A 44,747-nucleotide genomic window follows, 5' to 3' on the forward strand; every position below is an offset into this window, starting at 1 on the left:
GCCCTGGATGGTGAGCGTCGATTCACCGCAGACCGCCGCCGCGATCAGCTCCGACAGCAACGACTTGGCCGTACCGGGTTCACCGACGAGCATCAGGCCGCGGCTGGTCGCCAGCGTCACCAACGCTCTGTCCACAAGCGACGGATCACCGACGAACTTCTTGGTGATACCGCGCTTGTCGTCACCGACCACGAACTTGCGCGCGGCGTCGAGGCTCAACGCCCAGCCCGGCGGCTTGGGCGCGCTGTCGGCCTCGCGCAGCCGGGCGAGCTCGTCGGCGTAGCGCACCTCGGCGGGCGGGCGCTGCATCGTCTGGGTGCTGGTCATGACCGCAGGGACTCCAGTTCGGAGAGGAGCTCGGAGATGGTGATCGGGTCGACGTCGAAGGTGCTCGGCGCGTCCTTCGGCGCGGACCACGCGCCGTAGCCGTTGGGGGAGAACCACACGTCGTGGAAGCTGACCTCGGGGAAGACGTCGACGGCACCGACGGCGATCCCGGGGTCGAGCCGCGCGACGAGAGCTCCGCCGCCGGGGAACGGCCGCGTGATCCAGCACTCGACGCCTGCGTCCTGGGGTTCGCCGCGGACCCAGCCCTTCTTGGTGAGGCCGAGAATCTTGCCGATCGGGTGAGCGACGTCGCAGTACTTCCTGATGTGGGGCAGGAGGTCTTCCGCGGACACCACGTGCACCGGGCGGCCCAGCTGCGGGAACGGCTGGAGGATCTCGTAGTCGGCGAACACCTCACCCCACGCGTGCGCCGCGTCCTGAAGCTCCACCGCGTGTGCCACCCGGACGACGGCGTTCTCGGAGAGCGTGAATTCGTCGTCGCCCGAGTCGGCGAGGGTGCGATCTTCGGCCAGGCGGAACGACTTCCCCTCGTCGGTGATCCAGACCAGGCGGCGGACCACGTGCCAGAGCAACGGGTGCGCGGCCAGCACGGTGTGGAACTCCTCCGCCGTCCAGGTGCGCTGGTCGACCATGGCGCGCTCGAGGCGCTGGATCTGGTCGGACGCGATCGTGCGGACGTCCTTCTTCAGCGTCATGTACCGCTTGTGCTCCAGCGGGGCGAGCTCCTGGTCGTCCTTGGCGCCCGGCTTCGGGAGGTCCTTGCGGCGCTTGCCGTCCGGGTCGAGCACGAACGGCTTGAGCTGCTCGTCGAAGCCCACGGTGAACTGCCGGCTGCCGTAGTCGATCACCAGGGTCGCGGCGTCGTCGAGGCCGAGGCGCGGCACGAGGCGGTCGGACAGCTGGTCGCGGCTCAGGCCCAGTTCGGCGGCGATCTGCGAGACCTTCTCCTGCGCGCGGGTCTTGAGGCCCTTGAACGACACCTTCTCCGCGATGCTGTTCAGGTGCGACAGCGCTACCTCGGTGCCGATGTCCGCGAGCACGTCCAGGCCGGCGACCGCCCTGGCGTGCTGGCTCTCGCCCGGCCAGTTGCGGATCATCGGGGACAGCGCGCGGACCGTGTCGTCGTTGCCGAACCAGCCGAGTGCGGTGAGCGCCCAGCCTTCCTTCGACGGGCCGCCCGCTTTCTGCCACTGTTCGAAAACGGCCCACGCGAACGCCGCCAGCGAGCCCGGATCGAGCGCCTCGCGGGCGATCGGCAGGCCCGCGTAGACGTCGCCGGGCTTGGACAGCGCGGCGGTCATCAGCAGGTGGCTCGCGGCCTCGGGGGACAGCGCGTGCTTGCGGTCCGCGAGCAGGACCTGGGGCAGGAGCCGGGTGTCGGCCCACTCGCCGATCACCGGGAGCTTCACGGGCAGCACGTCGACCGGATCGACGGACAGCACGACGTCGATCGCGGCTTCCGCGCCGCAGTCCCCAGCGATCGCGGCCACGTCCACGCCGAGACTCCGCAGGTGCCGCAGTGCCGTCTCCGCGTTGCGGCGGGGGATGCCCGGCTTGCCCGCGGCGGCGGGGATGAGCAGACGGGCGGCCTGGTCGCGGTGGCGGGCCAGCCACTCGGCGCCCCAGCGCCTCGGCTGCTTGGTCCGCGCGAACCAGTCCGCCATCACCGCGGCCACCTCGGGGGTGGCGAACGGCAGCAGCACCAGACCTGTGCCGCCAGGGGAGGACTGGACGTGCCGCAGGAGCGCGGGTGCCGCGTCGACGCCGAACCGGGCGGCGATGTTCTTGCCCCATTCCTCGACGCCGTAGCTGTAGTTCGGCTGCCAGTCCGCGAGCAGGTGCCGCACCTCGTCCACGGGTGCGAGGAGGAACAGGTCGTTGTCGTAGTAGCCGACGACGCCCGCGTTGTACTCCGCGAGCAGCTTCTTCCAGTCGTGGTGGTCCTGCCGCCATTCGGTACCCGACGCCAGCCACTGCTCGTGCTCGCCCGGCTCCCATCGCACGGCCACCTCCGGCACCGGCAGGTCCGTCAGCACCACGGGCTTCACCGGCGGGCGGCGGTTCAGCCACGGCGGCGAGGCCAGCAACGACGGCAGCTGGTCCGCGGTGGCTTCCGGCGCGGTCGCGGCTCCGCTCTCGGCGAGCACGGCGGCGGCCTCCGCCGGAATGTCGAGAGCCGGGTTCGACATCAGGTGGGCGCTCAACAGCCGGCGAACGTCCTCGCTCGACGACACCCGCTCCGCCAGCAACCGGGCGGCCCGCGCCGGGAACGCGGCCATCGCGGACAGCACCGCCGGCCGCACGTACTTGGTCTCCAGCCGGTCGAGCAGGATGGTGAACGCCTCGTCGGTGGGCAGCGCCGCCAGCACCTTCAGCACCTGCTTGCGGCCGTCCGCACGCTGGTAGGCCATGTCGGTGTCGAGATTCTCGGCGAGCAACGGCGCGATGGCGGGCCCCAGCACGTACAGCGCCGTGTACAGCAGGAACGCCTGCTGGGTCAGCGATTGGCCGGCGTGGTCGTAGTCCTCGTAGCTGCTGGCGCTGCACGGCAGCAGCCACCACCGGCTGCCCGTGTACGACTGCTTGCACACCTCGGCGAACCAGTCGGCCCGCGAGGGCACCAGGTACGACCGCAGCTCCTTCACCGTGGCCGTCGCCTTCATCTCCTCCAGCGCGGCTTCCGCGGCCTCGTGCGCGGTGCTGTCCGCGACCGCGAGGGCGTACCGGACGGCGGTGAGCATCTGGCCTTCTGGTTCGTTCACCGACGTCTGGTAGCCGTGGCGCCGGGTCTGCAGGCGGATGTCGGTGTACTCGCCCCGCCGCTCGTCCCACTGCTTGGAGAAGGTCAGGCCCATGAACTCGACGACTGCGCTCGCGGCGAACGCCACATCGTGATCGGCGATCCAGGAGTGCACCGACTGCGGCCCGGTCGCCGTGATGGCCGCGATCGCCGCGGCACCAACGGGATTCGGCTGTCCGGTGAGGTGTTCCCTGGCCGCTGCCACCAGCTCGGCCTTGGAGCCCTTGGTGGCCAGCGCGCGCTCGATCGCCTCGGCCTGCTCGACCACCTGCTGACGGGCTTCCTCCGCCTTCGCGGTGTCCACCGTGAACTCCGGAGCCGGGTCGAACCCGCGCTGCCGCACCACGTCTCTCAACCACGCTCTGGGCATGACCCAGGTGTCCTCGTCGACGACCACGGGCTCCGCGGTGGCGGTTGCGGTTACTTCGGTGACGGAAGCAGTTTTCGGCAGTTCGGCGGCAGAGCTGACTGAGCCGGCCGCGACGTAACCCTTCTTCTCCTTCTCCGCCACCAGCTTCGCGGCGTGCGCCTCGGCCGCCTCCGGGGATGCGAGCTCCTTGACCTGGGTCTGGCCGGCCGTCTCCAGCCGTCCGAACCGGACGGTCACCACGGCGCCGTCCCGCCCGATCTCCCAGAACTTCGCCGAGCCACCCGAGACGAGTTCCCACCTGCGCACTGCCGTACCCCCTGGGGTCAGAAAACGGAGCCGATGTCCACGGACGTTACCCAGAGGGTCCGACAATTCTTTACGGTCAGCTTAAAGAACTGCTCAGACCCCCTGCGGCACACCGTCACGTGTGGAGGGACTCCAGTTCGGACAGCAGTTCGGACGCCGTGATCGGGTCGACCCCGACGGCCGACGGCGCGTTCTTCTGCGAGGACCAGTAGCCCTGGCCGTCGGCCGAGTACCACAGCTCGACGAACTTGATCTCCGGGAAGATGTCGATCGCGCCCACGGCGATGCCGGGGTCCATGGCGGCCACAATCGCGCCGCCGCGCGGGAGCGGCCGGGTGATCCAGCACTCCACGCCACCGTCCTGGGGTTCGCCGCGAACCCAGCCCTTCTTGGTGAGGCCGAGGATCTTGCCGATCGGATGGTTGACGTCGCAGTACTTCTTCAGGTGCACGAGCAGATCCTCGCCCTGCGGCAGGACGTGCAGCGACCGGCCCAGCTGCGGGAACGGCTGGAGGATCTCGTAGTCGGCGAACACCTCGCCCCACGCCTCCAGGACGTCGTGGAGGTCCACCGGGTGCGCCACGCGAACCGTCGCGCTGCCGGGCAGCGTGAACTCGTCGTCGGCCGAGTCGGCCAGGGTGCGGTCTTCGGCCAGACGGAACGACTTGCCCTCGTCGGTGATCCAGACGAGGCGCCGGACGATGTGCCACAGCAACGGATGCGCGGCCAGCACGGTGTGGAACTCCTCGGCCGTCCACGTCCGCTGGTCGACCATGGCGCGTTCGAGGCGGTGGATCTGGTCGGCGGCGACCGTGCGGACGTCCTTCTTCAACCCGGCGTAGCGCTTGTGCTCCAGCGGTGCGCGGTCCTGGTCGTCCTTCGCGCCGGGCTTGGGCAGCTCCTTGCGGCGCTTGCCGTCCGCGTCGAGCACGTACGGCTTGAGCTGCTCGTCGAAGCCGACGCGGAACTGGCGCGGGCCGTAGTCGACGACCAGCGACGCCTCGTCGTCGAGACCCAGCCGCGGGACCAGCCGGTCCGCCAGCTGGTCGCGCGACAGGCCCAGTTCGGCGGCGATCTGCGAGACCTTCTCCTGGGCACGCGTCTTGAGGCCCTTGAACTTCACCTTCTCGGCGATGCCGTTCAGGTGGGACAGCGCCACCTCGGTGCCGATGTCGGCGAGGACGTCCAGCCCCGTCACGGCCCTGGTGTGCTGGCTCTCGCCCGGCCAGACGCGGATCAGCGGGGAGAGCGCCCGGACCGTCGAGTCGTCGCCGAACCAGCCGAGGCAGTTCAGCGCCCAGCCCTCCTTCGACGGCGCCCCGGCGTCCTGCCAGCGTTGGAAAACAGCCCACGCGAACTCCGCGAGTGAGTCCCGGTCGAGCGCCTCCCGAACGATCGGCAGACCGGCGTAGACGTCGCCGGGCTTGGACAGCGCGGCCGTCATCAGCAGGTGCCGGGCGGCTTCCGGGGACAGCGCGTGCTTGCGGCCGGCGAGCAGAACCTGGGGAAGCAGCCGGGTGTCCGCCCACTCGCCGATCGACGGCAGCTTGACGGGCAGCACGTCGACCGGGTCGATGGACAGCAGCGCCTCGAGGCCCGCCGCCACGTCGGCGGTGGGTGCCAGGGCCACCACGTCGACACCCTGGCCGTGCAGGTAGCGGATCGCGATCTCGGCGTTGCGCCGCGCGGCACCCGGTGCACCGAGCGCGGCGGGCATGAGGAACCGCGCGGCCATCTCGCGGTGCCGGACCATCCAGCTCAGCGCGAGCTTGCGCACCTGCTTGAGCCGTACCAGCCAGTCCGCCATCAGCGTCGCCACCTCGGGCGTGGCGAACGGAAGCACGATGACAGCGGCGTTGGAGTTGGACTCGGCTATTCGCACCAGCGGTGCCAACGCGTCCAAGCCGAACCGCGCGGCCAGGACCTTGCCGGTGGGCTCGGAGCTCCAGCCCAGCTTCGGCTGCCAGTCCACCAGCAGGTGCCGCACCTCCTCCTCTGGCGCGAGGGCCAGCAGCAGACGCATGCGGTGCCCGATCCGGCCGGCTTCGTATTCCGCCATCAGCTGCTGCCACGTCTCGCGGGTGTTCCAGTAGCCGGACGTCAGCCACTCCTCGCGCTCGCCCGGCTCCCACACCAGCGACGGCGCGGGCACCGGCACGTCCTCGACCACCACGGGCTGCACCGTCGGGCGGCGGTTGATCCACGGCGGCTGGACGAGCAACGACGGCAACGCCTCCGTCGGCGCCTCCGGGACCGCGGCTGACTCGGCCGCCGTGAACCCGTCGGGCCCTTCGAGGTGCGGGTTCGACTTGAGGTGGACGCTGAGCAGCTGCCGCACCTCGGCGTTGCGGGAAGCACGTTCGCCGAGCAGCCGAGCCGCCCGCGCCGGGAACGCGGCCATGGCGGACAGCACCGCGGGCCGCACGTACTTCGCGTCGAGCCGGTCGAGCAGGATGGTGAACGCCTCGTCGGTCGGCAGCGTCGCGAGGGCCTTCAGCACCTGCTTGCGGCTGTCCGCCCGCTGGTGCGGGTTGTCGAGCTCCTTGGCCAGCAACGGCGCGACGCTCGGCCCCAGCACGTACACCGCGGTGTGCAGCACGAACGCGCCGTTGGTCACCCCGACCTGAGCCTGCTCGAACTCGTCGTAAGTGCTGGCGCTGCAGGGAAGCATCCACCACCGGACCGAGTAGTCCGGATGGTTGCACGCCTCGTCGAACCAGTCGGTCCGCGACGGCACCAGGTACGTCCGCGTCATCCGGACGTCGGTCCGCGCGTCCAGCACGGCCTCCGCGGCCTCGCGTTCGGCGTCGTCCGCCACGGCCAGGGCGTACCGGAGCGCCGTGAGCATCTTGCCCTGCACGCTCTCCGAGATGATGTGCGTGACGGTGCCGTGCCGGTGCAGGTGCGGATCGCGCCACCCGTTGATCGCCGCGTTCCACACGGCGGAGGCGCTGATGCCGAAGGACTCGATGAGTGCCTCCACCGCGAAGGCCAGCCCGTGGTCGGCGATCCAGTGGTGCACCGACGCCACGTCGCACTTGGTCATGACCGCGATCGTGGCCGCGCCGACGGGATTCGCTTGGCCGGCCAGGTGATCGTGGACGGCCTGCACCAGTTCGGGTTCGGAGTCTGGTGCGGTCAGCAGCCGGTCGAGGGTGGCGGCCTGGGCCACCTGCCGTTGGCGTGCTTGGTTGGCCAGGTCGGGGTCCAGTGAGAAGATCGGCGCCGGATCGAACCCGCGCTGCCGGATCACGTCTCGCAGCCACGTCCTGGGCATGACCCAGGTGTCCTCGTCGGCGGCCTCAGGCGTGTCGACTGAGCGGTGGCCCTTCTTCTCCTTTTCTGCCAACAGCTTCGCGACGTGTGCCTCGGCCTCCTGCGCCGAGGCCAGCTCCGAGCTGTGCACTGCCGTACCTCCTGAACACGATCCGAAAGTTTGCCGTGGGTCACGCACGCAGCGATTCCAGTTCCGCGAGGAGTTCTGATGCGGTGACCGCGTCGATGTCGAGTCTCGCCGGGCTGCCGCCGCGCGGGGCGCTCCAGGAGCCCGCGCCGCTCTGGGAGAACCAGATGTCGTCGAACGACATCTCGGGGAACATGTCGACCATGCCCACCGTGATGCCGGGGTCCAGGGAGGCGACCAGGGCGCCGCCGCGGGGGAGTGGGCGGGTGATCCACGCTTCGCAGCCGTTGTCCTGGGGTTCGCCGCGCACCCAGCCTCGGTTGGTGAGGCCGAGGACCTTGCCGGTCGGCACGGTGTGGCCCACGTACTTCCGCAGTTGCGGGATGTGGTCCTCGTCCGGAGTGAAGGCGAAGGTCGGGCGGCTCAGTTGCGGGAAGGGTTGCAGGATCTCGTAGTCCGCGAAGATCTCGCCCCACGCGTCGAGGGTGTCGGTCAGGTGCACCGGGTGGGCCACGCGGACGGTGGTGCCCTCCGGCAGGGTCACCTCGTCGTCCTCGGCGCCGGCGAGGGTGCGGTCCTCGGCCAGGCGGAAGGTCAGGCCTTCGGCGGTGATCCACACCAGGCGGCGGACCACGTGCCAGAGCAGGGGGTGCCCGGTCAGGACTGTGTGGAACTCCTCGGTGGTCCAGGTGCGCTGGTCGACCATGGCGCGTTCCAGGCGGTGGATCTGGTCGGTGGCGATCGTGCGGACGTCCTTCTTCAGCACGGAGAAGCGCTTGTGCTCGGCGGGCGCCAGGTCCTGGTCGTCTTTGGCGCCTGGCTTGGGCAGGTCCTTGCGGCGGTTGCCGTCCGCGTCCAGTACGTAGGGCTTGAGCTGTTCGTCGAAGCCCACGGTGAACTGGCGTGGGCCGTAGTCGATGACCAGAGTCGCGGCGTCGTCCAGGCCTAGACGCGGGACCAGGCGGTCGGACAGCTGGTCGCGGGAGAGGCCCAGGGCCGCGGCGATGTCCGTCACCTTCTCCTGGGCGCGTGCCTTGAGGCCCTTGAACTTCACGCGTTCCGCGATGCTGTTCAGGTGGGTCAGTGCGACCTCGCTGCCGATCTGGGCGAGCACGTCCAGTCCGGCGACGGCCCTGGCGTGCTGGCTTTCGCCCGGCCAGGCGCGGATCAGCGGCGCCAGGCAGCGGACGGTCTCGTCGTCGCCCCACCAGCCGAGCGCGGTGAGGGCCCACGCGTCCTTCGCCGGAGCGCCAACGTCCTGCCAGCGGCCGAAGACGGCCCAGGCGAACTCCGCCAGCGACGTGCGGTCGCAGGCTTCCGCGGCGAGCGGCAGGCCGGGGTAGACGGCGTCCGGTTTGGACAGTGCGGCGGTCATCAGGAGGTTTCTGGCGGCGTCCGCGGACAGTGCGTGCTTTTGGTCGCTCAGCAAAACCTGGGGGAGCAGGCGGTGGTTCGCCCAGTCGCCGATCGCCGGCAGTTTCGCGGGGAGGACGTCGAGCGGGTCGACGTCGATCAGCGTGCGGATCGCGGCGGCGGCCTCGGCGCTGAGCGAGGCGGCGATGGCGATGACGTCGACGCCCGTTTCCAGGTGGAGGTGGCGGACGGCGAACTCGGCGTTGCGGCGGCGAGGCCCGGCCGCACCCAGCGCGGCGGGCAGCAGGAGACGGGCGGCGGCCTCGCGGTGGCGGGCGAGCCAGGACACGGCGAACGCGCGTGCGGTCTTGAGGCGTACCAACCAGTCCGCCATCAGCTCGGCGACCTCTGGCGTGGCGAACGGGAGCAGGACCACGCCGGAGACGTGCGGGTTGCTCGCGGCCAGGAGCAGCATCGGGGGCAGCGCGTCCATCCCGAACCGGGCTGTGATGCGCTTGCCCCAGGTCTCGCTTCCCCAGGTGTCGCTGGGAGTCCAGTCGGCGAGCAGCGGACGGGCGAGCTCCTCCGGGCCCGCCTCGAACAGCCTCTGTTCGTAGTGTCGACTGCTGCGCGCCCTGACCGCTGCCGCCAGCACCTCCCAGTTGTGGGTCTGCCCGGACCACCAGCCGGTGAGCTCCTTCCACTCCTCACGCTCGCCAGGCAGCCACGTGACGTGCGCTGCCGGCGTCGAAAGATCCTTCAGCACCACAGGTTTCGGCTGCGGCTTGCGGTGCGCCCACGGCGGCTCGGCGAGCACTCGCGGCAGCGCTTCGGCCGGCGCGTCCGGCAGCGTCTCGGGCACCGGCGTGCCCGGCGGCAGTTCGATTTCGGGGTGCGTGAGGACGTGCATGCGCAGCAGTTGGCGAACGTCCGGGTCGTTGGCCGCGCGAGGGGCCAGCAGCCTTGCCGCTCTGGCCGGGAACGAGTCCATCGCGGACAGCAGCGCGGGCCGGACATAGCGCTCCTGCAAGCGGTTCAGCAGCATCAGGAACGCCTCGTCGGTCGGCAGCGCCGCCAGCACCTCGAGCGCGAGCTTGCGGTTGTCCGCGGTCCACTCGACCTTGGCTCGCAGTTCCGCGTCGAGCACCGGCGCGAGCGCGGGACCGAGGACGTACAGGGCCGTGTAGACACCACGCGGCGACCAGATCAGGTGCCCGTGGTTCAAGCGGCGAAGGTGCTCCACCGTGCTGGCCGAGCCGTGCACCATCCAGTGCGCGCCCGACCGGACGGCGTTCGCCTCCTCGAACCAGTCGTGCCGCGTCGGGGCCAGGAAGGCCCGCGCGACCTGCCCGAACGACGTGGTGCCGACCTTCTCGAGCTGCGCGATGGCCGCGTCGTAGGTCTCGGCGTCGGTGACCGCCAGCGCCGTCCGGACGTCGATCAGCGCGATGGCCTCGAAGGAGTTGTCCCCCAGGTGGTGCGGCAGCGACACCCTGAGGTGGTGGCCGTACCAGTCCCCGGTCTCCCGGTCCTTCCAGTTGTGGATCACCGTCATCCCGTGGTGCACCACTGCCGCGGCGGCGAACGGCAGCCCGTACTCCTCGATCAGCCAATGCGCGGGCGACGTGGAACTCAACGGCACACTCGCGAGCACCCCGGCACCCAGCGGGTCGAGCCGGCCGTCGAGGTGATCACGCAGCGCCCGCACGAGGTCCTGGTCCGAGTCCGGATGGGACAGCACCTCGGCGACCCGGTCGGCGTGCGTCGCGATCTCGTCGCGGAGGACCTGCGCCTTCGCGGAGTCGACCGCGAACTTGGGCCAGGGCCTGACGTCTCTTCGGCGCAGCGCCTGCCGCAGCCACTCCGCGGGCATGATCCAGGTTTCCTCGTCGAGGGGAGGCTCGACGGGAACGGTCGCGGTGGAAGGCGCGTCAGGGGAGGCCGGTGGGGAGGCGAGGGTGGTGGCCGCGGCGGGAGCCGGTGGCGCGGCGGAAGCCGGCGTGGCGAGGGAAGCGGGCGACGCGGCGGGAGCCGGTGAGGCGGCGGATGCAGGTGGCACGGGGGATGCGGGTGGCGCGGCTGGAGCGGCGGACGCGGCGGAAGCCAGTGGGGTTGCGGAAGGCGGCGGCGTGGCAGGGGAGGCGTGCGACGCGATGGAAGCCGGTGTGGCGGTGGAAGTTGGTGAGGCAGCGGAAGCGGGCGGCGCACCGGGACCCGTTGGTGCGGCGGGGGAAGATGCTGTGGAGGTTGCGGGCGGGGTGGTGGGAGCGGGAGGCACCGCGGCAGTGTCAGCGACGCTGCGGTAGCCCTTCTTTTCCTTTTCTGCCACCAGTTTGGTGACGTGCGCCTCGGCCGCCTCCGGGGACGCGAGCTCCTTGATCTGGGTTTGGCCGGCCGTCTCCAGCCGTCCGAACCGGACGGTGACCGAGGCGCCGTCGCGGCCGATCTCCCAGAACTTCGCCGAGCTGCCCGAGACGAGTTCCCACCTGCGCACTGCCGTCCCCCTGAATGCGGTCCGAAGCTGATGTCAACGGACCGTACTCAGGGGGTCTGACAATTACTGATGATCAGGCGAAGTGGCTGGTCAGAGCTCCCACCAGAGGGCGGTGTCGGGTGGCAGGAGCAGTTCGCCGTCGCGCACGCCGTAGTACGAGGACGCCAGCAGCACGGCGCCCGGATCCGGGAGCGTCACGACGGAGCCGGAGAGGTTCACCGCGCACGCGATGCCCCGGCCGTCGGCCCGGCGCTCGAACCACAGCACGTCGACTGGGCCGTCGACCCATGTCACGCCGTCGCCGGCGCCCAGGGCCGGGTGTTCGCGGCGGGCGCGCAAGGCGTTGCGGTAGAAGGACAACATCGAGTCCTGGTCGCCCGCCTGTGCCTCCACGCTGAGCTTTGCCCAGTCTGCGGGCTGCGGCAGCCATGAGCCGCCCGGGCCGAAGCCGAGTGAAGGGCCCGAGGAGGACCACGGCAGCGGTACGCGGCAGCCGTCGCGGCCGCGTTCGGTGTGGCCCGACCGTTCCCACATCGGGTCCTGCAGCACGTCGTCCGGCAGGTCCAGCACCTCGGGCAGACCCAGTTCCTCGCCCTGGTACAGGTAGACCGAACCCGGCAGCGCCAGCATCAACGCCAGGGCGGCGCGCGCTCGCCGCACGCCGGTCTCGCCGCCGCCGTAGCGCGTCACGTGCCGTTGCACGTCGTGGTTGGACAGCACCCAAGTCGTAGGCGCGCCAACGGGTGCAACGGCGGCCAGCGACGAGTCGATGACTGAGCGCAACGCGTCGAATGTCCACTCCGCCGTGAGGTAGTGGAAGTTGAACGCCTGGTGCATCTCGTCGGCACGCAGGTACATAGCGGTCCGCTCGGCGGAAGGCGTCCACGCCTCGGCCACCAGAACGCGCTCGCCGTCGTAGGAGTCCACGACGGCGCGCCACTCGCGGTGGATCTCGTGCACGCCGTCCTGGTCGAAGAACGGCAACGCCTCCGTGCCCAGCAGCTTGAGCTGGTCCGCGTGCCCGATGTCCGGCAGGCCGGGCGCCTTGATCATCCCGTGCGCCACGTCCACCCGGAATCCGTCGACGCCCAGGTCCAGCCAGAACCGCAGCACGTCGCGGAACTCCGCCCGCACCTCCGGCAGGTCCCAGTTCAGGTCGGGCTGTTCCGGCGCGAACAGGTGCAGGTACCAGGACCCGTCGGCGACGCGGGTCCAGGCCGGGCCGCCGAACACCGACTCCCAGTCGTTCGGTGGCTGGTCGCCCACGCCCTCGCGGAAGATGTAGCGCTCACGGCCGCGCCCGGCCAGCGCCTCCTGGAACCACGCGTGCTGGTCGGAGCTGTGGTTCGGCACGATGTCGACGATCACGCGGATCCCGAGCCCGTGCGCGTCCGCGACCAGCGCGCGCACGTCGTCGAGGTCGCCGAACTGCGGGTCCACCGCGCGGTAGTCCGCCACGTCGTAGCCGCCGTCGGCCATCGGCGAGGCGTAGAACGGCGTGATCCAGACAGCGTCGACGCCCAGGTCGCGAAGATGTGGCAGGCGTGAGCGGATGCCGGGCAGGTCGCCGACGCCGTCGCCGTCCGAGTCCGCGAAGCTGCGCACGTAGACCTGATAGATGACGGCGTGCCGCCACCAGTCCTGGGACATGTCCTTTGCCTTCCGACGGGGTGTGTCAGCGGTCCAGGAAAGACGTTGCAAAAGTTTTCCGCAAGTCGGCTTGAGGAATGGTGGAGTGAACCTTCAAGATCTGCAAACTTTTGCAACGCCCTAAATTGCGTTGCAACACCGACGCGCCGTCCGTCAGAGTGGTTCTCGACGAACCGGGGAAGGGAGCCAGCCGTGATGCAACACATGCGCCATCAGCAGGTCTGGTGCTCCTCGGCATGAGCTGACTCATGTCTCCGGGGAGCCGTCCCGTCGCCGTCGCGACGAGGCGGCTTTTTTGATGCCCGTTGGTCCAATTGGCACGGACGCCGCGCTCTGGACGCGGAGATCGAGGTTCGAGTCCTCGACGGGCAGCTGTGACCGAAGCCGAAGCAGTCGAGGCGCCAGGTTGTGATCCTGGTCGAAGCCGGTGCGAGTCCGGTCGGTCACCCCAAACGCGCGGGATCCGGCGATCACCCAGGCCTCATAAGCCTGGGGTGCCTGGTTCGACACCAGGACGCGCGACCAGCAGGGCGAGGAAGGCGTCGTGCACGACACCGTTGGTGGCCAGCACGACGTCCTCCTCGATCACCGTCACGCGCCCGCCGGCCTCCTCCACGAGCACCGGCAGGCACGCCAGGTCGAACTCGTCCAGACCGGCACCGGCCGCGATCACCGCGTCGACCTCGCCGGTGATCAGGCTCAGCACCGACATGCTCCCGTCCACCACGACGCACTGATCGAGCACCGGTTTCCTCTTGCCGTGCAAGCACACTCGCGCGCCGTCGACGGCGTCCGTGGTGGACACACGGGCCGCCTCTTCGCGTCTGCCCCGGAAGACCCGGCAGCCGATGCCCCGTGCCGCCGCCATGGTGATGTCCAGTGACGGCATCGCGGAGACCGCCAGCGAACCCTCCAGTGCCAGGTCTACCGAATACGTCGGCCGACCGGCCACGAAGTCGGCCGTGCCGCTGATCGGGTCCACCAGCCAGCGCCTGCCCGATGTTCCCGACCGCTCGGGGCGTTCCTCACCGGCGACCGCGTCCTCGGGCACGGCCTCCGCCAGCCTCCTGCGCACGAGATCCTCGATCGCGAGGTCGATGGCGGTCACCTCGCTGCCGTCGTCCTTGTACTGCACGTGCAGGGTGTCCGAGGTGAACGCGCACGAGGCCAGTTCCGCGGCCTCCCGCACGATGCGCAACGCCAGTTCCAGATCGGTCGACATGGTCGAGAGCCTGTCGACACCCATCGCTGATGCGTAACTGATGTAGCGTTGTGCTACATGATCGAGTTCGTGCTGGGCGAGTCCGACCTGGTGGACGTGCGGTTCGCGGTCTCGCCGCTCAGCGAGCTCACGCTCAGCCTGCGGGTGCTGAAGGACCCGGCCAAGTACCCGCTGCACGTGCCGTGGGCACGCCGGATCCGCGACGTCGACGCCGAGGTCCTGCTGGCCCTGTCCAACGACCGCGGCTGGACACCCGACTTCCTCAGCCCCCGCCCGGTGACACCGTTCGCCCGGATCGAGGACGAGTTCGCCGCGCTCCGCGAGATCTCCACGCGCACCATGCGACGCGACTTCCGCGCGGTGCTCGGGGAGGTGCCCGCGGTCCTGCGAGACCGCGATCGAGTGTTCGACGCGCTGGAGACCTACTGGCACGCCGCCCTCGCGGGTCACTGGGGACGGATGCGCACGGTGCTCGAAGCGGACATCGCCCACCGCGGCCGCGACATGGCCCAGCGCGGGCTGGCGGCGATGTTCTCCGGGATTTCCGACCGGATCACCTTCACCGGCCAGGTCGTCCAGGTGCGGATCAAGGGCGCTCCGGCGTGGCGGGTGGAGGCCGCGGGACAGGGGCTCACCCTGATGCCCAGCGTGTTCGCCCGGCACACGGCGGTGCCGGTCGATCCCGGTGCACCGCCGTTGCTGATCTACGCCGCCCGCGGCGCCGGCACGGTGTGGGAGACCGGGCGCGGCCGTGGCCCCGCCGCTCTGGCCGGTGTGCTCGGCCAGGTGCGGGCCGATCTGCTGGCGGGGCTCGCGGAACCGTGTTCCTCCACCGATCTCGCCCGGCGCACCGGCGTCACGACCTCGGCGGTCAACCAGCACCTGAGAGCGTTGCGCGACGCCGGACTGCTGGCCTCCCAACGCCACGGCCGCAGCGTCGTGTACGCCCGGACCGAACTGGGCGACGCCCTCGTGTCCCGCTCGGTCGAATAAGGCGGCTACTTCATCGGTTTGCGGAGCTCGGCGGCACGGGCGCCGTACCGTTCGGCGAGCTTCTCGTCGACGAACTGGTCTGCGGTACGCCCGTTCAGTTCGACCGCGTCACTGAGTGCCTTGAACAACGCTTCCAGATCGATGACCCACGACGTGCCGTTGACGCCGTGTCCGAACGGAATGCGGACCTGGGCGTAGCCGGGCAACGAAGCCAACGCGCTGGCACGCGGCTCTTCGACCTTCACCTCGCTGAGCTCGGCCGGCTTCAGGAGGTCACGTGAAGCCACCAGCAGCAGCCTCAACGCGCCTGCCTCGTCGAACACGCCCTGCGGTGAGTTCGAGGTCCGCATCTCGTACACCTGAAGGCGGTGCACCACGGGAAGCTGGGCGAGCTGGGCTTCGGTGCTGCTGACCGCGTGCTTGACCATCGACTCCGCGAACGCGTACGCGTCGAGCGTGCACAGGAACATCGCGTCGTCGTTCTTGCTGTTCAGCGCTTCGACGAAACGGGTGAACCTGGTCTGGATGTCCTGTTCCAGGGCGGACCGCGGAGCCGTCGTCTCCGGTCTTCTGGACGGCTCGGGTTCGGGTTCGGGCACCGGTGTCGTGCCGCACGCCGCCAGCGTCACCGCGATGACCAGCGCCCCCAGTGTCAGCCTCATGGCCGGATGATAGGTCGTCTCACCCCTTGGAACAGGGAAGACTGCCCACGTGAGGTCCGTTGGCATGGACATGAGCGGCTTCGCGGAGGACTGGCAGACCTGGAAGACGGAGCGGGAGAAGAGCCTGGCCGACCCCTATGGGTGGCTCGCGCTGGTCTCGCTCGACTGGCTGGAGACGACCCCTCGCGCCTATGACGGCCTACCGGGCGTGTGGTGGCAGGACGACGACGCGGCGTACTGGCGCAACGACGGGGAGCCGCAGCGGTTCGAGCTTGTCCAGAGCGGCGCCGGCCAGCGCGTCGAGGTCGGCGATGTCGAGATCGAGATCGCTCGCCGCGGCGGGTACCTGATCCGCGTGCACGACCCGAAGGCCGAAGTGCTCCGGAACTTCAAGGGCGTGCCGTCGTACGAGCCACAAGAGCAGTGGGTGCTGGAGGGCGTCTACGAACCGTTCGACGCACCTGTCCCCACGACGGTCGGTGCGGTCGTGGAGGGCCTTAGCCACGTGTACGAGGCGCCGGGCCGTGTGCGGTTCACGCACAACGGCGCCGAGCACACACTGACGGCGTTCAACGGCCGCAACGGCGGGTTGAGCATCCTCTTCACCGATGAGACCAGCGGCGTCACCACTTATGCGGCGAACAGGTCGCTCGCGGCAACTCCGAGCAACGGCACGGTCGTGCTCGACTTCAACCGCGCGACGAACCTGCCGTGCGCGTTCACCGACTTCGCCACCTGCCCGTTGCCACCGGCGGGCAACCACCTGCCGTTCGGCGTCCTGGCGGGGGAGAAGACGCCCTACGAGCGAGGTTAGAAGAACTCGTCGAGCAACTGGTACCACTTGAGCAACGACGGGCGGGGGACGAGGCCGTAGGCGCGATCGAACGCGGCTACGGCCTCCTCGTCGAGTCCCCTGTGCACCAACGCGATGTCGCGATGCCGGTCGGACACTCCCAGCCGCGACACGTCGATCAGCACGGTCGAGCCGTCCGGGCGCAGCAGCACGTTCGGCCGGCAGAAGTCCCCATGTGCCACCACGAGATCCTCGGTCTCGGGGGCGGTGGCGACCAGCCTCTCCAGCAACTCTTCGGGCGTGATGCCCAGGTTCTCGTCGTCGAAGTCGCCGGCATCGACCACACCCGTCTCGACGTTGTGCCGAGCCTTTTCCAGCACAACTGGAATCCTTGCGTCGTAAGGACATGAGCTCGTCGGCAGCGCGTGCAACGACCGCAGCACCGTGCCCATGACGGTTCCCGCGAGCACGGGATCCACAGTGGCGAGCGACGGTGCACCTACATCGGCCAGCACCAGCCAGTCGTCGGCGAACGCCTTGATGGCCGGCACCTCGAAGTGCTTGCCCAGCCACAACAACCGATCGCGCTCGTCCGTCCCGGCGCGCTTCACGTAGCTGGAGCCCACGTGCCACACGTCGCCGGACAGTCCTTCGTGGTCGCTGGACCACACCGCGTCCGGGCCGACCGCGCGCAACACCTCCGCAGGGATCTCCACCTGATCATTGTGTCCTCGCCGGTGCCGGGTGACCAATTGAGTTTCGGTACCGCAAATCCTTGACGTGGCAACGGGAACACCGGAATGGTTGAGGACAAAGGGGAACCTGGGGAGGAACCATGAAGAAGATCGCCGTTGTCCTGTGCGCGCTGGCCGGTCTCGCCATCACACCTGCTGCGCAGGCGGCCGAACCGGACTGCACGTTCACCGACGCGTTCTGCGCGTGGGACCAGATCAACTACGAGGGTGCGAAGTTCAACGTCGTGCCGCTCGGCTCGTCGACGTGCGTGGATCTCGTCGAACACGGCTGGGGCAACCGGATTCGCTCCGCCTACAACAACAGCACCAAGACCGCGTCGCTGTTCGCGAGCGACGACTGCACCGGCCGGCCCTACCCGATCGACGGCAAGACCGGCCAGCCCAACATCACGTTCCAGGCGGGAAGCGTGTTCATCCAGCGCTGACTCACTCGCAGGCGATGCCGTCCTTGTCGCTGTCCAAACCGTAGATGTCACTGCCGATGACGCGGATCGGGCCTGCCACGTACGCGGGCCCGTTTCCGCTGCCTCCAGCGCAGTCCACGTCCGACGCGATCGGCACGCACCCGCTGTAGTTCGAGTCGCACGCGGGCTGCGGCGCCGGGGCGGGCACGGGCTGGGGTTGCGGCTGAGGGTTGGGCTGAGGGTTGGGCTGCGGGTTCGGCTGAGGCTGCGGTTGTGGTTGTGGCTTCGGCTGTGCGACCGCCGGAGGAGTGGTGGTCGTAGTAGTCGTTGTCGTGGTGGTGGACGTGGTCGTCGATGTCGTGGTGCTCGTCGGCGCGGAGGTCGTGGTCGTAGTGGTGGGAGCGGCCGTGGTGGAAAGTCCCGACGCCGCCTTGTTGACGTTCGACGGACCGCTCATCACCGCGCCCACAACACCGATCGCGATGAAGAACGCGAACAGGCTGGCCGCACCGATCGCCACCGGTGGCACCCACGACTTGGACCTGGACGCGACCGGCACCACCGCGCCACGAGGAATCTCGCGCGGCATGCGGAGTACGACCTGCAGCAGGCCGTTGTTCCCGCGCTGGACCAACGCCGCCGACCCGGTCGACCCACCGCCGGACTCCACGTGCATGAGCACCGGCGCATACCGTTGCGACATCAGGAAAGTCAGCTCACCGACCCGCTGCCCGTCGAGCCGCACCTCGATCCCGCGCTGACCGCGGTACTTGCCGGCGGCGATCATGCACCACGTCAGGTGCACGGCGACCTGCCGCGTCACACCGTCCGGAACGGCGTACCGGGCCAGCACGTCCTGGTGGTGCTCCTCGCCGGTGACGGTCACCGTCACCTCACCGGGCACCATCACCAGGCCGGCAGCCGAGTTCTCGATCACTGTCGCACTCCCTCAAGACGGGGTTCGTACGGCAGGACCATCGGGGGACCACCGTGGGTGTTACCGAGAGTGCCGCGATGTTGTGCCGATCGGGTGAAAACGGGCCTCAAGCGTCACGCAGCGTCGATGATCACCGATGTAACTCTTTCTGGCACGGCCCCAGCGTCGGGCACCGCCCTCCTGCCGCCTCCACCAGCCGAGACACCCGGCGAACTCGCTGACCTGCTGGCGCAGTTCGCCGACGCCGCGAGCCAGGCAGTGGAGACCGCGGGCCCGCGCTACCTCGCCTACTTCCCGGCCGGCGGCCTCTACAGCTCGGTCCGTACGGCACCGGCGTCCTGCTGGTTCGCGACGAGGCGAAGCTGCGCGCCGCCCACGTGGCCGACGGCGACTACCTGCAGCATCTCGACCACGGCACCGGCGTGCCCGACTACTCCGACCTCGGGCCCGAGCTGACGAGGGAGTTCCGCGGCCTGCGCATCTGGCTGCCCGTCCGACCTCACCGTCGTGGTGTTCCGCAGCGCCGACAGCGAGCAACTCCTGAAAGACCTCAACGATTCCGGCAACTTCTTCCTGTCCAGCACCAGGCTCGACGGCAGGTTCACGCTGCGGATCTGCGTGCTCAGCCACCGCACCCACCGCGAACACGTCGACGGGGTGATCGAGCTGATCAGGCGCTTGTCCGCAGCACCAGCGAAGTAGGCAGCAGCACCGACGGCGGCAGCCCCTCCTCGCCCTCGATCTCGGCGAGGAGACGCCACATCAGCATGCGCCCGAACCGTTCCACGTCCTGCCGCACGGTCGTCAGCGGCGGCACGGCCGGCACGGAGTCGTCGAACCCCACCACCGCGACGTCGTCCGGTACCCGTCGGCCGTGGGCGTTCAGGACCTGCAACGCCCCGAGAGCCATGATGTCCGCGGCCACGAACACCGCGTCCAGTTCGGGTTCCCGGGCCAGCAACGACGTCATCGCCGACGCGCCGCCCTCGGGTGTGAAGTCGCCGTACGCCACCAGGTCCGTGCGGCGGCCGGACATCGCTCGCCGCCATCCGGACAGCCGGTCGAGCCCGACCGCCATGTCCGCGGGCCCGGCGATGGTCGCGATCCGCCTGCACCCCAGCGAGATGAGGTGCCTGGTCGCGTTCAGCGCGCCGGTGAAGTTGTCCGAGTCGACGTACGGCACCGGGCCGCCGGCGAGTGGACGCCCGCCTGCCACCACCGGCAAGCCGTTGTCGTGCAACAACGACAGCAACGGGTCGTGGCCGTGCATGCTGAGCACCAACGCGCCGTCCACGTGCCCGCTGGTCAGGTACGACCCGACGTCGCCCGGCTCGCTCATCATCAGCACCAGTTGCGCGCCATGTCCGGCCAGTTCGGCGTGCACGCCGCGCATCACCCCGGCGAAGAACGGATCCGCGAGCACGCGGCCGCTCGTTTCCGAGACCACCAAGGCGATCGCGTTCGCCCGATGCCCAGCCAACGACCGTGCGGCCTGATTCGGCGTGTAGCCGAGCTGGATGACGGCCCGCCGTACTGCTTCCCGCGTCCGAGTGCTCACGTGCGGTGCGCCGGTGAGCACTCGGGACACGGTGGACTTCGACACCCCGGCCACCCTGGCGACCTCGTCGATGCCGGGGCGCCGGGTCACGGTGCGACTGTGTTGCTGCGCGCCACCTCGGAGAACCAGCGGGCGCTCATCTTCGGCGTCCGCACCTGCGTTTCGTAGTCGACGTGCACGATGCCGAACCGCTTCGCGTACCCCTCGGCCCACTCGAAGTTGTCCATCAACGACCAGCAGAAGTAGCCCCGCAGGTCCACTCCTGCCTCGATCGCGGCGTGTGCTGCCCGCAGGTGCGAGGCGATGTACTCGGTGCGGTCCGCGTCGTCGACCCCGGGGAGGTCGGGGTACGCGGCGCCGTTCTCGGTGATGTACAAGGGGATCGGCGGGTAGTCGCGGTGCACCCGCAGCAGCACGGACGTGAGGCCGTCCGGCCGGACCTCCCAGTCCATGTCGGTGCGCGGCGCGTCTTCCCTGCGCGGGAACGAGTGCTCGCCGACCCCGATCCACGGCGACGGCAGGGTTTCTCCCGGCTCGGCGCTGACGAAGTGCTCGGAGTAGTAGTTCACGCCGAGCATGTCGAGCGGCGTGGAGATCACCGTGAGGTCGCCGTCCTTGACCAGCTCGGAGAACCCGAGCGGAGCCAGGTCCTCCACGACGTCTTCCGGATACCGTCCGTGCAGCAACGGGTCCAGGAAGATCCGCTGCTGCAACCCGTCCAGCCGGCGCGCCACGTCCAGGTCGGCCTCGGACGCCGGGTCGGCGGGGATGATCGGGTACATGTTGAGCGTGATCCCGGCCTCGGCGCCCGCGTCGCGGATCACCTGGGCCGCCATGCCGTGCCCGAGCAGCAGGTGGTGCACCGCGGCCGCCGCTGCCGACGGCTCGGTCCGGCCGGGCGCGTGCACTCCCGACGCGTACCCGAGGAAGGCCGAGCACCACGGTTCGTTCAACGTCGTCCACGAGCTGATCCGGTCGCCCAGCGCCTCGATCGTGGTCTGCGCGTACTCGGCGAACCGGAACGCCGTGTCCCGCGCCGCCCACCCGCCGAGGTCCTCGAGCTTCTGCGGCAGGTCCCAGTGGTAGAGCGTGGGCCACGGGCGGATGCCGTGCTCCAGCAACGTGTCGATCAACCGCCGGTAGAAGTCGAGACCGGCCTGGTTCACGGCACCGCCGTCCGGCCGCACCCGCGGCCAGGCGATCGAGAACCGGTAGGCGGCGAGGCCGAGGTCGGCCATCATCGCCACGTCCTGCTCGATCCGCCGGTAGTGGTCGGCGGCGGGCTCGCCGGTGTGCCCGCCCACGATCTTGCCCGGTACGCGGCAGAACGCGTCCCAGATCGAGTCAGTGCGGCCGTCGACCTCGGTCGCGCCCTCCACCTGGAACGCCGCGGTAGCGGCTCCCCACAGGAATCCTTCTGGGAAAACTATGTTTTCCACCTTCACCCCTTAACAGCGCCCTGCATGACACCCGCGACGATCTGCCGCCCGAGCACGATGAACACGATCAGGACCGGGACGGTCGCCAGCGTCGTCCCGGCGAGCACGAGCGAGTAGTCGACGTAGTAACCGCTCTGCAGCTTCTCCAGCGCGACCTGCATCGTCGGGTTGTCGGCGTTCAACACGACCAGCGGCCACAGGAAGTCGTTCCAGGACTGCATGAAGGTGAACACGCCCAGCATCGCCGCGGCCGGTCGGGCCGCGGGCAGTGCGACGTGCCAGAACGTCCGCCAGAGACTGCAGCCGTCCATCCGGGCCGCCTCGACGAGTTCGTCCGGGATGGCGTCGACCAGGTACTGCCGCATCCAGAACACGCCGAACGCGGTGACGAGGTTCGGAACGATCACCGCTTCCAGCTCGCCTGCCCAGCCGAACTCCGCCATCGCCATGTACAGCGGGATGATCCCGAGCTGTGTCGGCACGGCCAGTGTCGCGACGACGAACAGGAACATCAGCCCGCGCCCGCGGAAGCGCAGCTTGGCGAACGCGAACCCGGCGAGCGTCGACAGCAGCACCACCGACAGCGTCACGGTCCCGGAGACGATGAAGCTGTTGCCCAGTGCCTTCCAGAACGGGATGGTGTCGATCACCCGTGCGGCGTTGGAGAAGAAGTTCCCGCCGGGGATCAGCGTGAAGTCCCCGGTCAGCACGGAGTTGTCCCGGCTCGCCACCAGGTACGACCAGTAGAACGGGAACGCCGAGCCCAGCACGAACGCGGCGAGCACGCCGTAGACCACAAAGGACGGTCGTTTCACCGCACGGCCCTCCTGGTGAGAAGGAAGTTCAACCCGGCGACCCCGACCACGATCAGGAACAACGTCCACGCGATCGCGGACGCGTAGCCGAGATCCAGTTGCTGGAACCCGGACTGGTACAGGTAGAGCACGACGGTCTGGTACTGGTGCTCCGCGCCGCCACCGCTGCCCGACGTCGGGTCGTACAGCTTGGGCTCGGTGAAGATCTGCAGGCCGCCGATCGTCGAGGTGACGATCACGAAGATCAGCGTGGGCTTCAGCATCGGCAACGTGATGCTGAAGAACCTGCGCACCGCACCGGCGCCGTCGACCGTGGCGGCCTCGTGCACCTCACGCGGGATCGCCAGCATCGCGGCCAGCACGATCAACGCGTTGTAGCCGGTCCACCGCCAGTTGACCATCGACGCGATGGCGACGTGGCTGCCGAACGTGTCGGCCTGCCAGTCGATCGGCGGGATGCCGACGGCCGACAGGATCCCGTTGACCATGCCGTACTGCGGCCCGAACAGGTTGCCGAAGATGATGGCCAACGCGACCAGCGACGCGACGTAAGGCAGCAGCACGCCCATCCGCCACGCCGTCCGCGCACGGAGGTTGGAGCTGAGCAGTGCCGCCAGCACCACCGCGATGATCACCTGCGGGACGCTCGACAGCACGAAGATGCTGAAGGTGTTGAACAGCGCGTTCCAGAACTGGCCGTCGGAGAACAACGTCGCGTAGTTCTGGAGCCCGACGAACGGCATCTCGTCGGCGCCGAGCTCCCAGTCGAACAGCGACACGTAGGCCGTGTAGAGCAACGGGAAGAGCCCGACCGCGCCGAACAACACGAAGAACGGTGCCACGAACAGGTATGGAGAGACCTTCGCGTCCAGAGCGGACAGCCGGAAGCGGGGAGGCCGCGAGCGGGGCTCCTGCGCCCGCTCGCGGTCCACCTTGGTGAGCACGGCCGTCACTTAGCGACCTTCTGGGCCTCCGCGACCGCGGTCTTCCAGCCTTCGTCGGCGCTCTTGCCCTGCTCGACCGACTGCAGCGCGGGGCTGAAGACGTTGTCCTGGATCTGCCCGTCGGTCGGGCCCTTGTACTGCGCGGCCTTGACCTTCTGCGCCTGCGCGGCGAAGAGCGCGCCCGCCTTGACGTCACCGAAGTAGGCGTTCGTCTTCTCCAGCAACGCGGGAGCGTCCAGCGCCTTGACCTGGCTCGGGAACGTGCCCTTGGCCTGGAACGCCTTGATCTGCTGCTCCGGCGCGGTCAGCCAGGCGGCGACCTCGGCGGCCTTCTTCGCGTTCTTGCCCTGCTTCGGCACGGTCAGGTACGAACCGCCCCAGTTGCCGCCACCGTTCGGGAACGCCTCGGTGACCGCCCACTTGCCCTTGTTCTCCGGACCGGCCTGGCCCTCGACCACGCCGAGCATCCACGACGGGCACGTCTTCGTGGCGAACGCGCCGGCCTTGAAGCCGGAGTTCCACTCGTTGCTCCACGCCACGAGCTTCGCGGACTGGCCCTTCGCGACCGCGTTCGTCACGGCGGTCCAGTCGGCCTTGATGTCCGGGTTGGTCTCGACGACGAGCTTGTCGGACTTGTCGAAGTAGCCGACCTCGTGCTGGTTGTGCATGGCGTTGAAGACCTGCGCGGCGCTGTCGAACCACGCGACCCCGCCGGACTTCGCGATGAACTGGTCACCGGCGGCGAAGTAGCTGTCCCAGGTCGCGAAGAGCGCCTTCACGGCCTCGGGGTCCGACGGCAGGCCCGCCTTCTCGAAGAGGTCCTTGCGGTAGCACATGGCCAGCGGGCCGATGTCCGTGCCGTAGCCGATCAGCTTGCCGTCCTTGGTGGTGACGGCCTCGGTCTTCCACTTGAGCCAGCGGTCTTCCTCGACCTTCGGCCCGATCTCCTTGAGATCGTTGAACTGCCCGGACTTCGCCATCACCTGGGCGAGGAAGCCTTCCTCGACCGCCTCGATGTCGGCGAGGCCGGAGCCCGCACCGAGCTTGGTGAACAGGTTCTGGTGGTGCGGCGCGCCCTGGCCGGTCTTGCGCTGCGTGAGCTTGACGTCCGGGTGGGCTGCTTCGTACTCCTTGAACAGCTCCTCGTACCCGAACTCGTTGAAGGTCGCGATGGTCAGCTCGGTCTTGCCGCCCTCTGTCGCCCCACCGGACGAGCAACCTGTTGCGGCGGTTAAAAGCAGGAGCACGCTGACCCAACTGCGGTGTCGCACGGGAGAACTCCCTCGGTCTCTGCGGCGGAATCTGGGAGCGCTCCCAGAAGTTTTCGAGAGTGTTAACCGCACGACATGAGGCTGTCAATGGGTTCGGGGGCGCAAGTCTGGGAACGCTCCCAGTTTGTTACGTGCAGCATGCAGGGGCATGCGCATATGGAGCAGGGCGGTTAGTGGTGTGGCCCAGAATGTTACCGAGCGAATTCGCGGTCAGACGGCACCACGAGGTGCCCTGCTGAGCGTGAATTACCCGCCAATGTTCTGGGTCGCGCCACTACGCGCTGGCGCGCTTGATGAGCGAGGTCGGCAGCAGCAACGACGGCGGCAGGCCCGCCTCGCCCGCCAGTTCGGCCAGCAGTCGCCACGTCATGGTGCGGCCCAGCTCCTCGACGTCCTGCCGGATCGTGGTCAGCGGCGGCGTCGAGGTGGTGGCGAACACCGAGTCGTCGAACCCGATCACCGCCACGTCCTCCGGTACGCGCTTGCCCTGCGCGTGCAGCACCTGCAGGGCGCCCAGCGCCATGATGTCCGCCGCGACGAACACCGCGTCGAGGTCGGGGGCCTTCTGCAGCAGTCGTTCCATGGCCCGCGCGCCGCCCTCTGGGGTGAAGTCGGCGTGCACCACGAGGCCGGAGGCGATCTTGGCCTCGCCCAGCCCGCGCTTGAAGCCGCTGAGCCGGTCCGCGCCGACGGCCATGTCCTTGGGGCCCGCGACGGTGCCGATCCGCTTGCGTCCCAGCGAGACCAGGTGCCGTGCGGCCTCCAGTGCGCCGGTGAAGTTGTCCGCGTCCACGAACGGCACGGTCGTCGTCCCGAGCGGCCGCCCGCCGGACACGACCGGCAGCCCGATCTCGGCCAGCATCGGCACCAGCGGATCGTCGCCGTGCAGGCTCACCAGCAGCGCGCCGTCGACGTGCCCGCTGCTCAGGTACGTGACCAGGTCGCTGGTGTCCGCGGGCTGGCTCATCATCAGCAACAGCTGCATGTGGCGCCCGGCCAGTTCGGCGTGCACCCCGCGCAGCACGCCGGCGAAGAACGGGTCGGACAGCACGCGGCCCGTCGGCTCCGAGACGACCAGGGCGATCGCGTTCGCCCGGTTGCCCGCGAGCGCCCGCGCGGCCTGGTTGGGGGAGTAGCCCAGCTCGGCGATCGCGGCGTGCACGGCTTCGCGGGACTTCGCGCTGACGTACTGCTCGTCGTTGATGACACGCGAGACGGTCGACTTCGACACCCCGGCCACGCGCGCGACTTCTTCGATGCGCGGCCCAGGGCGCCGTTTAGCCGTCTCGGTCATGCGGCCATCCTAGGCCGCTTGGCCCGACCATGATCTGCTTGCCCACACCGGCCACCAGCTCCGGTTCATCTCGGTTCCCCCTCTGCACAGCGGCGAGGGGTCAGTTTCGAAGATCGTCCGCACATATTCCGCACAGCACGGCCCAGTTCTGGCACCATGCCCCCCGAGGAGGGTCAGTGCGGTATCGGCTTCTTGGGCCGCTGCAGATTTGGCGTGGGGGCGCGGAACTGCGGTTGGGCGGGCCCCGGCAACGGGCGTTGCTCGCAGCGTTGGCACTGCACGCCAACGAGACGGTCAGTTTTGAACACTTGGTTGAAGCGGTGTGGGAATCTCCACCCGCAGCACCGGAATCGAACATACGCACCTATGTCGCCGCCTTGCGCAAGCTCGTGCTGGACGACCTGATCACCGTGCCCGGCGGCTACCGGCTGAAGGTGCCGGCCGGTGACGTCGACGTCGCCGTCTTCGAGCAGCTGTGCGCGGCCGGTGACGAGGCACTGCGGCAAGGTGATCACCGCACGGCGGTCGGCAGGTACGAAGAGGCCCTGGCGATGTGGCGGGGACCGGCACTGGACGGGCTCGTGATCGGGCCACGCCTGGAGGCCGAGCTCACCCTGCTGCAGGAACGGCGGCTCACGGTCGCCGAGCAGCACGCCCGGCTCGCGATCGAGCTGGGGCAGGGCGAGCGGCTGGTCGGCGAGCTGCGGCGGCTGACCAAGCAGTTCCCGCTCAGGGAACAGCTGTGGTTGCAGCTCATGCACGCGCTGCACCGGGCGAGCAGGCCCGCGGAGGCGTTGCAGGCGTTCGAGGACGTGCGGGTGCTGCTGGCCGAGGAGCTGGGCACCGATCCCGGCCACGACCTGCGAGAGCTGCACGCCCGGCTGCTGCGCGGCGACGAGCCGCGGCCAGCCCTGAACACGCTGCCTCGCGACGTCGCGGACTTCACCGGCCGCGAGGGTGAGATGGAGCGGCTGACCAGGGCAGTCACCGGACGGTCGGCGGTCGTGATCTCCGCGATCGACGGCATGCCGGGCGTGGGCAAGACGACGCTGGCTGTGCACCTCGCGCACCGGCTGGAGTACCCGGACGGTCAGCTGTTCATCGACCTGCACGCGCACACCGCAGGCCGTGCGCCCGTCGAACCGACGGACGCGCTGGACGTGCTGCTGCGTGCGCTCGGCCTGGAGGAGATCCCGGTCGGCCTGGACGAACGTGCGGCGGTGTGGCGGGCCGAGCTGTCGCGCCGGCGGCTGCTGGTCGTGCTGGACAACGCGGCGAGCGCCGACCAGGTGCGGCCGCTGCTGCCGGGCGTGCCGGGCTCGTTGGTGCTGGTCACGTCACGGGCGCGGCTGGTCGAGCTGGAGGGCACGTCGACGCTCACGCTGGACGTGCTGTCCGAGGCGGAGGCGCTGCAGCTGTTCGCCACGATCGTGGGCGACGAACGCGGCACCGACCCGGCGGCCCGCGAGGTCGTCGAGCTGTGCGGCAGGCTGCCGCTGGCCGTGCGGCTCGCCGCCGGCCGGTTGCGCAGCCGTCCGACCTGGACCACCGCCCACCTCGCGACGCGGTTGCGCGAGGGACGATTATCCGAGCTGGACGCTGTTTTCGCGTTGTCGTTCGGCCAGCTGCCGTCCGGGCACCAGAGGCTGTTCGGGCTGCTGGGCCTGCACCACGGCACGGACTTCGACGTCGACCAGGCCGCTGCGCTGGGCGAGCTCGACCCGCTCGAGTGCGACGGCATGCTCGAAGACGTCGTCGACGTGCACCTGCTGGAGGCGGCCACGGTCGGCCGGTACCGGATGCACGACCTGCTCCGGCAGTACGCGCAGTCCAAGGTGGACAGTTCGCGGGAGCCGCTGACCCGGCTGCTCGACCACTTCCTGGACACCGCGAACCAGGCGATGCGGCTGATGTCGCCCGCGGCCCGCAAGTACGAGGTGGACATCACCTACCGGCCGGCGTCGCGGCTCGTGCTGCGCGACTACGACCACGCGGTGGAGTGGATGGAGACCGAACGGCAGACGCTCGTCGCCGCTGCGGCGCTGTCTCTCGACGGTGACTGGCGCACACACACGTGGCAGCTCGCGCGCGCGATGACGTACTTCTGCATGGTGCGCGGACACACGCGTGACTGGGCCACGATCAACGAACTGGCGCTGGAGGCCGCGAAGGACGAGCCGGCGGCGCTCGCCATCACGACGAAGAACTACGCGATGGTGTTCTGGCAGACCGCCCGGTACTCCGACGCCATCCACTACAACGAGCGCGCGATCGAGATGCTCCGCGAGCTGGGCGACCTGCAGGCCGTGGCGGGCACGCTGAACAACCTGTCCCTGGTCTACCGGACCCTCGAACGCCACACCGAGGCCGCCGAGCTGCTGGAACAGGCGATCACGGTGGCCAGGGAGCTCGGCGACCGGCACCTCGAGTCGCAGGCGATGAGCAACGTCAGCAACATCTACAGCGCGCTCGGCCGCTACGACGAGGCGCTGGAGGCGTGCACGTCGGCGCTGGCCCTGATGCGGGAGATGGGCAGCCGTCGCGACGAGGCCGACACCCAGAGCGCGCTGGGCATGATCCTGCACGCCATGGGCAGGCACGACGAGGCGCTGGACGCGCTGAACTCGGCACTGGCGGCGGTGCGCGCGATCGGTGACGTCACCACCGAGACCGTCGTCCTGAACTACCTGGGTGACGTGCTCGCCGCGGCAGGCCGGCCGCAGGAGGCCGAGGCGCCGTTGCGGGAGGCGCTGGATCTGGCGGAACGGATCGACGACAAGCGTGAGGCCGCGAACGCGCACAAGCACCTGGCGAAGGTGGTCGCGGACCCGGCGGAGGCGGCGCGGCACGCCCAGGAGGCCGAGGAGAGGTTCGCGGCTTTAGGCACCGAGTGAGCGCGGTCCCGGTCGTCCTCCCGGCAGGACCGCGCCGCGCGGCAGCCCGTCCCGCAGCAACGGCAACAGCTTGGGGTGCTTGCTCATGAGCACCGCGGCGGTGCCGTTGCGCTGCTGGACCCGGCGGCAGAAGTGGGGCGAGAGCGCCACTCCCAGGTACGCGTCCGCCCTCGGTCCGTAGACGACCCGGTCGCCCTGCCCGCACCACGCGGCGGCGACCGCTTTGCCGTCCGTCCAGATGTACCCCTCGACGTACACACCGCCCTGGTGGCGGGCGGCTTCGCTGAAGGCGTCGCTGAACGTCACCTGGGGCTGCAGGCGGGTCTCGGGGCCCGCGGTCCACCACGTGCCGGCGTCGAGCACCAGCCCTTCGACGCTCGCGTGCGCCCACTCCGAGTCGTCGACGAGCGTGCGGAACGGCGCCTCCAGCTCGGTGAGCGCCGTCGTGAGCTCTTCCACCGGCTCATGGTGCGACGTTCCGGCCGGTCTTGCTGTCCGAAGTGGAATACCTCAGCCGCTCGGCTACGTGATCGTGATGGCGATGCTCACCTGCAACGTCCCCGCGGTGCCCGTGATGGTGCCGTCCCCGGCCTTCGGTCCCGCCTGGAGCCGGGCCCGGTACGTGACCGTCTGGCCGGGCGCGAGCGTTTGCCCGCCGCTGTCGCACGTGATGGTGTCCTTGCCGGCCGGGCAGCCGACGAATCCCGCGGAGATCTTGCCCGGCCCGACTGTCTTGATCTTGTCCGGCATGGTCAGCGTCAACGTTGGCAGCGGCGTGGGCGCCGAGCCGTTGTTGGTGATGGCGATGTTCATCTCGTTGGGCGGGCCGTCGGTCGTCATGGCGATGCCGGCGGGCGCGGTCGCCGACATGCTCGGTGCGCCGCCCGCGGCGGGGGCGAACGAGGTGCTGGTGGTCACCGGGGGAGTGGATCCATCCGGACCGGCGGACACAGGGGCGGCGCCGGTCGACGCGCCCGGCGCCGTGTTGCCGGAGATCGGGGTGGAGCCGGGCTGACCGGTGTTCTGCGGAGCGGTGGTGGTCCCGCTCCCGACGCTCGACGTCGTCGGTGGAGCGGCCGCCTGCGGAGCGTCCCCGTCGTTCGTCACGACGATGCCGGAGCCCACGACGACCACGACCGCGGCGGCCGAGGCGGCCACCCCGAACCAGGAGGTGGCGCTGATGGTCACGGCGGCACCCTTGGCGGCGGCCGCGGCCAGGTAGCCGGTGGTGCCGGTGCCGAGCACGATCGGTGCGATGAGACCGCGCAGCGCGCCGTTGACGTCGGACAGTTCGCTGGCGAGCTTGCGGCATTCGGCGCAGTCGTCCATGTGCGCGTCGAGCTGAACGGCCTCGCGTCCCTTGAGCCCGCCACGCGTCCAGGCACCGAGCTTGGTGACCGTCGCCCTGCACCGCTCCGCGGGTTCCTGGGCGACGTGCGCCTGCAGGAACGCCTTGCGCAGCCCTTCGCGGGCACGGAACGCCATCGCCGAGACGCCGTTCGCGGTCAGTCCCAGCAACGGCGCGATCTCGCCGGGCGACTGACCCTCGATCGCGGTGTGCCACAACACCGTCTGCCACCGCTCGGGCAGCGTCGCGAACGCCGTGGCGGCCATCGCCTGGTCGAGGTCCTCGACCGCCTTGTCCCGGAACGGCACGCTGGTCGCCTTGGTGGCACCGGGAACTTCCTCGATGTCGCCGGCCAGTTCGAGCCGCTTCTCCTTGCGGGTCCGGTCATACGCCGCGTGCCGCACCGCCGTCAGCAGGTACGGCCGGAACGCGGCACCCGGCCCGCCACCGGAGCGCAGCGCGGCGAGGACCTTGGCGAACGCGTCCGCCACCAGGTCGTCGGCGTCCGAGGACGACGAGGAGAGCTGCATCGCCAGGATGTTGGCCGAGCGCACGTGGCGTTCGTACAGCGTTCCGTAGGCCTCGACCTTGCCGTCGCGCACGGCGTCGATGAGGTCGGCGTCCGACGGCACTCGACCACGCTGCCCGATCAAAGAATGCCGCCTCACGTCAAACCCTGGACTGATACGCGGACCCTATCGAGATGAGACAACGCGAACAATCCACGCATCCGAACCCGATGTAATAAAAGACCTTCTGGTCGGACATAAGTCTTGACCAACACAGGTCCGATGGCCCTAGCGCTGGTCGCGCCGGACGCGGACGGGACGTGGTGGTGCCGCCTCCCGCCGGACTCACCGGCATTGTTCGCCGAACTTCCCGGCGGCGAGGGACTTTTCTCGATCAGGGCCCGAAAGGACCAGCCCGCTCTGGGCCGATGGCAGGTACCGGCGTCATGGCGGTCGCGCATTCGCCGGGCAACCTTGCGAGTACCTGACGATCTCGCGTCACCGCTGTGGTCATCCCACCGCTTGATCGTCCACAAAGGACTGAAATCGGGGAAGTGCCCGGTTGCCGGACTCGAGAACGTGATCTGGACTTGAGTAGCTGTACTCATGACAGCCCGAGGCCGACGCTGGACTCTCGGGATCATGACTTCACCCACGCCCCCGCACACCCCGACGACCGCTGCCTTCTACGTGCAGGCGGTCCTCTCGTTCGGACTCTCGCTCACCGCCGTCGGCATCGGAGTCGTGTTCCTGCCCGTCGACGGGTGGGTGCGCGCGTTCCTGGGGATCGCGATGCTCTACACGGTCACCTCGGCGTTCACGCTGGCCAAGGTGCTCAGGGACCGGCAGGAGGACACCTACATCACGAGCCGCGTGGACAGAGCCCGGCTGGACAAGCTGCTGACCGACCACGACCCGTTCAAGCTCGACGTGCCCTGACCGGTCAGGCGGGTGGCTGAAGCTTGGCGACGAGCTGCCGGAGTTCACGCTCGACGTCGACCTCGAGAAGCCGGAGCTTGCGCTCCGCCCGGTCCCGGATCTCCTGGTCGAAGAGCGTAAGGCGGCTTCGGGTCGTTCATCAGCCGGCGTGCGGCTTCACCGCTGCGTGGTTTGTTCAGCATGCGGGTGAAGAGGGTCGCGTCGTACCCGAGCCGGGCGAGTCCCACCACGCCGCATCGCGGTGGCACGGCGTTAGTGCGACAGCGCTACCGTCAGCTTCGCCGCGATCCCGCGCACGGCCGGTGTGTCGTAGCGGTCGCATTCGGCCAGTGCCCGCACCCGCAGCTCGCGGGCTTTCCCCGATTCCCCGGCCGTGTCCGCGAGCTCCGCCAGCCGCGTCATGATCTCCACCCGATGATCGGACAGCCGGGCCTCGCCCAGCGCCGACACCAACTCCTCGCGTGCCTCCGCGAGCCGGCCCGCGTCCATCAGCACCAGCCCGCGGTTGTGCCGCACCCGAGCAACTCCGGCGGTCGTGCCGTGCCGGAGGAACAACGACTCGGCCTCGTCGAGCAGCTCCAACGACTCCGGCACCTGTCCGGCGGCCGCCAGGCTCGTGGCCAGCCGGATGAGCAACATCGACAGCAGCTCCTCGTCGCCACCGGCCTTGCGGTGCTGGGCCACGCTGCGCCGCTGCACCTCGACGGCCTCGCCGAGTTCGCCTGCGGTGTGCAGCACGAGTCCGAGCAGCGAGAGCGCCAGGTTCTCGCCGATCAGGTAGCCGGCCTGTTCGAAGAGCGCGACGGACTGCCGGCCCAGCCGGACGGCCTGGTCGGCCTGCCCGAGCCGCCGCCGGATCGCCGAGCCGTAGTACCAGGTCCACGCCTCGGTGAGGATGTCGTCAGCCGGAACCGCCGCAGCCTCCTCGTGCACGGCCAGCGCCTCGTGGGGCTGCCCGCACAACGCGTAGAGCGCCCACGAGAGGTAGTTCAGCTGTTCTGCGGTGTCTCGAAAATGGCCCAAATGCCGTGCGGCGGAGGCACCCGCGCGGAAGACCTCGCGCCACAGCTCGCCGACGCCGTGCATGTCCGAGTACCAGTGCATGGCTTGGGCCAGTTCGAGAACACGGTCGTGCTCGTCCGCCGCGACCGCCGATCTCAGTGCGCCGCGCCAGTTCTCCAGTTCCAGAGCGAGCCAGCGGCCGGCGGGTTCCTTGTCCTGCATCGGATTGTCGTGATCGAAGTGCCGCGCTGCCTGGGTGGCGGTGGTGAGCAGCCAGTGCCGTAGCCGTGTGCTCACTTCGCGCACGTCGGCGGGATCCTCGTCGAGTTCGAGGCGTTCGCGGGCGAAGACGCGCAGCAGGTCGTGGAGCGTGTACCGGCCGGGCGTCTCGCTGATGGCGAGCAGGCTCGCGTCGGCGAGTTCGTCCAGCGCCTCCTCCCCGAACGGCGTGAGCACAGCGGCCACGTCGGCGCCCGTGTCCGGGCCCGGCACCAGCGCCAGCCTGCGGAACACCGTGGCGGCGCTCGGACTCAGCTGGTGGTAGGAGATCTCGAACGCCGCCCGCACCTGCAGATCGCCGGCTCGCAGCACGGACAGCCTGCGCCGTTCGTCCTCCAGCTGGTCGGCGAGGTGCGCGATCGTCCACTGTGGTCTGCTCGCCAGCCGGTTGCCGGCGATCAGCAACGCGAGCGGCATGCCACCGCACAACTCGGCGACCCGTGTGGCCGCTTCCGGCTCGACGGCCAGACGCCTGGGGCCCGCGACGACGCGCAACAGCTCGACCGAACGGTTCAGCGGCAGCAGCCCGAGGGCCAGCCGGTGCCGGGCGTCCAGGCCGGTGAGGGTTCTGCGGCTGGTCACGAGCACCAGCGTGCCGGGGCTCGAGGCGAGCAGCGGCCGCACCTGTGCCTCGTTGGCGGCGTTGTCCAGCACGAGCAACACCGCGCGTTCGCGCAGCAACGAGTGGTACAGCGCGAGCTTGTCGTCCGGGTCGTCGGGAATCTGGCGATCGTCCACGCCGAACGACCGCAGCAGCCGGTGGGCGGCCCGGTCCGGCGTGACCGGTTCGCTCTCGGTGCCGCGCAGGTCGAGGAACACGCACCCGTCGGCGAACCGCGCGCCGAGGCGGTGCCCGGCATCGATGGCGAGCGCGGTCTTGCCCGCGCCGGGCGCGCCGTGGATCACCGCTATCTGCAGCCGTGACGACGAGTCGGCCTCGCTCGCGAACCCGTCCAGCACCGTCCGCTCGGTGTCCCGGCCGGTGAGCTCGACGAGGACGGGTGGCAGTGTGAAAGACGCCACCGCGGCCGCCACGACCGCCGGAATCTCCGGCTTTTCCTCCGCCGCGCTGATGCGGCTCGCCCTGGCCAGCGCGGTGAACTCCGCGGCCTCCTCGCCCTCCAGCCCGAGGCCGCCGACGAGCAGCTGCACCGTGCGGAACTGCGGTGTGAGCGTGCGACCGCGCTCCATGTCGCTGATAGCGCGCATGCTCAGACCGGTGCGTTCCGCCAGTTCCTCCTGGGTCAGCGGAATGCGCGAACGGTAGAAGCGCAGGAAATCCCCGAATGCCGTGGTGCTCACGGTAGTACAGACGTTCAGCGGAGGGCATCGTTGCAGGCGAGACCACTTCTGCCGGTTGTTCTGCCGGTTGTTCAGCAAGGTGAACAACGGCCGCGCTGGATAATTTCGAGAAGGTGTCAATTGTTTCAACGACGCGGAATGCCGCTGAGGTTCCGCGCACATTGCTTCGTCTCGCGGAAAGTCGTCGCGGTCGACTCATCGCCGGTGCGCTGTGGCTGGGGGCCTTGGTCTGGCTGCTGACGACGTGGTCCGGGCACTACCCGATCGACCTCGACGTCTACCGCCTCGGCGGCCTCGCCTGGCTGGAGGGGAAACCGTTGTACGTCGGCTTCACCGGACCGCCGCTCGACCCGCAACTGCCGTTCACCTACCCGCCGATCGCGGCCGTGCTGTTCAGCGGGCTGACCTTCCTGCCGGCGGGATCGCAGAACCCGCTCATGGTGGCGTGCGGCTTCGTCGCGTTGACCGCCGTGTGCGTCGCGGTGGCGGGAAAGGTGCGCCCGGGTCTCAAGTGGACGGTCGGTCCGGTGGCCGCGATCGTCGCGCTGGCGCTGGATCCGGTGTGGATGACGTACGGCTACGGTCAGATCAACCTGTTCCTGCTCGCCATGGTGGTGATCGACTGCCTGCTGGTGACGGACCGGCGCTTCCGCGGCGTGCTGATCGGGGTCGCGGCGGCGATCAAGCTGACACCGGCGATCTTCGTGCTCTACTTCCTGGCCAAGCGCGACTGGCGGGCCGCGATCACCTCGATGGTCACGTTCGCAGGCCTGGCCGTGGCGGGTTTCCTCATCACACCCCGCGACTCCGCCCAGTACTGGCTGCACTCACTGCTCAACCCCGACCGCATCGGCGACATGTCGTTGTCGACGAACCAGTCGATCCGGGGCGTCCTGCGCGGTCTGGGCCTCACACCGGGCATCGAATCGCTGCTGTGGGCGGCGCTGGCCGCCGCTGTGGTGGCCGTGGCGGTCTTCCTGGCCCGCAGGGCGAACGACGACCTCGTCGCGTTGTTCACCATCGCGGCCGCGGGTCTGCTGGCGTCACCGGTGTCCTGGGTGCACCACTGGGTGTGGTGTGTGCCCGTGCTGGTGTACCTCGCCATGCGCGGCAACGTGTGGGTTGCCTTCGCCGCCGTGTTCCTGGTGTTCGTGACACGGCTGCACGCGTTCGACACGTTCGTCTGGCTGACGGTCGTGTCGCTGGGCCTGCTGGCCGCGCGGTCCCCAGGGCGGCAGGCCGTGCTTCACGCGTCGGTGTCCGCGAACCTGAGCACCCGCAGGCCCTCCAGCCGGAGCGCGGCCGGGTAGATCGCCTTGTAGATCCCGCAGTTCGGCGACCGCACGTCGAACCGGCCCGTCGCGCGGAACGTCGCCACCGAACAGCCACCGGTGCACCAGTTGCGCCACGAGCAGTCGCGGCAGCCTTCCTTCTCCTCGGCCAGCAGGTTGCGGATGCCGGGCCGGCGCACCGCGGTGATCGGGTCGTCCGCGCCGATGTGGCCGACGGGGGAGCCGAGTTCCATGTGGCACTGGGAGATCTGGCCGCGCTGGTCGATCACCACGTAGTCGTCGCCCACCCCGCACGACTTGCGGCGCGGCTCGGTCAGCTGGCCGCGGTCGAGCACGGAGCCCAGCACGCTCCACGGCGGCATGGCCTCCTCGATCGCCGCGAACGCGTCCGTCACGCCGTCGACCATCGCCTGCTGCTCGTACTGCAGGCCGGCGGCGTCGCCGGTGCAGGCGTTGTCGCGGAAGAAGTTGAAGCTGAAGGTCAGGTCCCTGGCCAGCGCGAACCGCACGACCGAGGCGATGTCCGCGGTGTTGCCGGACGTGATGGTGATCGACAGGTGCGGTGGCAGGCCCCGTTCGATCAGCTGGTCGATCGTGCGCATCACCAGGTGTGCGGACGGTTTGCCGCCCAGCGTCGGGCGCTGCGCGTCGTGTGCCGCCCCGAGGCTGTCCAGCGAGATCATCACCCTGATCGACCGCTGCAGCAGGTCACGCGTGAAGCGAGCGGGGAGCGCGACGCCGTTGCTCAGCACGACAGCGCTCAGATCCAGTCCGTGCTCGGCGCACCGGGCCACCGCGTGGTCGTGCAGCTCCAGCAGCACCGCCGCGTTGAGGCTGGCCTCGCCGCCCGCGTACTTCAGCCGCAACGAGCGGAAGCCGTGGCGCAGCGCGGAATCGACGAGTGCGTCCACACTGGACTTCGCGAGCGCGGTGTCCATCTCGTCGGCCGACTTGTGGACGTAGCAGTAGGTGCAACGGAGGTTGCAGGCGTTCGTCACGTGCAGCCACGCCGTGAGTTCACGTGACTCGGTGAACGACGCGACCGCCGGCGCCCCTGGTTCGTGTACGAGGTCCTGCTCGACGAGCCGCCGCACCACCTGCGTGACGACCTCGGGATCATGCCCGGTGAGCTCCACCGGCGAGACAGGGGAGTGGAACCGCCGGAAGATGTCCAAACCGGCCTCGTTCACCACCACGACCCCGCCGTTGCCCTGCGGCGCGAACAGCACCCAGTGCCCGGCGTCCAGCTCCAGTTCGAACACCTCTCGCGACCGCACGAGTGGACGTCCGGAGTGGACTGTCCTCTCCGGACGGGCGGCACGCGCGCCGCTGGTCGGGCAGGCGCAGTCCTCGCAACTGCGCACGACCAGCTCGTGCCCGTGCGGCACGTCGTAGCTGGACAACGCGAACGCCCGGACGCCGGTCGAACTCATGGTGCGGTGCCTCCTGCGGCGAGGATCATCAGTAGAGCTGTTCGAGGCGGGCGAGCAGGGATGTGTACTGCCTCTGCTCGTTCTCCGCCGTCCACATCCGGCGCAGAACCGTATACCACTCGATCTTCACGTCGTGCGGCAGCTTGTCGTAAACCCGTTGGAAGCGCACGAACTCCGTGGAGATGGCGGCCGCGCCGTGCGACCCCACCCGCCGGTCCGCGAGCAGCGTGAACCCCTTGCCGTAGTGCAGCACGGCCTGGTCCAGTCCCGCCGGGTCGTCGCCCGCAAGCGCGTCCGTGGCGGCCAGGTGTCCGCACATGAGCTCCCACCTGCCTCTCAGATCGATGAACCGGTACCTCTCGATCGCCTCCGCCACGTCGCCGGTGAGCGCGTCGAGGTCGTCGCGGTACGCCTGGTCCTCGGTCTGGTTCCACGCCTGGTAGGCGAGTTCGACGTACTCGATGATGTTCGCGGACAGGAACCATCCGTCCGCGATCCGGTTCGCCGCCACGATCGACTGCTTGAGGTAGTCGAGCCCTTTGTCCACATCGGTCACACCGAAGATCCGGCCCGCCCGGTTCAACGCCGACGGGTAACCGCGGATCGCCCGGTCTCGGCAGATCTCCAGCGAACGTTCGATCAGCGACCGCGCCCGCTCCAGCGGGTCCTCCGCCAGGTCGACGCCCGCCTGGTGCGCCTGCAACAGGCAGATCGCCTGTTCCTGGTAGATCTGCCCGAGCCAGGCCCAGCTGCCGTGCTCCTGGAAGATGGTCTCGGCCTCGCGGTAGTCCTGCCACGCCTCCAGGAAGTTCCGCTCGTAGCGGTGCACCTCGCCGCACACGCTAAGCGAGATGCCCACGTTGATCCGGTTGCCCAGCCGTTTGCGCACCTGCACGGCGCTCTCGACCAGGTTGCGGGCCTCCACGTACAGGCCGCGCAACGCCTTGAGGTACGCCCAGTTCGTCTGGATCGACGCCATCTCTTCGCGGGCCTCGTCCGTGCTGCCGGGTCCGAGCACGCTCGCGAGCGTGTCCCGCGCCTGGCTGTAGGCGTTGTCCGCGTCCTGCCACTGACCGATGTTGCGGTAGAAGAAGCCGAGCTCCTTGTTCGCCTGCGCCACCCGTCGCGCCTGCGCGGGCAACGGCAGCTGCTGCGCCTGCCGTTGCGCCTCCTGGAAGAAGCCCTTCGCCTCGCTGATGCGGTTCGGGATGCGCATGCACGCGTTGCCGCGCTCGTTCGCGAGGCGGTAGCGCATCTCCGGTCCCGCGCCCTGCAGCGGCACGTCCTGCATCAGCTCCATCGCGGCGGCCGGCTGTTCGTTGTGGGTCAGGAACGACGCGATGATCAGCGTCATCTCCAGGTACCGCACCGGTGCCTCGTCGGCCAGCCAGCGCTGGAACCGCCGCACCACGACACCGAGCACGTCGTCCAGCGGCGCGGTGAACCTGGCGTGCGGCAGGAACCGCTCCAGCTCGTGGCAGATGAGCTCCTCGAACAGCAGGTCGTTGTCCTGCTGGGCCTCCCGGTGCAGCGCCACGAACCGGTCGGTGCCGTCCTCGAACGACAGCAGCAGCCGGTAGTGCAGCTCGGCGGTGCGGATCTGGTCCAGCTCCCGCTTGTCGGCGGGCAGCTGCGCCAGCTCGCGCAACGCCTCGTCGCCGGTGCTGGGCAGCGCGGCCATCATGTCGGGCAACGTGTCGAGCGTGTGCTGCTGCTCCGCGCTCTTCTGCTGGTGCAGCTCGGAGTAGGCCGTCACGGCGTGCCGCCACAGCGCCGTCCGCCACGTCTCGTCCCTGTCTTCCAAGGGAATCAGCCGTTGCGCGAGTTCCTCGGCCAGCGCGTCGTGCAACGTGACGTACCGCTGGTTCGCGCGCGGCCGGACCCACGGCCGGGCGAGCAGCTGTTCCCACGCTTGCGTCCACGACTCCGCGTCCGCGGGCAGGTCCCGGTCGCTCATGAGCTGCTGCCAGATCGTCTGGTTCACGCTGTGCCGCACCACGGCGAGCCGTTTGATCGCCTCCGGCCAGAACCCGGTGTCGCGGAACGGGGTGATCAACCGCCGCCGGAAGAGATCACGCCGTTTGGCGTTGATCTCGCCGTCCTCGGTCATCTCCCGCGGCGGGTCTTGGTGCACGAGGTAGGCGACGGCCAGCGCGAGCCAGAGCGGATGGCTCTCGGTCAGGTCCGCCAGCCGATCGCGTTCGGCCTCGGTCAGCGAGCCCCGCAACGGACCGGCGTCGAAGTAGGCCTCGACTTCGGCACCGCTGAACCCGCCCAGCTCCAGCACCGTCGTCTCCACCGGCCGGTGCACGCCGCCGAGCTGCACCTGCAGCGGATCGTCGTGCACCGGCCGTCCCGACAGCACGAACGCCGTGGAGGGCAGTTCCTTCATCCACTGCGTGAGCTTCACCAGGAACGACGACATGCCGCGCACGGCCTCGACGGTGTCGAGCGTGATCACCACGGTCGTGCCGCTGGCCGCCACGAACGCCCGGTAGCACTCGACGAACGTCTCGTTCAGCCGCTCCAGATGCCCCTTGATCGTCTCCAGCCCGATCCGCTGCCGCGTGACGTCCTCGAACGACGCCGCCTGGTGGAAGTACGGCTCGAAGAAGTCGTGCCCCGGGTCGAGCTTCACCGCGATGTCGTGCTCGAGGTTGGTCAGCAGCCAGTACTCCGAGTCGTCCACGTCGATCGGCGCCATCCACACCACGCCGTCGTGGCCGCGGTCCGCGAGCTCCCGCACCAGCCGCGTCTTGCCGACCCCGCCCGGCCCGTACAGCAGCACCGCCCGGCTGGTGCCGTCCTGGCGCACCTCGTCGACGACACCCAGGACCGCGCGTTCCTCCTCGCGCCCGATGTAGAAGTTGTCGTTCTCGGTGCCGCGCCAAGTCATGTGCCCTCCGAGACCGCCGTGTCGATGGCCGACAGCACTTCCTGGAACAGGCCGACGTGGTCGTGCAGCGTCAGCTGGAACTCGTGGTCCTCGATGAGCAGCTCGTGCACGCACTCCACGAACTCACGCCGGTCGTAGAGCCCGGAGCTGAGAAAGGCCTTCGCGTACTGGGCGGCCGCCTCCGGCAACGCCTGGCGCAGCTCGGCGGGCTGCTGCAACAGCTGCCGGCACAGCTCGTGCCACAGACACTCCTTCATCATCATGACCTGCTCGCTACCGGCCTCGTTGACGGTCCACCGCTGGTAGCACCACTTCGCTTCCTCGTGCGCGGTGACGCGTTCGTCGTCGGAGCGGTAGTAGAAGCGGTACAGCACCCGCCGGATCGGGGAATTGATCACGCGCCACAGGCCCATCCGCGGATCCAGCAACGAGGTCGCGTTGAGCGCGGTCCACAGCTCGCGCATGTCCCAGCCGGCCGCGGTGACGTCGTCGCGCAGGGCCGCGTCGTCGTCGAAGTGGAACTTCAGGTGCGACTGGGTGATCAGGCGGTAGGGGACCAGCACCTTGAGCGCGTGTTCGAGCGCCTTCTTGGCGAGCGCGTTGCCGGCGCCGGACGGGAACAGCACGTCGTGCGTCAGCAGATCGTTCCGTACGTACTTCGCGGTCACAGCCTCGAAAGTCGTGGCCTTGCGCAGACCCCGTTCGATGCCGATCAGGTTCGCGTCGTGCGCCCAGTCCAGCCACGCGAGCAGCAACGCGGGCAATCCGTCGCTCTCCTGTTGCAGCAACAGCGCCGACTTCCGCACCAGGCTGTCCTCGGCGTCGGCGGCCCCGTCGCGCACCGCGTCCTCGATGACCTCGAGCTTGAACTCCGACAGGCCCAGCGTCCGGAACCGGCACTGCGTGTACCGCCCCAGCCCGCGCCACGAATCGGGCCGCCGGGTACCGATGATGATGCTGAACCGCTTGCGCACTCGCCGTTCGACAAGATGCGTGTACACAGCCGTCAACGCGCTGCGCACCTCGGCCGCGGTCTCCCGGTTCAGCCGTTCCGCGCTGTCGAGGAGGTACAGCTGGTTGTTGCCGCGCTTGCTGACCTCACGGGCGATGTCCTCGATCTCGTCCTCGGTCAGCGAATCGCCCTCTGGCTCGACGTTCACGCCCATCAGCTCGACCACGACCTTGGCGGGCGCACTCCACAGCTCTGGCCACCGGGCGAGGTCGAGCAGCCGCGTCTCACCCCAGCTCGTCGCTGTGAGCCGCCGCTCGGCCTCCCGAAGGAACCACGACTTGCCCATCCGCGGTGGCGCCGCGACCACCCACAGGTCCTGCCCGCTCGACAGGCTCAGCGCGTTGAGCAGGTTGGTGAGCTCCTGCTCGCGGTTGCGAAACCTGCCGCCGTCGAGCGGCGCGGCCTGCACCCCGAACGTGTTCAGCACCGCGGCCAGCTTCGCCTCTGTCGCCGCGCGCAGGTCGTGCCGCGCGTGGTTGCCGAGGAACGGGTGCAACGGCTCGTCGAACTCACCGACCTCGCACACCGTGATCACCGGCCGACTGGTCTTCGACTCGGTGGACAACCGGTCGGCGGTGTTCCACTCCTTCATGCACCAGTCGGACTGCTGGTAGTGGCGAGAAAGCAGCGCGACGAACCGATCGGCCCTGCCGAGTTCGTCCGCGAGCGTCTGCACGAACAGGCCCAGATTGGTCTTCTCGTACCGGAACACCTCGAAGTCGTGTTGCTCGAGCAGTTCCGCGAGCGTCCTGGCCACTGCGCCGTCCTCTTCGGCGTAGCTGAGGAAGACCCTGGTCACCTGCACCTCGTTCCCGCGATCGGCCGTGACGCGACCGCCGGCAGGTGCCCCCGTCCAGGCCGCTGCCCGCGATATCGACCGCGTGCCGAATTTCGCTACGGCACGCTCGACGATTGTTTGACCTCGCAGACGGGAATTCGGCATTTTTCACCCGTTCGGCCTTGCCGCACTCGCAGGTCGCGGACCTTACCGGTATGCAGGCGAGTACGTGAACCGGCGCGGTGTGGTTCACCATGCGCTATTCCGTGCGATCGGGAATTCAGGTGCTGTCTCTCTCTGACCGCGGCCGGGCGACGGTCAGGGTTCTGGCGACCGTCCTGTCCTCCTGGCAGTCCGGCGACTGCCCGACAGGGCGGACGTGAAGGCCGTATTCCACGGGATTGTGAATGTCGCACGCATTTCAGGCGGATCCGCAACGACTAAGATGCACGCCTCGCGAGATCTCAGCCCGGATGGGTGACGATTTGTCCGGCTGAACTTGCGTCTACCTGCGGCTATTCTGGAACGCAATTTGCGTTAGCAACTATGTGTCGTTCGAATGTCATGATCTTGCTCGAGGTCGACCTACACCTCACCAGGTGCTTACCCGCCACGAGTTCCGTGCTGCTCACCCCTGCCGAGCACATGTGCAAATCACCCTCGGTTACCCGAACAACTCTGGAGCACGACCGATGACAAGCTGTCCCGAGCATGCGAGGCAGTGTGAATGCGTGAGTGTCGAGTCGCGGTCGAGTCGCGCCTCGACCTCCTCTCCGCAGTCGATTGAACAGCTTCAACCCTCATCAGGCTTCGGGCATGCCGTAGTGCGCGACAAGCGAGTCGAGGCGAGGGCGGGATCAGTCGAGTTGGGCGCCCCCGCCTCCGTATCCGGGTCGAATGTGGGAGTGGAAGGTCCAGGTAGCTCTGATGACGTCCGCCGGGCTGAAGTGCCCGTCGCGCTGGGTGTGGCAGATCAACCCACTGTGAGGTTCCGGCCTTTGTCGTGGCTGGGCGGCGAACGTTCTGATCGTGACCCGGCTGTCTTGCCGGATGCGGCCGCGGTGGACATGGCCGATGATGTCAAGTGGGACATCAAGGCTGACGAGGCGCTGTGCCGGGAGCTGCGTCTGCGGGGGCCCGGCGGCAAGTACTGCGACGTCTTCCGCGATCAATTGATTGCGCATTGCCTGCCGGTCGTCGTGGCGTGGCTGCGGTCCGGCGTGTTCTTCGTTCGCAGTGCTGAAATCGATCGGCCCGTCGGCGAGGCGGAGGAGTTCTCCTTCGACGAAATCGAGGACCTCGCCTCGGAGATACTTTTTTGCGCTGCAATCCGATTTTTTGACAACGGAATTTTTGGCAACGAATGGACCGGTGCTGGTGGCGCCTCGCTGAAGACGTATCTTCTCAACGGGTGCATACGTGAGTTTGCGAATGTGTTCCGGAAGTGGAAGCGGCGCAAGCTAGGGTGGGCGAGTGTGCTCGCTGCACCAGAGCTCGATCATGTCGCGGAAAGCGGCATCTGTGACGCGTCCCTGTATCGGGTCGACAACACCGATGTGCTCCGTCGAATGCTCGAGCGTTTGCACATGACGGAGCGAACGGTCCTGCATTGGCATTACGGACTCGGCTACACGTATCCGGAAATCGCAAGCTTCCTGGGGCTGGATGCAGAAACGGTGGCGACGATCTCGGCGCGTGCAATGCGCAAGGCGCGTAAAAATGAGCTGGGCGAATGTTCGAAGTGAAGCGGACGGCGTGCGAGAAATCAGGGGAACCCGAGTCGAGGAACGGCGGATGCGGCGATGAGTGACAAGATCCACGGTGCGGATGAGGAAGATCACCTCAACGAGTTGATCGCACGGTCTTCGTTGGGCGACGACGTCGGCAACGGCCTGGCGCGCCGAGTGTCCCGTCAGCGTCTGGAGCTGCTGGCGCACCGCATTCGGCAGCAGACCACGCCAGCCGCAATGGCTGCCCCGGAGTCTGAGCCAGGGGAGAAGGCGACCCGTGACCTCGCTCGTGCCCTGGACGGGTGGATCAACGCCGCGCAAGGTGGTAGCACCCGCTACGCCGCAGGGTTGACCAGGCTTCGCTGGACCGTCGCCACGACCGATCGGCACAGCTACACGTCCCGGCGGCTGGCCGCCTACTTCATGCTCAGCTCCCGCTCGTTACCCGACCCCGGCGACGACAACCCCGTGATCGCCGCGCCTCTTGACACCCGCGGCGGAAGGCGACGCAAAGAGGTCCTCGACGACATCGCACTCGTCAGCACTCTGGAAGGACGGCTGCGGGCCATCTGGCCGAACGAGATCGGCCCCAAGATCGAGGGGCATCTCGACGAGATCCGCGACAGCCTGTACCACGTCGACTTGGGGCCGCATGTGTTCTGGCAAATGGTGGTGCTTTCGGGCGGTGCGCGAAACCACGTTCCCGATTCATTCTTGATGTTGTTCGTGTGGCGTGTGATCGACCCTGTCCAGATCGTTGTGGACGGCACGCGAAGTATGAAGCTGGTGATCCACAACTGGTTGCAGGCGAACCGGGACGCACTTTCCGACGCATGGCGGGATGCTGCGGGGGGTGGCGTGGCGGAGGATGTCAGAAGGATGTTCAGCCAGGATCCTGCCTGGGCAGGAATGGGTGTCTCCGTTGCTGTCGAGATCCTGCCTGCGGATGCGATCAGTGATTTCGACCTGTGTCCGGACCTGCCGTCGGTGCACGCCTTCATGTGGTCCGCATTGCAGGACGAACGGCGCTGGTTTGCCGGCACCAGGCATCTCGTCGAGACGGAGTCGGGAAGTTCGCTCGATTCCATTGCCGAACGTCGCGCAGCGAGCCGCCTGGCGGTCATGGATTCGGCTCTGGTGCTGGCGGGGGACTCGCCTGCCGCCGCGTCGCCTGCAGTACGCCACACGGTGGACGTCGATCATGGATTCGAGGTGGAGGCATCGGCGGAGGCCGAAACCGCGATGGCGCCGATCCCTACTCACCGGGATCCGTCCTGGCCGGGCAACGCGCTCGAATCACCTCGGCGTCGAACTCGGCCGCCGTACAACGCGCAGACCGAAGGATCTGAGCTGCGGAGCAACCCGCAGGGCTCGTGGGTAGTTCCCAGCGAGGTCACGGAGTCTGACGAGATCGGTCCCAGGATGCACGCGATGGCGACATTGGACTCGAAGTACTGGCCGTAGTTGTCCCGAGCGGGGCGGGAGATCGATGGCGGGGGGTGTTGGCCGATCAGTGATCGGC

General features: G+C 68.9%; 32 protein-coding genes and 3 tRNA genes. 13 read left to right on the plus strand and 22 right to left on the minus strand.

Annotated elements, in window-relative coordinates:
• The 5 genes from ACWGE0_RS42035 to ACWGE0_RS42055 form a co-directional block, all read right to left on the minus strand.
• A partial coding sequence (locus ACWGE0_RS42035; RefSeq protein ID WP_452266467.1) for an AAA family ATPase occupies positions 1-327 on the minus strand: 327 nt, incomplete at its 3' end.
• Positions 324-3,824: a WGR and DUF4132 domain-containing protein gene (locus tag ACWGE0_RS42040; protein WP_452266468.1), complete on the minus strand. Its 3,501-nt coding sequence runs from the start codon at positions 3,822-3,824 to the stop codon at positions 324-326. The genes ACWGE0_RS42035 and ACWGE0_RS42040, both read right to left, overlap by 4 nt.
• Before the next feature lie 115 nt (positions 3,825-3,939).
• Positions 3,940-7,230 carry a DUF4132 domain-containing protein gene (locus ACWGE0_RS42045; RefSeq protein ID WP_452266469.1) on the minus strand — a complete coding sequence of 1,097 codons (3,291 nt, stop codon included), beginning with the start codon at positions 7,228-7,230 and terminating at the stop codon, positions 3,940-3,942.
• Between the two features lie 40 nt (positions 7,231-7,270).
• On the minus strand, positions 7,271-11,074 hold the full coding sequence (locus ACWGE0_RS42050; RefSeq protein ID WP_452266470.1) for a DUF4132 domain-containing protein: 3,804 nt from the start codon (positions 11,072-11,074) through the stop codon (positions 7,271-7,273).
• A gap of 90 nt (positions 11,075-11,164) precedes the next feature.
• Positions 11,165-12,724: a glycoside hydrolase family 13 protein gene (locus ACWGE0_RS42055; protein WP_452266471.1), complete on the minus strand. Its 1,560-nt coding sequence runs from the start codon at positions 12,722-12,724 to the stop codon at positions 11,165-11,167.
• Positions 12,725-13,023: 299 nt separating this feature from the next.
• Between ACWGE0_RS42055 and ACWGE0_RS42060 the strand changes: the two genes are divergently transcribed.
• The 3 genes from ACWGE0_RS42060 to ACWGE0_RS42070 all read left to right on the plus strand — a co-directional run bounded on the left by ACWGE0_RS42060 (position 13,024) and on the right by ACWGE0_RS42070 (position 13,249).
• A tRNA-Gln gene (locus tag ACWGE0_RS42060) sits at positions 13,024-13,096 on the plus strand.
• A 2-nt stretch (positions 13,097-13,098) separates the two neighbouring features.
• Positions 13,099-13,175: transfer RNA gene (locus tag ACWGE0_RS42065), tRNA-His, on the plus strand.
• Between the two features lie 2 nt (positions 13,176-13,177).
• Positions 13,178-13,249 (plus strand) — tRNA-Ile (locus ACWGE0_RS42070).
• Here the strand turns inward: ACWGE0_RS42070 and ACWGE0_RS42075 are convergent.
• Entirely contained in the window at positions 13,206-13,970 is a 765-nt protein-coding gene (locus ACWGE0_RS42075; RefSeq protein WP_452266496.1) for an inositol monophosphatase family protein, read from the minus strand. The genes ACWGE0_RS42070 and ACWGE0_RS42075 overlap by 44 nt on opposite strands.
• 33 nt (positions 13,971-14,003) lie before the next feature.
• On the opposite strand from ACWGE0_RS42075, the gene ACWGE0_RS42080 reads away from it, so the two are divergent.
• Complete coding sequence (locus ACWGE0_RS42080) at positions 14,004-14,939, plus strand: DUF5937 family protein (protein WP_452266472.1); 936 nt, start codon at positions 14,004-14,006, stop codon at positions 14,937-14,939.
• A gap of 5 nt (positions 14,940-14,944) precedes the next feature.
• Here the strand turns inward: ACWGE0_RS42080 and ACWGE0_RS42085 are convergent, their stop codons facing one another.
• A complete protein-coding gene (locus ACWGE0_RS42085) occupies positions 14,945-15,601 on the minus strand; it encodes a hypothetical protein (RefSeq protein WP_452266473.1) in 657 nt (218 codons plus the stop codon).
• 70 nt (positions 15,602-15,671) lie between these two features.
• Between ACWGE0_RS42085 and ACWGE0_RS42090 the strand changes: the two genes are divergently transcribed.
• On the plus strand, positions 15,672-16,415 hold the full coding sequence (locus ACWGE0_RS42090) for a DUF1684 domain-containing protein (protein WP_452266497.1): 744 nt from the start codon (positions 15,672-15,674) through the stop codon (positions 16,413-16,415).
• On the opposite strand, the gene ACWGE0_RS42095 is transcribed toward ACWGE0_RS42090, so the two are convergent.
• Complete coding sequence (locus tag ACWGE0_RS42095) at positions 16,412-17,110, minus strand: aminoglycoside 3'-phosphotransferase (RefSeq protein ID WP_452266474.1); 699 nt, start codon at positions 17,108-17,110, stop codon at positions 16,412-16,414. The two genes, ACWGE0_RS42090 and ACWGE0_RS42095, sit on opposite strands and share 4 nt — an antisense overlap.
• 119 nt (positions 17,111-17,229) lie before the next feature.
• Here ACWGE0_RS42095 and ACWGE0_RS42100 point away from each other — a divergent pair, with 119 nt between their 5' ends.
• Positions 17,230-17,574 carry a peptidase inhibitor family I36 protein gene (locus tag ACWGE0_RS42100; RefSeq protein WP_452266475.1) on the plus strand — a complete coding sequence of 115 codons (345 nt, stop codon included), beginning with the start codon at positions 17,230-17,232 and terminating at the stop codon, positions 17,572-17,574.
• Between the two features lies 1 nt (position 17,575).
• Here ACWGE0_RS42100 and ACWGE0_RS42105 read toward each other — a convergent pair whose 3' ends face one another.
• A complete protein-coding gene (locus ACWGE0_RS42105) occupies positions 17,576-18,490 on the minus strand; it encodes a hypothetical protein (RefSeq protein WP_452266476.1) in 915 nt (304 codons plus the stop codon).
• Between the two features lie 308 nt (positions 18,491-18,798).
• Positions 18,799-18,993 (minus strand): hypothetical protein, encoded by a 195-nt coding sequence (locus ACWGE0_RS42110; protein WP_452266477.1) that lies wholly within the window; start codon positions 18,991-18,993, stop codon positions 18,799-18,801.
• Positions 18,994-18,997: 4 nt separating this feature from the next.
• Between ACWGE0_RS42110 and ACWGE0_RS42115 the strand changes: the two genes are divergently transcribed.
• Positions 18,998-19,192, plus strand: coding sequence for a hypothetical protein (locus ACWGE0_RS42115; protein WP_452266478.1), 195 nt, complete (start codon positions 18,998-19,000; stop codon positions 19,190-19,192).
• Here the strand turns inward: ACWGE0_RS42115 and ACWGE0_RS42120 are convergent.
• From ACWGE0_RS42120 to ACWGE0_RS42145, 6 genes are all read right to left on the minus strand, one after another.
• Entirely contained in the window at positions 19,161-20,138 is a 978-nt protein-coding gene (locus ACWGE0_RS42120) for a LacI family DNA-binding transcriptional regulator (protein WP_452266479.1), read from the minus strand. The genes ACWGE0_RS42115 and ACWGE0_RS42120 overlap by 32 nt on opposite strands.
• Positions 20,135-21,487, minus strand: a complete 1,353-nt coding sequence (locus ACWGE0_RS42125; RefSeq protein WP_452266480.1) for a GH1 family beta-glucosidase — start codon at positions 21,485-21,487, stop codon at positions 20,135-20,137. Before ACWGE0_RS42125 ends, ACWGE0_RS42120 begins: the two co-directional genes overlap by 4 nt.
• A 2-nt stretch (positions 21,488-21,489) precedes the next feature.
• On the minus strand, positions 21,490-22,302 hold the full coding sequence (locus tag ACWGE0_RS42130; protein ID WP_319970303.1) for a carbohydrate ABC transporter permease: 813 nt from the start codon (positions 22,300-22,302) through the stop codon (positions 21,490-21,492).
• Positions 22,299-23,255: a carbohydrate ABC transporter permease gene (locus ACWGE0_RS42135; RefSeq protein WP_452266481.1), complete on the minus strand. Its 957-nt coding sequence runs from the start codon at positions 23,253-23,255 to the stop codon at positions 22,299-22,301. Before ACWGE0_RS42135 ends, ACWGE0_RS42130 begins: the two co-directional genes overlap by 4 nt.
• A complete protein-coding gene (locus ACWGE0_RS42140) occupies positions 23,252-24,493 on the minus strand; it encodes an ABC transporter substrate-binding protein (RefSeq protein WP_452266482.1) in 1,242 nt (413 codons plus the stop codon). The genes ACWGE0_RS42135 and ACWGE0_RS42140 overlap by 4 nt, the downstream gene beginning before the upstream one ends.
• Before the next feature lie 298 nt (positions 24,494-24,791).
• The gene (locus ACWGE0_RS42145) at positions 24,792-25,811 is read right to left on the minus strand and encodes a LacI family DNA-binding transcriptional regulator (protein WP_452266483.1); all 1,020 of its coding nucleotides are present in this window, start codon (positions 25,809-25,811) and stop codon (positions 24,792-24,794) included.
• Between the two features lie 29 nt (positions 25,812-25,840).
• On the opposite strand from ACWGE0_RS42145, the gene ACWGE0_RS42150 reads away from it, so the two are divergent.
• On the plus strand, positions 25,841-28,705 hold the full coding sequence (locus ACWGE0_RS42150; protein ID WP_452266484.1) for a BTAD domain-containing putative transcriptional regulator: 2,865 nt from the start codon (positions 25,841-25,843) through the stop codon (positions 28,703-28,705).
• Here the strand turns inward: ACWGE0_RS42150 and ACWGE0_RS42155 are convergent.
• Positions 28,691-29,164 (minus strand): hypothetical protein, encoded by a 474-nt coding sequence (locus ACWGE0_RS42155; RefSeq protein ID WP_452266485.1) that lies wholly within the window; start codon positions 29,162-29,164, stop codon positions 28,691-28,693. The two genes, ACWGE0_RS42150 and ACWGE0_RS42155, sit on opposite strands and share 15 nt — an antisense overlap.
• A gap of 63 nt (positions 29,165-29,227) precedes the next feature.
• Complete coding sequence (locus ACWGE0_RS42160) at positions 29,228-30,685, minus strand: sigma-70 family RNA polymerase sigma factor (RefSeq protein WP_452266486.1); 1,458 nt, start codon at positions 30,683-30,685, stop codon at positions 29,228-29,230.
• 159 nt (positions 30,686-30,844) lie between these two features.
• Here ACWGE0_RS42160 and ACWGE0_RS42165 point away from each other — a divergent pair, with 159 nt between their 5' ends.
• Complete coding sequence (locus tag ACWGE0_RS42165; RefSeq protein ID WP_452266487.1) at positions 30,845-31,156, plus strand: trehalase-like domain-containing protein; 312 nt, start codon at positions 30,845-30,847, stop codon at positions 31,154-31,156.
• A 48-nt stretch (positions 31,157-31,204) separates the two neighbouring features.
• Positions 31,205-31,501: a YiaA/YiaB family inner membrane protein gene (locus tag ACWGE0_RS42170; protein WP_452266488.1), complete on the plus strand. Its 297-nt coding sequence runs from the start codon at positions 31,205-31,207 to the stop codon at positions 31,499-31,501.
• A gap of 252 nt (positions 31,502-31,753) precedes the next feature.
• Here ACWGE0_RS42170 and ACWGE0_RS42175 read toward each other — a convergent pair whose 3' ends face one another.
• A complete protein-coding gene (locus ACWGE0_RS42175) occupies positions 31,754-34,084 on the minus strand; it encodes an ATP-binding protein (protein WP_452266489.1) in 2,331 nt (776 codons plus the stop codon).
• A 224-nt stretch (positions 34,085-34,308) separates the two neighbouring features.
• Between ACWGE0_RS42175 and ACWGE0_RS42180 the strand changes: the two genes are divergently transcribed.
• Positions 34,309-35,394, plus strand: coding sequence for a glycosyltransferase 87 family protein (locus ACWGE0_RS42180; protein WP_452266490.1), 1,086 nt, complete (start codon positions 34,309-34,311; stop codon positions 35,392-35,394).
• Here ACWGE0_RS42180 and ACWGE0_RS42185 read toward each other — a convergent pair.
• Genes ACWGE0_RS42185 through ACWGE0_RS42195 form a run of 3 tightly spaced genes read right to left on the minus strand, consistent with a single transcriptional unit; the run spans position 35,331 to position 41,516 of the window.
• Entirely contained in the window at positions 35,331-36,809 is a 1,479-nt protein-coding gene (locus ACWGE0_RS42185) for a radical SAM protein (protein WP_452266491.1), read from the minus strand. The genes ACWGE0_RS42180 and ACWGE0_RS42185 overlap by 64 nt on opposite strands.
• Before the next feature lie 28 nt (positions 36,810-36,837).
• Complete coding sequence (locus ACWGE0_RS42190) at positions 36,838-39,705, minus strand: tetratricopeptide repeat protein (protein ID WP_452266492.1); 2,868 nt, start codon at positions 39,703-39,705, stop codon at positions 36,838-36,840.
• Positions 39,702-41,516, minus strand: coding sequence for a TIR domain-containing protein (locus ACWGE0_RS42195; RefSeq protein ID WP_452266493.1), 1,815 nt, complete (start codon positions 41,514-41,516; stop codon positions 39,702-39,704). The genes ACWGE0_RS42190 and ACWGE0_RS42195 overlap by 4 nt, the downstream gene beginning before the upstream one ends.
• A 926-nt stretch (positions 41,517-42,442) precedes the next feature.
• Here ACWGE0_RS42195 and ACWGE0_RS42200 point away from each other — a divergent pair.
• Positions 42,443-43,240, plus strand: coding sequence for an RNA polymerase sigma factor (locus ACWGE0_RS42200; RefSeq protein ID WP_452266494.1), 798 nt, complete (start codon positions 42,443-42,445; stop codon positions 43,238-43,240).
• A gap of 57 nt (positions 43,241-43,297) precedes the next feature.
• Positions 43,298-44,689, plus strand: a complete 1,392-nt coding sequence (locus ACWGE0_RS42205) for a hypothetical protein (protein ID WP_452266495.1) — start codon at positions 43,298-43,300, stop codon at positions 44,687-44,689.
• Positions 44,690-44,747: the final 58 nt, after the last annotated feature.

The organism is Lentzea sp. NPDC054927, assembly GCF_053610285.1.

Coding starts and splice junctions, on each gene's coding strand:
- ACWGE0_RS42090 (WP_452266497.1), top strand. CDS start 15,672: ATGAGCGGCTTCGCGGAGGACTGGCAGACCTGGAAGACGGAGCGGGAG.
- ACWGE0_RS42075 (WP_452266496.1), bottom strand. CDS start 13,970: ATGGGTGTCGACAGGCTCTCGACCATGTCGACCGATCTGGAACTGGCG.
- ACWGE0_RS42100 (WP_452266475.1), top strand. CDS start 17,230: ATGAAGAAGATCGCCGTTGTCCTGTGCGCGCTGGCCGGTCTCGCCATC.
- ACWGE0_RS42205 (WP_452266495.1), top strand. CDS start 43,298: ATGAGTGACAAGATCCACGGTGCGGATGAGGAAGATCACCTCAACGAG.
- ACWGE0_RS42150 (WP_452266484.1), top strand. CDS start 25,841: ATGATCTGCTTGCCCACACCGGCCACCAGCTCCGGTTCATCTCGGTTC.
- ACWGE0_RS42145 (WP_452266483.1), bottom strand. CDS start 25,811: ATGACCGAGACGGCTAAACGGCGCCCTGGGCCGCGCATCGAAGAAGTC.
- ACWGE0_RS42055 (WP_452266471.1), bottom strand. CDS start 12,724: ATGTCCCAGGACTGGTGGCGGCACGCCGTCATCTATCAGGTCTACGTG.
- ACWGE0_RS42185 (WP_452266491.1), bottom strand. CDS start 36,809: ATGAGTTCGACCGGCGTCCGGGCGTTCGCGTTGTCCAGCTACGACGTG.
- ACWGE0_RS42190 (WP_452266492.1), bottom strand. CDS start 39,705: ATGACTTGGCGCGGCACCGAGAACGACAACTTCTACATCGGGCGCGAG.
- ACWGE0_RS42080 (WP_452266472.1), top strand. CDS start 14,004: ATGATCGAGTTCGTGCTGGGCGAGTCCGACCTGGTGGACGTGCGGTTC.
- ACWGE0_RS42165 (WP_452266487.1), top strand. CDS start 30,845: ATGGCCCTAGCGCTGGTCGCGCCGGACGCGGACGGGACGTGGTGGTGC.
- ACWGE0_RS42170 (WP_452266488.1), top strand. CDS start 31,205: ATGACTTCACCCACGCCCCCGCACACCCCGACGACCGCTGCCTTCTAC.
- ACWGE0_RS42085 (WP_452266473.1), bottom strand. CDS start 15,601: ATGAGGCTGACACTGGGGGCGCTGGTCATCGCGGTGACGCTGGCGGCG.